This is a genomic window from Pseudomonas sp. BN505, from assembly GCF_029873175.1.
GTDB classification, from domain to species: Bacteria; Pseudomonadota; Gammaproteobacteria; order Pseudomonadales; family Pseudomonadaceae; genus Aquipseudomonas; species Aquipseudomonas putida.
On the sequence record NZ_SSOI01000015.1, the window covers coordinates 56,893 to 104,427 of the forward strand.

Sequence of the window (47,535 nt, forward strand, 5' to 3'; positions counted from 1 at the left end):
AGCAAGGCATGCCGTGGTACTGGATGGCCGTGGTGTTGTTCGTTGGCGGGCTTTCGCGCTCGATGCAGTTCACCACGTACAACGCTGTCGGTTTTGCCGATGTGCCCAAGCAGCAGATGGGCGAGGCTTCGACGCTGTTCAGCATGTGCTTCCAGCTGGCGATGGCGTTGGGTGTGGCGGTGGTGGCACTGCTGTTGCGCGTGGCGATGATGGTGCGGGGCGGCGAAGGCGAGATGACAGTCAGCGACTTCCACTGGGCGTTGATTGGCGTTGCGTTGATTGCCTGCGTGGCGTTGGCAGATGCCATGCGCTTGCCGAGCAATGCCGGGGAACAAGTGCTGCGTACCTGAGACCATGGGCCTGCTTCGCACCCCATTCAACCCTGCAACGTATCGCGTAGCTTGACAACGCCAGCAAGCGCCAGCGCCTGGGCCGAGTAGCACAGGCCGATGCGCCGGCGAAGGTCAAGCTGTGGCAGGGGCTCGATGCGCACGCCGGGGTGCTCGGTGGCCAGCGATTCTGGCACGATCGCGGCACCTAGCCCCGCCGTAACCAGCTCCAGGGCCAGGGTAAAGGTGTCTGCCTCTGCCACCAGAATACCGCTGTAGAAAGGTTGCAGGCGCTGATGGCTGGGCTGTGACGGGCAGGTGATCCAGCGCGCTTCGGTGGTTGCCTGCTGCGCAATCGCCAGCACGAACGGGTCGCTGTGCAGCGGCAAAAACAACTCATCCTCACAGCGCAGTTCTTCGCTGGCCAGGCGCACCGCGCCCATGCAGCCGGTCGCCAGTTGCAAGCGCACCGGGGGCTGCATGGCAGCGGCTGCCAGTACAACCTTGCCCAGTACCGCCGCACTCACATCCTGCTCCACGCCGATCTGCAACGGCGCACGCTCACGATCACCCTTGAAGCGGCCGAGCAGGCGATTGGCGTCGGCGACCATGCGCTGCGCTTCGGGGTAGAGCGCGCGGGCATCCTCGGTCACCTCGACGCCGCGGGCCTGGCGCACGAACAGCGTGGTGCCCAAGGCCTGCTCCAGTGCCCGGATGCTGCCGGAAAGCGCCGGTTGGCTAAGGTGTATCGAACGCGCGGCGGCAGTAATGTTGCGCTCTTCGAACACGGCGATGAAGGCGCGAAGCTGACGATAATCCATGGGTTACCCATAAGTAATGCCGATGGCTGCGAAAAGAATTTCCCATTTTTCGCAAGAAAAACCAGCTTCTATACTCGCTCTACTTCTTACCCATAGGCAAATCGGATAACAGTATGGTGACCATGACCAACACCCTTAAACCTTTGGTAGTCATTACCGGTGCCAGCTCCGGTATCGGCCTGGCCACCGCCAAGCTGCTGTCCAGCCGTGGCCACGCCCTGTTGCTGCTGTCCCGGCGCCTGGCGCCGATGGAGCAACTGCAGCTGCCCAATACGCTGGCACTGGCGGTCGATATCACCGACCGCGCTGCCGTGCTGGCAGCCGTCGCCGAGGGCGAAGCACGGTTTGGCCCGGTGGACGCGATCATCAACAATGCTGGGGTGATGCTGCTGGGCAGTATCGCCACCCAGGACCCGGAGCAGTGGGACCGCATGCTCGACGTGAACGTGCGCGGCCTGCTCAACGGCATTCATGCGGTCGCCAGCGGTATGGTCGAGCGCAGGCAGGGCACCATCATCAACGTCAGTTCCGTGGCCGGGCGCAAGGCCTTCCCCAACCATGTCGCCTACGTCGGCACCAAGTTTGCTGTTACCGGCCTGTCGGAAAACCTGCGAGAAGAGCTGGCACCGAGCAATGTGCGGGTGATCACCATCGAGCCGGGTGCAGTCGATACCGAATTGCTCAGCCACACGACCGATGCCGCCATCAAGGCGGGCTACAACGACTGGAAGCAGGAGATGGGTGGGGTGCTCACGGCCGAGACCATTGCCGAGACCATCGGCTTTGCCTATGGCCAGCCGCAGTCCGTGTGCATCCGCGAAATCGTGGTGTGCGCTACTCGCCAGCAGCAGTAAGCCAGGGCCCGCGGTCTGTCGCCGTTGTTGTGGGAGCGGCCTTGTGTCGCGATAGGGCTGCGCAGCAGCCCCACAAGTTCAGCGACGCGGCATAGATTGCCGGGGCCGCTTTGCGGCCCTATCGCGACACAAGGCCGCTCCCACAGGGTGCACGTCAGCCTTGGTGAGTAAGTGTCAGTGCATAGCAGGCACCTTGGCCGGTTTCAAATGCCCCTCATCAGGCTCCATGATCGGAACCTCGTTGCCATCGCGGTCATACAGCTTGCCATCACGGAACACATCACCTTCATTCAGCCCGGCGATATCCCGGTAGCGCAGGGTGCGTTCGCTGGCGGCGACGAACACCGACTGCTGGTCGGAGTTGCCGGCGCGCAGGTGGTTGAACAGCAGGTTGAGCAGAATCGCCATGATCGCCGCCGAGCTGATGCCGGAGTGGAAAATGGTCTCGAACCAGGTCGGGAAGTGGTGGTAGAAGCCCGGCGCCGCAATCGGGATCATGCCAAAGCCGATCGAGGTGGCGACAATGATCAGGTTCATGTTGTTGCGGTAGTCCACCTGGGCCAGGGTGCGGATGCCGCTGGCCGCGACCGTGCCGAACAGCACCAGCCCGGCACCGCCAAGCACGGCAGTAGGCACCGCGGCGACCAGCCTGCCCATCACCGGCAGCAGCCCCAGCGTGACCAGGATCAGGCCGGCGCTGGCCACCACGTAGCGGCTCTTCACCCCGGTCACGGCGACCAGGCCGACGTTCTGCGCAAAGGCACTTTGCGTGAACGAGCCGAACAACGGCGCCAGGGCGCTGGAGATCATGTCGGCACGCAGGCCATTGCCCAGGCGCTTGGAGTCGACCGGTGTGCCGATGATTTCACCCACGGCAAGGATGTCTGCCGAAGTCTCGACCATGGTCACCACGATGACGATAAGCATCGACAGGATCGCCGCCACCTGGAACTGCGGTGCGCCGAAGTGCAGCACCTCGGGCATGGCCACCCACGGCCCCTGCAGCGCCTGGGAGAAATCGGCCATGCCGGTGGCCATCGCTGCCAGCGTGCCGATCACGATAGCCAGCAGGATCGACAGGCGCGACAGGCTGGCACTGCCCAGCTTGCTCAGCAGCAATACTGAGGCCAGGGTGAACGCCGCCAGGCCAATGTTCGCCGGGCTGCCAAAATCAGCGGCCTGGCTGTTCCCGCCCATGGCCCAGCGCGCGGTAACCGGCATCAGGGTCAGGCCGATGGTGGTGATGACGATGCCTGTCACCAAGGGCGGGAAGTACTTGATGATGCGCGAGAACAGCGGGGTGATCAGCAGGCCGACCAGTGACGACACGATCACTGCGCCGAACACCACCTGCATGCCGCCAGTGCCGTCATTGCCGATGATCGCAACCATGGTGGCGACGCTGGCAAAGGAAACCCCCTGCACCAGCGGCAAGCGGCAACCGAAGAAGGGAATGCCCAAGGTCTGCAGCAATGTTGCCAGGCCCCCTGCGAACAGCGAGGCGGCAATCAGCAGGCCGACATCGCCAGCGCTGAGGCCTGCGGCCTGGCCGATGATCAGCGGTACGGCGATCATGCCGCCGTACATGGTCAGTACATGTTGCAGGCCATAGGCCAGGTTGGCGCCCACGCCGAGGTTCTCGTCTTCCGGACGAGGTGAAGCGGGAGAAGTCATGGTGAGTAGCTCGCTTTGTTATTTTATGCGTCTAACAGCACGGTCTCAGTCGCATTCGTTGAGTTTTGAATGGGAGGTGTGGGCTACTGCAACCGGCCTTGGCCGCAGCAGCCCGGGTCCATCAGTTGCCGCTGACCAGCTGGTGTGCCAACTGGTTGTGGCGCTCCAGCACGCGTGGCAGGTCGACGGTGGCCAGCTGGCCGTCCTTCACCACGACGCGGCCGTTGATCACGCTGGTGTGCACCTGGGTCGGGGTGCAGAACACCAGTGCCGCCAGCGGGTCGTGGTGGCCACCGGCATAGGCGACGTGGCCGAGGTCGAAGGCGACGAAGTCGGCGACCATGCCCGGGGCAAGGGCGCCGATGTCATTGCGGTTGAGCACCTTGGCGCCGCCTAGGGTGGCGATTTCCAGTGCTTCGCGGGCGGTCATGGCGTCGGGGCCGAAGCCTACCCGCTGCAGCAGCAGGGCCTGGCGCACTTCACCGATCATGCTGGCGCCGTCGTTGGAGGCAGAGCCGTCGACCCCAAGGCCGACCGGTACGCCGTGGTCGCGCATCTTGCGTATCGGGGCAATGCCCGAGGCCAGGCGCATGTTCGAGCATGGGCAGTGGGCGACGCCGGTGCCGGTGCGGGCGAACAGCTCGATGCCGTGCTGGTCGAGCTGCACACAGTGGGCATGCCATACGTCGTGGCCGACCCAGCCGAGGTCCTCGGCGTACTCGGCAGGGGTCATGCCAAACTTCTCGCGGCTGTAGGCGATGTCGTTGACGTTCTCGGCCAGGTGGGTGTGCAGCGACACCCCGTACTGGCGCGCCAGCACGGCGGCTTCACGCATCAGGTCGCGGCTGACCGAGAAGGGCGAGCACGGCGCTACCACGATGCGGCGCATCGAGCCGTGGCTGGCATCGTGGTAATCCTCGATCAGGCGCTGGGACTCCTTGAGGATGTCAGCTTCCTTTTCCACCACCGAATCAGGCGGCAGGCCGCCCTGGCTCTGGCCGACGCTCATGCTGCCGCGCGCGGCGTGGAAGCGCATGCCGATCTCGGCGGCGGCGTGGATGCTGTCGTCGAGCTTGCAGCCGTTGGGGTAGATGTACAGGTGGTCGCTGGAGGTGGTGCAGCCCGACAGGATCAGTTCGGCCATGGCGGTCTGGGTCGACACCGCGATCATTTCGGGGGTGAGGCGTGCCCAGATCGGGTACAGGTTGGTCAGCCAGTTGAACAGCTCGCCGTCCTGGGCTGCCGGCACCACGCGGGTGAGGCTCTGGTACATGTGGTGGTGGGTGTTGACCAGGCCTGGGATGACCACTTTGCCGGCCATGTCGAGGATGACGTCGGCCTGTTGTGGCAGGGTATCGGTGGGGCCGACTTGTTTGATCAGGTTGTCTTCGATGTACAGCCCGCCGTTCTTGATCTCGCGGCGTTGGCCGTCCATGGTGACCAGAAGTGCAGCGTTTTTGACGAGGAGGGTTTTCTTACCGGTTGCAGATAACATGGCTTAAGCCCGTTGCAATACGCCTTGGCGATTACCGAGGTCGTAGGCGAGGGATAATGTAATCAGGAACCCTGTAAGTTGTATACACTCAAGTGCTATTGATGATTTTGCTTCATTCAATTCGTGAAAAATAACCAGAAATAGGAATTTTATTTATCAATAGACTGGCAGGATCTTTTCTGGAGCCTGTTTTGATGTCTGCTTTTGAACCCCGCCTTGGGGCTACTCCCACTGGCCGTACTGCTGCAATCAGCGTCGCGGTGCTTGCCTTTTCGGCCTTTTTGATCGTGACCACTGAATTCCTGATTGTCGGCTTGTTGCCCGCGCTCAGCCAGGACCTTGGGGTATCCATTTCGATGGCGGGCCAGTTGGTCACGCTGTTTGCCTTTACTGTGATGCTTGCCGGCCCGTTCTTGACGGCGGCATTGGCGCACCTGGACCGCAAGCGTTTATTCATCACCATTCTGCTGGTATTTGCCGCAGCCAATGCATTGGCTGCGGCCTCGACCAGTTTCTGGGTGCTGGCCATTGCGCGGGTCGTCCCGGCACTGGCGTTGCCGGTGTTCTGGGGCACGGCCAGTGAAACGGCCGGCCAGTTGGCCGGGCCCGATAAAGCAGGGCAAGCCATTTCCAGGGTGTACCTGGGCATCTCGGCGGCGATGTTGCTGGGTATTCCGTTGGGCACCGTGGCGTCCAATGCCGTGAGTTGGCGTGGCGCATTCTGGATACTGGCCGCGCTAGCATTGCTGATGGCGCTGGCCATGTGGGTGTGGATGCCGCACGTTGCCCGCGCGGCAAAAGTCGACTTCATGCAGCAGGCACGCATTTTCAAGGAGCGCTATTTCCTTGCCAATGTCCTGCTTTCGGTGGTGGTGTTCACCGCGATGTTCACAGGCTACAGCTACCTGGCCGAGCTGCTGCAGCGGGTCGCGGGTGTACCACCCGCGCATACTGGTTGGTGGCTGATGGGCTTTGGCGCAGTGGGCCTGCTCGGCAACTGGATCGGTGGACGGGTCGTGGACCGTTCACCGCTCAGGGCGACGGCGCTGTTTCTGCTGTTGCTGGCCATCGGCATGGTGGCGATCGTGCCGCTGGCCCATGCAGGCCTGGTGTTCTGCCTGGCACTGGGGGTGTGGGGTGTGGCCAACACCGCGCTATACCCCATCAGCCAGGTACGGGTGATGGGGTCTGTGACACATGCCCAGGCTTTGGCCGGTAGCACCAATGTGTCGGCGGCCAATGCGGGCATTGGCCTGGGCGCCGTCCTCGGTGGCTTGACCATCCCTGGCCTGGGTATCGAATACCTGGGCTACGTAGCCGCAGGCGTGGCCGTGGTGGCGCTGGGGCTTGTGCCGCTGGTCGGCGGCCTCGCGCGTCAGCGCGCATCGCTGGCCCGGGTACCATGAGGCGCCAACCGGGGCAGCAGGTAGTCGAGCAGGGCGCGGACCTTGGGTAGCCCCTCGCGGCTTTTGAGCCACACCAGATTCATTGGCAGGCCGTCGGTGGCCAGCGCGGGCAACACTTCGACCAGCCGCCCTTGATCGAGGTGTTGCTGGGTCAGCCAGGTCGGTAGCTGGCCGATACCATGACCGGCCAGCACTGCTGCAACTTCACCTTCACCGTCCCCCACCGCGATGCGGGGTTGGACGCTGCGTCGTTCCATTTCGCCAGGTTGGCGGCCCTTGAACAGCCAGGGGCTGACCATGCCATCGGTATGGCCATAGCCGACGCAGTGGTGGTATTCCAGGTCGCGTTCGTCTTGTGGCACGCCGTACTTTTCCAGGTAGGCGGGTGCGGCACAGAACATCAGGCGCTGGGCACCGAAGTACTGGTGGCCAAGTGCGGCCGGCCAGGCATCCGGGCCACCGATTCGCACCACGATGTCGATACCTTCGTGCACCGGGTCGACAAAACGGTCGGAGAAAGACACGTGCGGTTGCAGCAATGGGTGCAGGCGGATGAAGTCCAGAATCAAGGGCAGCACATGCAGGCGGCCGTAGGAGGCTGGCAGTTCTATCCGGACCTTGCCATGGGGTTCGTTGTCGCTGGCGACCAGTGCGTGCTCGACCTCTTCCAGGTCGGCCAGGACCGAGGTGCAGGTACGGTAGAAGATGACGCCAGCCTCGCTGAGCGACAAGGTGCGTGTGGTGCGGTTGAATAGCCTTGCGCCCAGGCGGGCCTCCAGCCTGGCCACGCTCTTGCTGATGGCCGAGCTGGTGAGGTTGAGCCGCTCTGCGGCTGCCGTGAAGCTGCCCAGATCAGCGACGGCAACGAATACGTCGATGCCTTTAAGGCGTTCGGAGGAGTACATGGCTGGCCTTGTTGATGAATTGGGTTCCATTGTCAGTGCAGCATATTGAATGCTGACAAGGGCATTTCATCAATGGCGTATGTGTGTATCAGCCCTTCGCGCAGAAGCGGGTTTGCCCGCGAAACGGATAACGCGTTGTTCGCGGACAAACCAGGCCATGCCGTCAGGTTCAACAGCCTTGCGGCATTTCTCCACGCGCCAGGCGGGCATTGATATCGGCGATGACGCCAGGCAGTTCGGCGATGGTGTCGATCAGGTAATGCGGTCGCGCACCTTCGAACAGGCTGCCAATGCGCCGGCGTTGCTGTTCCAGTTCCGCTTCGGGCAGGGCCTTGTATTGCTCGTAGGTCAGCCCGAGAGCGTTGCCTGAGCACGTCAGGGCCACGGTCCACATTCCCGCGCTGCGGCCCTCGAGAATGCCCGGCCAAGTGTCGTCGACCTTGACGCAAGCCGCTACATCGCTGACCCCCAGGGCAATCACGTTGGCCAGTGCCTGCGCGGGGTAGGGGCGACCATTCGGTACCTCATCGGTCGCCACCACGTGGTCGGCGCTGTAGCCGTTGCTCAAGGCCAGGGCCACCACCTTTTCCATCACCACTGCAGGGTAGCCTGAGCAGGAGCCGATTTTCAGCCCTTGCCGGCGCAACTGGGCGATGACTTCCAGGGCCCCGGGAATCAGCGCCGAATGGTCGGCGATCTTCTCGATTTGCAAGGGCATGAAGCGCTCGTAGATGGCTGTTACATCATCGTCGCTTGGCATATGGCCGAATGCGGCCTGGTAGCGCGCAGCAATGGCGGGCACATCGCACAGGGTGCGTATATGGTCCCACTTGCCCATGCCCATGGGCCCGCGGGCTTCCTCCAGGCTGACCTGCACGCCGAACTCGGCAAAGGCCTCGACGAAGATCTGGGTGGGGGCGAACGAGCCGAAATCCACCACGGTGCCGGCCCAGTCAAGAATGGCGGCCTGCAGTTGCTTGGGGTGCTGATAGTGCATGGCAAAGCTCCAGTGGGTAAAAACTCAGGGTGAGCGCGGCCCGCCCGACGCATTGGCAGGCTCGCTGTAGTCAGTGGTGCATCAGTGCGCGCTGAGCGCGTCGAACAGTTCGGCAATGATCGCCCGGTTACGGCGGATGCCCAGGCAGCACAGGTAGTAACTGATGTGGAACGGGTCTTCGATAAACGCGACAGAACGCGTGCCGGGCCGGTCGGCATACTCCACCGCCGAGACAAAGCCCACGCCGATGCCGTGTACCACCGCATGCACAATCGCTTCGCGGCTGTTCAACTGCATCGCGCAGTCCAGTGAAACGCCATGCCGGCGGCAGCCTTCCTCCACAAGCTGGCGGGTGCGCGATGCCGCCTCGCGCAGCACCACGCGCTGACCGGCAATGTCCTTTACGCTGACACTCGTCTGCCCGGCCCAGGGATGGTCGTCGCGCACCACCGCCAGAATCGGGCAGGTACGGTACAGCCGGGTGTTCAGGCGCTGGTCGAACTCCGACAGGGCGAGGATGGCCAAGTCGATGTCGAAGTTGTACAGCCGCTCCAGTGTCCCGGCTTCGCTGCTGAACGAGGTTTCCAGTTCGATCTGCGGGTAGCGCTGCATCAGCTCGTACGTCAGGCTCATGGCGATCGGCGGCGACACCGCGCCGATGCGCAGCATGCCTTGCTTGCGTTGCTGGAAGCTGTGCAGCAGTTGCAACGCTTCGTCCTCCTGGCCGAACAGGCCCTGGGTAATTTCGTAGAGCTGGTGGCCTGCCGGGCTCAGCTCGATGAAGCGCCCGCGGCGGTGGAGCAGTTCCACGCAAAAGCGTTTTTCCAGGCCGCTGACCTGCTCGCTGACAGTCGGCTGGCCGATGCTCAGCAGCTCGGCGGCCTGGGTGAAACTGCCGGTCCGCGCCACGGCATGGAAGGAGCGCAACCACTTGTGGTACTGGTACATGACACCTCTCTGGCAATGGCACGGACGACATGGCAGGCAACCTCAGCGGCGCACGAACAGGGCCACCAGGGCACTGCAGGCGCAGGCTGTGGTGACCACGACGAAGATCAGCGACGTATTGCCGGTGGTATCGAGCATACGTCCGATCAGCGGCTCCGCCAGCCCGGCGAACAGGTATGAGGCGAAATTCATGATTCCTGTGGCGGTGCCGGCCCGGCGGGCGCCAACCAGGTCCGGGCACAACGCCCAGAAGCTCGATGCAGGGCCATAGACAAAGAAACCGCAGAGGAACAGCGCCAGCAGGCCGACCGCGCTGTGTGCCGGCAGGCTCCACATCCACAGGCTGGTGAGCGCGCCCAACACCATGTACAGCATGATTGCCTTGTAGCGCTTGCTGCCGAACAGCTTGTCCGACACCCAGCCGTTGCTCAGCGCGCCCACGGCCATGCCCACCGGCAAGGCGATGGTGATCCACTTCGGGTCGATGAAACTGTCGCCTTTCTGCCAGTTGGCACCCAGGAAATGCACCGGTACCCAGACGATCAGCCCGTAGCGCGCAGCGTTCTGGAAGCCCAGCGACACTGCGGCCACCAGCAGGCGCGGGTTTTTCAGAACGGCAAGGTAACGCTGGCGCGAGGTTTCTTCGCCACCCTGGGTGGCCGCGTTGGCGCTGTCTTCGGCGTTGGCTACGCCGGTGTCGTCCAGCGCGGGGTAGCCCATGTCCTGCGGGCGTTCCCGGGCAACCAGGTAAAAAACGATGCCACCGGCCAGCATCAGCAGCACCGGCAGGCGGAAGATCCACCGCCACTCCAGGTGCAGTACATCAATCACCACTACCGAGGTGACGTACGACAGCACCGAAGCGCAGCCGGCGGCGAACACATAGAAGCCATAAACCTTGCCGCGCTCGGCAGCGCCCCACCAGTTTGACAGCAAGCGGCTGCCGGGCGCCCAGCCCAGGGCCTGGAAGTAGCCGTTGACGCCCCACGGCAGGATCAGGCTGAGAAAACCGCCAGCAAAGCTGGTGACCCAGTTGGCGCCGCACGACAGCACGGCGCCGATGCTCATGATGCGCCGGCCGCCGAACTTGTCGGCGAGGTTGCCATTGATGGCCTGGCCAATGGCATACATCCACAGCATGGCGGTGGAGGCCCAGCCGAGGGTTTCCTTGCTCAGGCCGAACTCGGCCTGGATCCCGGGTATGGCGAAACCGAAAGTTTGGCGCCCGGTGTAGAAGAACAGGTAGCAGAACATCGCGGCCAGCAGCATGCGCCATTGCGCGAGGCGAAACGGCATGGTGCTGGGCAGCGCGCCAGTCAGGGTTTGTGCACGGTTCATGACGGTTTCCTTTTGTTCTCTGGCGCCGGCCCAAGGGGCACGGCGAGTCGGCACTCTTGAAAGGTGCTACAGGAAAAACGCGGGATGTCAGGCGGCTTGAGCGCCGATGAAGTTGCGCCCACGGGCGCCCTGCATGGCGGCGTCGATCATCGCCTGGGCCTCGGCGGCTGTCACGCCGTAGTCTGCGAATTCGGTGCGCACGCCCAGCTGATGGAGAAATGCTCGCAAGCGCTGTTGGGCCGCTGCCAGGTCGCGGCCGAAGGCCTTCTGCAGGATCTGGTCACGCCCGGCATCACGGCCCCAGGCCAGGCCCAGCACCAGCGGCAGGGTGAACGAGCAGGCGATACCGTGGGGCAGGCCGTGGCGCAAGGTCATTTCGTAGGAAATGGAGTGGGCCAGGGCAGTCTTGGTGTTGGAAAAGGCCAGCCCGGCCTTCAGTGCAGCCAACGCCATGCGTGCCCGCAGCTCGCGGTTGCCCAGGTCCTGCTGCAGGCGTGGCAGGCAGTCGAGGATGTCGTCGATGGCCGACAGCGCGAAGGTATCGGAGAGCGGATTGGCGTTGTGGTTCCAGATCGATTCCAGCGCGTGGGACAAGGCATCCAGCCCGGTGGATACCGTCACTCCGCCCGGCACGCTGAGCATCAGTTCCGGGTCGATAAGCGCCACGCTGGGCCAGGTACAGCTCAGGTGCAGCGAGTACTTCTTCTGCTGGCCCGCGTCCCACAAGGTGGCCCATGGCGTCACCTCGCTGCCGGTGCCTGCCGTAGTCGGCGCGGCCACCAGCGTCTTGTGTCGGGCCGGGGAAAACGGTTTGCCGCTGGCCAGCAGCTCAAGCAGTTCATCGAAGTGGCCAGAAGCGGTACCGACGATCAACGCCTTTGCGGTATCGATGGCGCTGCCACCGCCCAGCGCCAGCACCGTATCGCAGTCGCCGTGCTGTGCCCAGAACGCTTCATGCACACCGCGCAGCCAGGCGACATCGGGATTGGGTTGCACGTTGTCGATCACGCACACCAGTCGCTCGCCCAGCAGGCTGCGTACCCGCGCAACCAGGCCGAGCTGTTCGGCCTCGGGGAAGGTGACCAGGGCGACTTTGCCGGGGCAGTGTCGGGCGATCTGGTCCAGGCTGCCACCGCCGAAAACGGTGGTGACCGGGTTGTGGAAGCAGGCAGGCATGGGCAGTTCCTTATTGTTGTTGGAAGGTGCAGCCATGCTCGTCGGCTGGCGGGTTTCGATCCAATCGATTGATTGCAGGCTGCTATCGGCTGAGCCGATACCGGATACAAAGTGCATGGGCTTGAACTCCAGGCATGCTCTGCCCGTCGCGCGCCCAGCGGGCGCACGTGGCAAGGGGTTAAATGGGCGGCGAATCAGTGGCGGGCGTTGCCCTGAATGGCATGCCGCAGGCGGTTGGAGATGAGGTCGGCAAGCACCACCATCACAGTGATTACCAGGATGCAGGTGGCGGTTTCCTGGTACTTGAACAGCTTCAGGCTGCTGACCAGCTCGAAGCCCAGGCCACCTGCACCGACCATGCCCAGCACCGTGGCCGAACGCAGGTTCACCTCGAAGCGGTACAGCACCACGGCGATCCAGGCGGTGATCACTTGCGGCAGCACGCCGAAGGCGATCACCTGCAGTGGCCGCGCACCGGTGGCCCGCAGCGCTTCAATGGGCCCCTGGTCGATTTCCTCGATGCTTTCGGCAAAGAACTTGCCGAGCATGCCCACGCCATGCAGCGCCAGGGCCAGCACGCCTGGGAAGGGCCCCAGCCCTACCGCCGAGACGAACACCAAGGCCAGGATCAGCTCGTTGATGCTGCGGATCACGTTCAGCAGCTGCCGGGTGGCCTGGTACAGCCAGCGGTTGCCATGCAGGTTGCGCGCGGCCAGAAAGCCCAGCGGCACGGCGAGAACGATCCCCAGCAGGGTGCCCCATAGCGCGATTTGCACGGTTTCCAGGGCCGGGCGCCACAGACTGGGCATTATGCTCAGGTCTGGCGGTAGCGAGCGGCCAAGGAAGTCGCCGATCTGTGGCAGCCCGTTGGCCAGTTCGCCCCAGCTCAGCTGTGCCCCTTCGGCGCTCCACTGCAGCACCAGAACGATCGCCAGCAACAGCGCGCCAGTGCCCAGCCAGCTGCGGGCGCGAGTGGGTGTGTTGACCAGCCATTGGTGGCTCTGCGGGTTCATGCCGAGGCTCCTGTGCCAGTGGCCAGCATTGGCCGTGGTGCAGCCATTGCCTGCCCGGGCTCATTGGCAGAGGGGGTGTGATAGATGCGCTGCAGCGCGGCTTCGTCGAGCTGACCGGGTGGGCCGTCGAACACCAGGCGCCCGTTGGCCAGGCCGACGATGCGGTCGGCGAATGCCCGCGCCAGTTCCACCTGGTGCAGGTTGCACACGACGGTGATGCCGAGGGTGCGGCTGGCTTCGCGCAGGTACTGCATGACCACATGCGCGGTGTTCGGGTCGAGGCTGGCCACCGGTTCGTCGGCCAGGATCACCTGTGGTCGCTGGGCCAGCGCACGGGCGATACCCACCCGCTGCATCTGCCCGCCAGACAGCGCATCGGTGCGCGACCCGGCCTTGTGCTCCAGCTCGACCCGGCGCAGGCAATCACGCGCCAGGGCCACGTCGTCGCGGCGAAACAGCTGTAGCAGCGAAGCAAGGGTGCTGCAGTGGCCGAGACGGCCGGTCAGCACGTTCTTCAGCACCGACAGCCGCGCGACCACGTTGTGATGCTGGAAGATCATCGCTACCTGCCGGCGCAGTGCGCGTTGGTCGGCTGCACGCATGGCGTTTACCCCGGCCACCTGCAACTCGCCGGTGTCGGCCTGGGCCAGCCGGTTCATGCAGCGCAGCAGGGTCGACTTGCCGGCGCCGGACTGGCCGAGGATCACCACGAATTCACCGGCCTGAACATCCAGGTCGATGCCGCGCAGTACCGGGTTGTCGGCGTAGCCCTTGGTCAGCTGGCGGATACGGATCATTTCAGGCTCCGCAGGTCGAGGTCGAGCACTTTGGCGGTGTCACGAACCACGTTGTAGGCCGCGTCGGTGGTCGGCTGGAAGCCATTGAGCATGCCCTGATCGCCCCATGGCACGTCCTTGATCCCGGCAAACGCGGTGCGCAGCCTGGCCTGCAGTTCGGGGTCGAGGTTGTTGCGCCAGACCATCGGTGATTCGGGAATGTCCGGGGAGGTCCACACCACGTGGAAGTCCTGCTGCTGAACCTGTCCGTTGTTCACAGCCCCGGCCAGGATACGGTCGGCCACGGCCGCTGCATCAACCTTGCGGTTTTCCACGGCAAGAATGCTGGCATCGTGCGAGCCGGAGAAGATCACCCGTGAGAACAGGGTTTTCGGGTCATGGCCAGCGTGCTCGAGGCCGGCCTTGGGGAACAGATGGCCGGAGGCCGAGCTGGGGTCGACGAAGGCGAAGGTGTGGCCCTTGAGGTCGTCGAGCGTTCGAATGCCGCTGTCCTGACGGGCGATAATCAGGCTGTGGTAGGCGCTGCCGGCAGTCTTTTTGGTCACCGCCACGGCAAACGCTTCGGCACCGGCGATCTGGTTGGCCAGTACGTAGGAAAACGGGCCGAGATAGGCCACGTCCAGCTTGCCGGCGCGCAGGGCTTCGATTACACCGTTGTAGTCAGTAGCGACGAATGGCTTGACCGGCATGCCCAGGCGCGCTTGCAACTGGTCGAGCACCTGCTGGCTGCTCTTGATCATGGCCTGGGAGTCTTCCGACGGGATCAGGCCGACGGTCAGCACCTGCTGTGCCTGCACGGCGGGGGCAAGCAGCAGCGGCAGCAGGGCGAGGCGGGCACAGCGCAACAGTTTCGGGAAGGGTGTCATGGCAATACCGGAGTGGTTGTTGTCGGTAACGCCAAAGCTAGGGCTGTCATGTGACAGTCACAGCATCAATTCAATATCCGTTTGGCCAGCCAACCATTCAAAGGATCTATGGATGTCTACCGCTCGCCTGCGCACTTTCCTTGCCGTGGCCCGGCACGCCAGCTTCAGCGCCGGGGCCAGGGCCATCGGCCTCAGCCAGCCGACCGCGACCAACCAGATCCAGGGGTTGGAACGCGAATTTGATGTCGAGCTGTTTCACCGCCGCGGTCGGCGCATCGAGCTGACCGCAGTTGGCCGCGCCTTGCTGCCCATTGCCCAGCAGATGTCGATGCTCGAAGCCGAGGCGACCAGCCTGCTGCGCGACAGTGGCCAGCTAAACCGTGGTGAGCTGAAGATCGGTGCAGTGGGGCCGTTTCATGTGATCGAAATGGTCGACCGCTATCGGCAAGCGTACCCCCAGATCGACGTGTCCATCCGCGTGGGCAACTCGGCGTCAGTGCTGGCCGATCTGCAGGGCTATGTGACCGACATCGGTGTGTTGGCGGGGCTGCACCATGATCCGGCGTTTGTCGCACAACGTTATGCCAGGCACCCTGTGATCCTGTTCGCCCGCGCCGATCACCCTTTTGCCCGCCACGATCAGGTGCCGCTGCAAGCCCTGCAGGGGCAGCCGTTGCTGCGCCGTGAGCAGGGTTCGACTACGCGGCTGGCGCTGGACAATGCGCTGGAAGCGGCGCAGGTAACACCGCGCATCGCCATGGAAATCGGCAGCCGCGAGGCGCTGCGCGAGGCGGTGATCCGTGGCATCGGCATCGGCGCGGTGTCCGAGGCGGAATACATTGGCGACCCGTGCCTGAAGGTGATCCGCATTGCGCAGGACCCGGTGTACACGGAGACTTACCTGTATTGCCTGGCTGATCGGCAGAGCAGCCAGGTAATTGCGTCTTTCCAACGTTGCCTGCAAGCCTGGCACGGCTAAGCTGCACCGTGCCTGCTCAACATGCGCCGTATCACACGGCGTCGCGGCTGTTCACGCCATCGAGCAACCGCGCAATCCCCAGCGGGTTAGCGTTTTTCAATGCATCCGGCAGCAGTGCATCGGGGTAGTTCTGGAAGCACACCGGGCGCAGGAAGCGGTCGATGGCCAAGGTGCCGACCGAGGTGCCGCGTGCGTCGGAGGTGGCCGGGTAAGGCCCGCCATGCACCATTGCATCGGAAACCTCCACACCGGTCGGGTAGCCGTTGAGCAGCAGGCGCCCGGCCTTGCGCTCCAGCAACGGCACGAGCGAGGCGAAGGCGCGTAGGTCATCAGGCTCGGCAATCAGCGTGGCGGTCAGTTGCCCTTGCAGGTGGCGCAGCGCTTCGGCCAGTTGCTCGGCGTCGGCCACCTCCACCACTACGGTGGTCGGGCCGAATACTTCTTCCTGCAGCAGCGGGTCGCCGTTCAGCAGCAGGCCTACGTCTGCCTTGAACAGCTGTGGCTGGGCCTGGTTGCCGGTGTGTGGCTGCCCGGCCAGGTGCTGGATACCCGGGTGCGCCAGCAGGTGCTGCACACCGTTCTGGTAGCTGCGCAGGGTACCGGCGTTCAGCATGGTCTGCGGGCCCTGGTCGGCCATGTGTGCCACCAGCGTTTGCACGAAATGCTCGAATTGCGGCGACTGGATGCCCGCCACCAGGCCAGGGTTGGTGCAGAACTGGCCGCAACCCATCACCACCGAGGCAGCCAGTTCGCCGGCTACCTGCTCGCCACGGGCTTGCAGCGCCTGGGGCAGGACGATCACCGGATTGATGCTGCTCATTTCGGCAAATACGGGGATTGGCTGCGGGCGTGCCGCCGCCATGTCGCACAGGGCGCGGCCACCGCGCAGCGAGCCGGTGAAACCGACCGCCTGGATGGCCGGGTGCTTGACCAGCGCTTCGCCCACGCCGGCACCGTAGATCAGGTTGAAAACACCCGCCGGCATACCGCTGCTGGCCACCGCGCGGTCAATGGCGCCAGCCACATGGGCGGCAGTAAGCATGTGCCCGCTGTGGGCCTTGAACACCACCGGGCAGCCAGCGGCCAGCGCCGAGGCGGTGTCCCCGCCAGCAGTGGAGAAGGCCAGCGGGAAGTTGCTGGCACCGAACACGGCCACCGGGCCGACGCCGATGCGGTACTGGCGCAGGTCCGGACGCGGCAGCGGGGTACGCTGGGGCAGGGCACGGTCGATGCGCGCGGCGTAGAAGTCGCCTCGGCGCACCACCTCGGCAAACAGGCGCAGCTGGTTGCTGGTACGGCTGCGTTCGCCACGGATGCGGGCTTCGGGCAGCGCGGTTTCGCGCATCACATGCTGGATGAAGTCGTCACCCAGTGCGTCCAGCTCGTTGGCAATGGCGTCGAGGAAAGCGGCACGCTGGGCCGGGCTGGTGCTGCGGTAGGCGGGATAGGCGGCGTCGGCGGCCTGCACGGCAGCCTCTACTTCGTCGCCGGTCGCCTGGTGGAAGGCGTAAGGCAGCGGCTCCCCGGTGTGGGCGTCGACGCTGTTCAGCAGCACGTCACCGTTGCCGCTGAGTTGGCCGGCGATATGGTTCAGGCGATGTTCGATGGACATTTCGTTTCCCGTTGGCAATGACAGTCGTTGCACGGGGACTGTAGGGGGCGAACGGGGGGCTGAATAATGATTAATGCGGATCGGGTGATAACGACCAGTTATCACCCAGCGTGTAGCGTCACTCCGCCATCTGCAATTCCGGCAGCTTCACCCGAAACGCGCGGGTCAGCCCCATCAGCACCACCAGGCCCATGCCCATCCAGCACAGGCCGATGGTGAACGACAGGCTGGTCAGGCTGCTCCACAGCCATAGCGTGCTGAGAAAGCCCAGGCCTGGGATGGCGCCGTACAGCAGGTAGTTGCGGCCACCGCGCAGTTTCTGGTCGACAAGGTAGTGCTTGACCACCGCCAGGTTCACCGCCGAAAAGGCGAACAGCGCGCCAAAGCTGATCATGTTGGCCACGGTGTCGAGGGTGATCACCAGGGCGATCAGCGACAGCAGGCTGACCACCAGGATGGCAGTGGCTGGCACGCGTTTTTTCGTCACCAGTTGGCCGAACGGCCGCGGCAACGCGCCGTCGCGGCCCATGGCGAACAGCACGCGCGACACGCTGGCCTGGGACACCATGGCCGAGGCGAAGCAGCCGGCCACGTAGGTGGCAGTGAAGGCCGTTACCAGCAGTTCGCCGCCGACACGGCGCATCACATCCACCGAGGCCGAATCCGGGTCGGCGAAGCTGCCCCAGTCGGGGAACACCATCTGCGCGCAGTACGACACCACCAGAAACAGCAAGCCGCCGATCAGCGAAACCGCCAGGATCGCCACCGGAATACGGTAGGTCGGGTTGGTCGTTTCTTCGGCCATGGTCGAGACGGCATCAAACCCCAGGAAGGACAGGCACAGCACGGCAGCGCCGGTCATGATCAGCGGCACGCTGAAGCCTTCGTGATGGAAGGGGGCGAGTAGCGACACCGGCTCCGCGTGCCCGCTGAGCTTGAGCACGGACAGGGCGACGAAGACGATGATGAACACCAGTTGCACCACTACCAGGATCCAGTTGACCCGGGTGATGGACTCGATGCCGATCAGGTTGAGGAAGGTGACCAGGGCAATTGAGCCTGCCACCCACACCCAGGCGTGGATAGCCGGGAAGTATTCCGACATGTAGATGCCGATCAGCAGGTAGCTGAGCAGCGGCAGGAAGATGTAGTCGAGCAGCAGTGTCCAGCCGGTAATAAAACCGATGTGGCTGCCGAAGGCCTTGCGCGTATAGGTGTAGACCGAGCCGGAGTAGGGGTGGGCCTGAACCATGCGGCCGTAGCTGTAGCCAGTCAGCAGCATGGCGGCGAGGGTGAGCAGGTAGGCGGTGGGCAGGTGCCCTTTGGTCATTCGGGTGACCAGCCCGTAGGTGGTGAATACGGCCAGGGGCACCATGTAGGCCAGGCCGAACAGGACCAGGGCAGTCAGCCCCATGGACTTGCGGAAGCGGCCGGTGTTGGCGCAGGGATGCGCGGCGGTGTCATGTGAGGGGCTATGGGCTGTACTTGTTGTTGTATGCATTGCTAACTCCTGGAAGGGGATGCAAGACACCGCGGTACGCGAGCTGGCTCGTTACCGGTGGGTGAAGTGCAAGGAGGTCGAGCGGAAGGCTCGCAGCGCTGGGGCGGGTTGATGCTCCCACACCCTGCAGGTACCCGGAATCACCCTTTGGGGTGAGCGGGTACAGCCTTGCCCGGCTCACCCCAAAGGGTGATTTCGGCGTCAGCGGTGGCGTGGGAGTATCTGGTCAACAACGCACCGCACTGGCGGCGGTGCCACTGAATAGAAACGGCAGGCCCACAGTGACTAATCAATTGCTTTCAGAACAGTGGTTCGAGCACCTGGCCAAGGTCACCGAGGCAATCGGCCGACCGGGCTTTGCCGCTAACCTGTTTGCCGCACTTGGCGTTATCCGGCCGATCCAGGCGACCACGGTGTACCTGTACCCGCACGACGGCATGCCTTGTGCGCTGTTCGAGCAGGACGACAAGGCGCCCTGGCAGCCTGAGGGCAATGTCAGCCGCTACTTGTCCGGCTTCTACCTGCTCGACCCGTTCTACGGTGCCTGTGTGGAGCAGGTAGCGTCGGGGTGCTATGGGTTGTTCGAAGTGGCACCCGACCATTTCGAGGTCAGCGAGTATTACCAGTCGTTCTACCGGCACTCGCACCTGGAGGATGAGCTCAACTACATCCTGCAGGTTGCGCCGGGGCAGAGCCTGGCGGTGTCGCTGGCGTTCACCGACAAGCTGGATGCACACACCCGCGAGCTGTACGGGCGCATCACGCCTTGGGTGCTGGCGGTGCTGAGCAAGCACTTCGCCGGGCTGGACAGCCGCGCCGCGCGCTTCGAGAACATCCTCGAACAACGCATCCACGCCGCGCTGAACAACTTCGGCAGCTCGCTGCTGACCGAGCGTGAATGCCGTATCGCCCAGTTGATCCTGCGTGGCCACTCGACCAAGTCGCTGGCCGAGCGCCTGGGGGTGTCGGAAGACACCATCAAGTCGCACCGCAAGAACGTCTACGCCAAGCTCGACATCGGTACCCAGTCCGAGCTGTTTTCCCTGTTCATCGACGCGCTGGCCAATGCCCAGGGCGTGCTGGGCAAGGACCCGCTGGAAAGCTACATGGGCAAGCTGCGCTGAGCGCCGGCCACCCTGCAACCCCACCGCAAAGGAAAACCAACAATGAATGCGCCTTTCGCCCCGCAACGCCAGACCCGCGACTACCAGGCAGCCGATGCCGCGCACCATATCCATGCCTTCCTCGACCAGAAGGCGCTGAATGCCGAAGGGCCGAGGGTGATCGTCGGTGGCGAACGCCTGCACCTGTGGGACAGCGAGGGCAAGCGCTACCTGGATGGCATGTCTGGCCTGTGGTGCACCCAGCTCGGCTACGGGCGCCGCGACCTGACTGTCGCTGCCGCCACGCAGATGGACCAGCTGGCGTACTACAACATGTTTTTCCACACCACCCACCCGGCGGTGATCGAACTGTCCGAGCTGCTGTTCAGCCTGCTGCCCGGCCACTACAGCCACGCGATCTACACCAACTCCGGCTCTGAAGCCAACGAAGTGTTGATCCGTACCGTACGCCGCTACTGGCAAGTGGTCGGGCAGCCGAACAAGAAGGTCATGATTGGCCGCTGGAACGGTTACCACGGCTCGACCCTGGCGGCCACGGCGCTGGGCGGCATGAAGTTCATGCACGAAATGGGCGGGCTGATCCCGGATGTGGCGCACATCGACGAACCGTACTGGTACGCCGAGGGTGGCGAGCTGACCCCGGCCGAGTTCGGCCGCCGCTGCGCCTTGCAGCTGGAGGAAAAAATCCTCGAACTGGGCGCCGAGAACGTTGCCGGCTTTATCGCCGAGCCGTTCCAGGGCGCAGGCGGCATGATCTTCCCGCCGGAAAGCTACTGGCCGGAAATCCAGCGCATCTGCCGCCAGTACGACGTGCTGTTGTGCGCCGATGAGGTGATTGGTGGCTTTGGCCGCACCGGCGAGTGGTTTGCCCATGAATACTTCGGATTCGAGCCCGACACCCTGTCGATCGCCAAGGGCCTGACCAGCGGCTATGTGCCCATGGGTGGCCTGGTGCTGAGCAAGCGCATTGCCGAGGCGCTGGTGGAACGTGGCGGGGTGTTTGCCCACGGCCTGACCTATTCCGGCCACCCGGTGGCGGCGGCGGTGGCGATTGCCAACCTGAAGGCGCTGCGCGACGAAGGCATCGTCACCCAGGTGAAGGATGACACCGGGCCGTACCTGCAGCGCATCCTGCGCGAGGTGTTCGCCGACCACCCGTTGATCGGCCAGGTGCAGGGCGCCGGGTTGGTAGCAGCGTTGCAGTTCGCCGAGCACAAGCCGACGCGCAAACGCTTCGCCAACGAGAACGACCTGGCCTGGCAATGCCGCACTTTTGGTTTCGAGGAAGGCGTGATCATTCGCTCGACCCTGGGCCGGATGATCATGGCACCGGCCTTGATCGCCAACCACAGCGAGCTGGATGAGCTGGTAGAGAAAACCCGCATTGCCGTGGACCGCACCGCTCGGTTGGTTGGCAAGCTCTAAGCCGTTACCAAGGGCAACCGGTTTCCCCTGTGGGAGCGGGCATGCCCGCGAACACCGGCGAAGCCGGTGCCATCCTTCGTGTCGCCTGATTCGCGGGCGCGCCCGCTCCCACAGAGGAGGCGCGGCGCGCTTGCGGACTGTGTGGTACCTGTTACTTCCGCAAAAATGATCGCCACTGCGGTCGCCTGGAGTACAAATGTACACCCTCGAATTCTGGCAACAACGCGCCTCGGACCTGTACCTGCCATCCCAGGCGCTGATCAACGGCAAACCCGTCAACGCACAGGATGGCGCCACGTTCGCCGCCATCAACCCCGCAACCAACACCGTACTGGCCCAGGTCGCTGCCTGCGGCCAGGCCGAGGTCGACCTTGCCGTGGTCAGCGCACGTCGGGCCTTCGAACAAGGCCCCTGGCCGCGCATGGCCTCAGGCGAGCGCAAGAAGGTGCTGCTGCGCCTGGCCGAGCTGATCATGGCCCATCGCGAAGAACTGGCAGTGCTTGACTCGCTGAACATGGGCAAGCCGGTGATGGACGCCTACAACATCGACGTGCCGGGCTCGGCCCATGTGTTCGCCTGGTACGGCGAGGCGCTGGACAAGCTGTATGACCAGGTGGCGCCCACTGCTGCCAATGCGCTGGCTACCATCACCCGCGAAGCCCTCGGCGTGGTCGCTGCCGTGGTGCCATGGAACTTCCCGCTCGACATGGCCGCCTGGAAGCTCGCCCCGGCGCTGGCTGCCGGTAACAGCGTGGTGCTCAAACCTGCTGAACAATCACCGTTCTCGGCCCTGCGCCTGGCCCAGCTGGCGCTGGAAGCCGGTGTGCCGGAAGGCGTGCTGAACGTGGTGCCTGGCTTGGGCGAGCAGGCTGGGCAGGCGCTGGGCCTGCACCCGGATGTGGATTGCCTGGTGTTCACCGGCTCCACCCAGGTGGGCAAGTACTTCATGCAGTACTCGGCGCAGTCCAACCTCAAGCAGGTGTGGCTGGAGTGTGGCGGCAAGAGCCCCAACCTGGTGTTCGAAAACTGCCAGGACCTGGACCTGGCGGCGGAAAAGGCCGCATTCGGTATTTTCTTCAACCAGGGCGAGGTGTGTTCGGCCAACTCGCGGCTGTACGTGCAGCGCTCCATCCATGACGAGTTTGTCGAGCGCCTGCAAGCCAAAGCCCGCCAGTGGTTGCCGGGCAACCCGCTGGACCCGGCGAGTCGTGCTGGTGCTATTGTCGATGCCGAACAAACCGGCCGCATCGAAGCCGCCATTGTGCACGCCGGGCAAGAGGGCGCACGGTTGGTGTGTGGCGGTCGGCGCCTGACCATCGATGGGTCGGACAACTACATCGAGCCGACCATTTTTGCCGGTGTCCATGGCCGCATGAGCCTGGCGCGGGAGGAAGTGTTCGGGCCGGTGCTGGCAATCAGCGCCTTCGACACGGAAGAAGAGGCGGTGCGCCTGGCCAACGACAGTATCTATGGCCTGGCGGCTTCGGTGTGGAGCGATGACTTCAACCAGGTGCACCGGGTAGCGCGGGCGTTGAAAGCCGGTACCGTGTCTGTGAATACAGTCGACGCGCTGGATGTGACGGTGCCTTTCGGCGGTGGCAAGCAGTCGGGGTTCGGGCGCGACCTGTCGTTGCATTCGTTCGATAAGTATTCGCAGCTCAAGACCACTTGGTACCAGCTGCGCGGCTGATATCACCACCCATTACCGCGTCACATTCTTCGCGGGTAAACCCGCTCCCACAGGTATCGCACTGCACCTGAGGCCGGTGCAGTACCTGTGGGAGCGGGTTCACCCGCGAAGAGGCCCCCACATGCACCGCACAATTGTCGGTTAGAAGTCCACGCTAGCCGAAAGCTGATAGGTCCGCGGCGCCCCCAACCCCAGGGTCTGGGTCAGTGGCACACCCCAGTAGTCCTTGTCCCCCAGGTTGGCGATGTTCGCTCGCAAGGTGACCGGCTTGTTGGCGACCAGGGTCACAAAGCGGGCGCCAACGTCGAAGATCGTGTAACCCGGAATCGACAGGCTGTTCTCGGCATTGATGTATTGCTTGGACTGTGAGGTCACGTTGCCGGTCAGGGTCAGCCCATCCAGGCCGGGGATGTCCCACTCCATGCCCAGCTTGCCCTGCACCTTGGGGTAGGCCGTGGCGGTTTTGCCATCGTTGGAACCGCCTGCGGTCTTGGTCAGCTTGGGGTCGACATAAGCCACGCCCCCCATCAGGCGTACGTCGGGCCGAGGGGCACCGAAGAAGCTCCATTCCACGCCCCGGTTACGCTGCTCGCCACCGAACGAAAAGATGTTGGTGACCGGGTCGGTGTAGCTGCCCGGGCGCTTGATTTCATACAGCGCCAAGGTGTGGCTGAACGTGCCCAGGTCGAGCTTGAGGCCGATTTCCTTCTGTTTTGATTTGTACGGCGCGAACACGTCGCCATAGTTGGCAGCGGTGATCGGAGCGGCCGCGCCTTTGCTCAGGCCTTCGATGTAGTTGGCGTACAGCGACAGCTCATCGGTCAGCTTGAACAGGATGGCCCCGGCGGGGGTGGTGGCATGGGTGTCATAGCCTGGTTTGTTGCGGGCACCGGTATTGGTGTTGTAAGTGTCGGTGACCACTTCCTGGCGACGTACGCCGAGGGTCAGTTGCACGCGGTCGTCCAGCACCGACAGGGTGTCGGCGATGCCATAACTTTTCAGGTCGTTCTCCGTGTGGGCGATCAGCGGCCAGGCCTCCGATACCTTCGGGCCCCAGACCGGGTTGTAGATATTGGTCGTCCAGTTCGAGCCGGCGGCGCGGCGGCCGAAGTCCTTTTGCGTGTCGCTGTACTGGGTGGCGTTGACCGACCATTGGTGGTTGATGCCGAAGGTGTCGAAATGGCCACGCAGCCCGACCTCGGCAGAGGTCTTGTGGATCTCCATCTGCAACTGGCCCATCGCGGTGGTGAAATTACCCGCGCTGTTGTTCACCGTGGCTGTGAGTGCGCCGCTGTAGCGATAGTCCGTCTTGCTGGTGCCTACCGCGCCATAGGCCAGCAACTGGTCGTTCAGTTCGTACTCACCGCGCAGGATGACGCCCTTGTCCTTGGTTTCCACATAAGCCCAGTCGGGGTTGAGCAGTGTGTCGTTTTTTGGCGGTTTGGGCACTGGTACGCCAGCGGCCAGGCCCATGCCGCGGTTCTGGCCGCTGATGTGGTCGTCGGAATCGAACAGGTCGAGCGACAGCTTGCCACGTTCGCCACGCCAGTCCAGGGCCAGAGAAGACAGCACGTTGCGCTGGCGTTGATCGTCGATGGCAGTGTCGCCGTCGCGGTACATGCCGTTGAATCGCACGCCAAACTGGTTGCCCTCACCGAAGCGCCGGCCAACGTCGACATGGCCGCCAAGCTGGGCATCGGAAGCGTAGGTGGCGGTCAGCCGGGTCAGCGGCGTGTCGCCAGCGCGCTTTGGAATCAGGTTGACGACACCGCCCACCGAGCCGCCGGGCGGCATGCCGTTAAGCAGCGCTGACGGGCCTTTGAGTACTTCGATGCGTTCGTACATTTGGGGTGAGGCGCGGTAGTAGGGGGCCATGCCGAAGAGGCCATCGACAGTCATGTCACTGACGCTGGTCTGGAAGCCGCGGATCGAGTAGTTCTCGCTGTAGGTGCCGGTCAGGCCGTTGCTGAACACCGACGGGTCGGTGGCGGCGATGACGTCGGTGATGTCCCGGGCTTGCAGATCATGAATGTAGGTGTCGGTGTAGCTGACGGTGCTGAACGGCGTTTCCATGAAGTCTTTGTTGCCCAGCAGGCCTACGCGCCCGCCGGTTGCCACCTGGCCGCCGGCATACACCGGTGGCAATGGATCGACAGCGCTGGCCTGGGCGTCGATCAGGGTGGCAGGCAATTCCGGGGCGGCGGGTTTTTCTTCAGCGGCCTCGTGGGGGCGGGGGTTGGCTGCGTCGGCGTGTGCGGCGGTTGGCACCAGTGTGCAGCTACCAAGGGCCAGGCCAATGAATACGGCATGTGCCAGCGGGGTTCGCGGCAGCGCAGGCAATGCCAGGGTAGGGGACGAGAGTGTGTGCAAGGTACGGATGGACACGCGATGGCTCCAGAGGGACAGATGGCGGGTTGTGTTTTTGCATTTAAAAAGCTAAGACGTAAGGCAAATGAGAATCACGCGCTAACGCAGTGACAGGTATTTGCATAAAGGCAGTGCCTAGTCCTGATAGCCCCTGATCACGTCAGCCGCGATCAAGGCCAGTGAGGTCGGGCTGGCGGCCGTGACGTACCAGGCCTGCGGGTCGACGAACACCACGCGGCCGTGCTTCCACGCGTTGGTCTGGCGCAGCAGCGGATTGCCCAGCGTTTCAGCCGTCATCAGCGGGCGGTGCTCCATGACGGCGGTGCGATCAACCACATAGAGGATGTCGGGGTTGGCCTGCTGGATGAACTCACTGGAAATCGGCTGGCCATGCAGGCCGGTATCCAGGGTAGTGGTGGCCGGCTTGACGCCCAGGTCGTTGAAGATGAAACCGTAGCGCGACTGCACGCCGAAGGCGCTGAAGGCGCCGTTGTTGTGCAGCACCACCAAGGCCCGCTCCGGGCGGTCGCGGGTGACGTTGCGCACCTGGGCCAGCCTGGCCTCCAGTGCGTCAGCCTTGCGCTGGGCCAAGCCTTGCTTGCCGAACACCTGCCCAAGGCTGAGCAAGTGCTGTGTGACCATGGCGACATGCCCGGTTTCGCTGTCGCGATAGTTCACATCGAAGTGCAGAGTCGGCGCCATTTCGCTCAGTTCGTCATAGTGGTTGGCCTGCAGCGAGGTGATCAGGATCAGGTCAGGCCGCGCCGCATGCACACGCTCCAGGTTGGGCTGCACGATTGACCCGACATCTGCCGTTTGCCCGGCATCCTTGTAGCGTGCAAGAAAGTCCGGCACGAAGTCCTTCGGCATGCCCGCCACGGGCACGCCCAACTGGTCGAGGAAGTCCACTTCGTTCATGTCCAGTGCCACCGTGCGCTGTGGCAGTTGACTGATCAACGTGGCGCCCAGCTTGTGCTGCACGGTTACCGGCGTGTAGTCGCCATGACGCGTGGTGTTCGCCGGTGCCGCTGTGGCTGCCGTGGGCTCATTGCAGCCGTGCAGGGCGAGGGTGACGCCTAGCAGTAGCGCCAATGGCCAGCCGCTGGCGGGGTGGTTGCGGTTCATTGCTGTTCTCCGGGTGGGTTGAAGTAGTTGCACAGGCGACCGCGCGCGCTGTGGGTGATGTCGAAATCCACCCCGTATAGCGCGTGCAGCTGTTGCTCGGTCACAACCTGCTCGACGCTGCCGCTGCAATGCACACGGCCACCCTGCATGGCGACGATGCAGTCGGAGTAGGCGGCGGCGAAGTTGATGTCGTGCACCACCAAAATCACCGTGCGGCCGAACTCGTCGCACAGCCGGCGCAGGGCGCGCATGATCTGCACGGCGTGGCGCATGTCGAGGTTGTTCAACGGCTCGTCCAGCAGCAGATAGTCGGTCTGTTGGGCGATGGTCATGGCCAGAAAGGCCATTTGCCGCTGGCCGCCGCTGAGTTCATCGAGGTAAGCCTGGCGCAGCGGCTCCAAGGACAGAAAGGCAATGGCCTGGTCGATGGCCCGACGGTCTGCAGCGGTGAGCGCACCACGGCTGTAGGGGAAGCGGCCGAACGCGACCAGTTCGTCGACGGTCAGGCGCAGGTTGAAGTCGACCGACTGGCGCAGGGTGGCCACGCGCCGGGCGTAGTCGTCGATAGCGATGCTGTCGATGCTTTGCCCGTCCAGGCATATGTCACCGCTGGCAGGCGCCAGCAGCCGGGCCAGCATCATCAGCAAGGTGGACTTGCCGGCGCCATTGGGGCCGATCAGCGAGGTCAACTGCCCGCGCGGGAAGCTGGCGCTTACCCCGCTCAACACCGCCTTGCTGCCATAGGTTTTGTGCAGATCGTGGACAGTAATCATGCGGCTCCCCGGTTGCGCACCATCAGGACGAGGAAGTAGGTGCCACACACCAGGTTCACGAGGATGCCGACGGTGGTCCTGTAGTTGAAGACATGCTCGACCAGCAACTGGGCGGCAATGAACACGGTAATGGCCACGGCGCTGCCGAGGGCCAGAGTGACCCGGTGGCGGAAGGTACCGGCCATCGCATAGGTGATATTGGCGACGAACACGCCCATGAATGCCGTGGGCCCCAACAGGCTGGTCGACACCGCGACCAGCGCGGCGATCAGCGCCAGCACCAGGCGCACGTTGCGCCGGTAGTCCACGCCCAGCGAAATGGCCTGGTCTCGCCCGAGTGCCAGCACGTCCAGCACCGGTACGGCCCGGGCCAGCAGCACACACACGCTTGCCACCAGCAGGGCCGAATACAGCAGCAACTGCGGCGAAGCCCGGTTGAACGAAGCCTGGGTGTAGCCCAGTAGCATCGAGAACTCGCCGGGGCTGACTTTCAACTGGACGAACTGGGTGAACGTGGCCATGACCATGGTCAGCACCAGGCCGACCAGCAGCAGGAAGTACACGTTGTTTTTGCCGTCACGAAACAGCCAGCGGTGCAGGGCCCAGGAGTAGCCGAGCATCAGTAGCACCGAGAGCAGGAAATTGCCGTCACTGCCGAGCATGATCAGCCCCTGCACGCCCATGCCCAGCACCAGCAGCGCCTGTAGCAGCAGGTAAACGGCCTCATAACCCATGATCGCCGGGGTGAGGATGCGATTGCCGGAAAGGGTCTGGAAGGCGATGGCGGAGCAGGCCACGCACACGCCACCGATCACCATGGCCGCCAGGCGCACAAGGCGCTTGGGGATGAGGTAGGCGAAATCCGCCCCGGCGTTGACGAACACGAACAGCGTGGCCAGGGCGACCACGGCCAGCCACATGCAGTGTTGGCCTTTCATCTCTGCCTCCAGATGATCAGCCCGAGGAAGATCAGCCCACCCAGGCCGCCTGCAGTCAGGCCGATGGGCACTTCGAACGGGTAGATCAGCAACCGCCCGAGCAGGTCGCAGACCAGCAGCAAGGCCGCACCGCCCAGCGCCACCAGTGGCAGGGTGCGGCGCAGGTTGTCGCCATGGCGCAGGGCGATCAGGTTGGGCACCACCAGGCCGACGAAGGGGATGGCGCCGACGATGATCACGCTGGCCGACACCGTCACTGCTACCAGCAGCAGGCCCAACGTCACGTTGGCGGTGTAGTTCAGGCCCAGGCTGGTGGCCATGCCTTCGCCCATGCCCAGCACGGTGAAGCGCTGTGCGTACAGGTAGGTGAGCAACACGATCGGTACAATCAGGTAGAGGATTTCGTAGCGGCCCTGCACCACCTTGGAAAAATCACCCAGCAACCAGCCTTGCATGCTTTGCAGCAGGTTGAAGCGGTAGGCGTAGAACTCGGCCAGCGCACTCAGCACGCCGCCGTACATCAGGCCGATGACCGGCACCAGCACCGCGTTGCGGGCGCGTATGCGTCGAATGATGGCGACGAACAGCAGGCTGGCGGCAAAGCACACGGCCAGTGCGAACAGCATGCGCAGCACTGCCCCGGCCGCGGGCGCCAGGCCCAGCGACAGCAGTATGCCCAGGCGCGCGGCATCGAGCCCGCCGGTGGTGCCGGGCTCGACGAAACGGTTGCGCACGATCTGCTGCAGTATCACACCGCATACCGCCAGCCCGACACCCACCAGTATCAATGCGGCCAGCCGTGGCAGGCGGCTTGCGGTCAGGGTCAGCCAGGCGTCGCCTTGCAGGGTAAGCAGCTGAGACCAGGCCAGCTCACGAACGCCGACTGCCAGTGAGGCCGCGCACAACACCAGGAACAGGATGAGGCATGCAACACGCATCAGTCGTGTTCCACCCTCGGTGCCCCGATGCGCCAGCCGTTGGCGGCGTGGCGCTGTTCGAGCATGCGTGCATAGTGCCCACCATTGGCGCGCAGTGTGGCCGGTGTGCCTTGCTCGACAACCTGCCCGGCGTCCAGCACCACGATATGGTCGGCCATGGCCACGGTGCTGAGCTGGTGTGCGATGACCACCAAGGTGCAACGCCCATGCAGGCTGTGCAGCGTATGGGCAATCACGGCCTGGTTCTCGGCATCAAGGGCGGCGGTGGCTTCGTCCACCAGCAGTACTGGTGCTTGCCTGATCAGCGCACGGGCAATGCTCACACGCTGGCGTTCGCCACCGGAAAGCCGCGCACCCCCTTCGCCCACGAGCGTATCGAGGCCCTCGCGCAGCCGTTCGAGGGTGTGTGCCAAGCCGGCCATGTGCGCCGCTTGCCGTACCTCGGCGTCGCTGGCATCGGGTTTGCCGATACGGATGTTGTCGGCGATGCTGCCCTGGAACAGCCAGGTGTCCTGCAGTACTTGGCTGACCGTGTCGGTCAGGCTGGTGCGGGCCATTTGCCGCACGTCGACACCGCCAATGTGCACACTGCCTTCGGTGGCATCGAAGAACCGTGCAATCAGGCGCATCAGTGATGTCTTGCCTGAGCCCGAGGCGCCGATGACGGCGGTCATGCTGCCTGCCGGGATGTGCAGGTTCACGTTTTGCAGCACGTCGGGCCCGGTGGGGTTGTAGCGCAAGCTCACCCCTTGCAGGTTGATTGCGCCGCCCACCGGCCGCTGGGGCGAGGCGGGTTCTGGCAATGGCTTGGCTGCCAGGATCCGTTCGATTTCCTGCAGCTGGCCATGGGCCCCGCGCAGGATCTCGACATGGCTGGCCACGTCCTGCAGCGGATCGATGAAGCGGCACACCAGCACCAGTGCCACGATCACCGCCACTGCGTCCTGCGCCCGGCCACCCGCCTGATCGCCGAACCACAGGCCGGCGGTCACCAACAGCGCGGCAAATGTAGCCTGCACGGCCCAACTGTTGAACAGTGCTGACAGCGAAGCACGAATGATCAGGCCCATGCCGCTGCTGCGCTGACGCTCCAGGCTTTGCGCCAGCAACCGTGTGCCACCACCCTCCCCACTGAAGGCCCGCAGCACCGACTGTTCCTGGGCGAACTCCACCATACGCTGGCTGGCGGCGGCGAAGTACTGGTGAAAGGCCTGATCGGCGCGGTGCCCCAGGCGTGCGCTGAACAGCAGCACCGCGGCCAGCGCCGGCAGCGCTAGCAGGGCGACAAGCCCCAGCGGTGGGTGCAGGGTGAACAGCGCTACCAACAGCACCAGCGGCGTGACGCTGCCACTGATCAAGGGCGTGAGCACATGGGCCGGCAGTTGGGCCACGGCCATCATGCCCTGGGTAATCACATGCCCGAGCCGTGCGGTGTTGTCGGGGGTGAACCAACCCAGTGGCAGCTGTGCCACCTGGGCGCCAATGTGCTGGCGGCCGCCTTGCAGCACCGCTACCGCCAAACTTATGCCGGCCTGTTCCACCTGGCGTCGCCAGGCCCAGCACAGCGTCATGCCGGCGGCGAGAACGGCCAACCAGGCACTGGCAGCGCGTATTTCGCTGTTAAGCAGGTGCAGCATGAGCGGCGCCAGGGTACTGATGGTCAGGCCACTGAATACCCCGTACAGCACGGTCATCAGCAGGTAACGGCGCCATGCCGGTGCGCTTTCGCCCAGCAGTCGAACGAAGGTTTTCAGCATGCTGGCAGCGCCTTTTTCACGGTGTTCTGATAACCACCCTGCGCCCACAGCCGTGCATAAAGGCCTTGGCGGGTGAGCAATTCGCTGTGGCGCCCTTGTTCACACAGGGCGCCTTGGTCCAGCACCAGGATCTGGTCGGCATGCATCACCGTGTCCAGCCTGTGGGCGATGATCAGTAGGGTGCGACCCCGGGCGAAACGCGACAGGGCATCCTGGATCGCCGCCTCGCTCTCGGCGTCGGCGGCTGCGGTGGCCTCGTCCAGTACCAGCACGGGCGGGTCGAGCAGCACGGCGCGGGCAATGCTCAGGCGCTGCTGTTCGCCCCCGGACAATTGCGCGTCTTCGCCCACCACCGAGTCATAGCCACGCGGCAGTTGCAGGATGCGTGTGTGAATGTTGGCCAGGCGCGCAGCCGCTTCGACTTGCTCGCGGGTTGCAGTCGGTTTACCCAGGGCGATGTTGTCGGCCACGCTTGCGTGGATCAGCCGCACCTCCTGCAGCACGAAACCTATGCGCCGGTACAGTTCGCGGCTCTCGATCTGCCGCAGGTCGATGCCGCCCAGGGTGATGCGCCCGGCATCGGGGTCGAAGAACCGCAGCAGCAGGCGCGCCAGGGTCGACTTGCCGGCGCCAGAGGGGCCGACGATGGCGGTGGTGGTGCCGGGGGCCAAGGTGAAGCTGACGTCATCGAGCACGTTGTTGCCGGGGGCGTAGGCATGGCTCAGTTGCTCCACGCGTATGTCGCTGCCGTTGGGCAGGGCGCCAGCGGCAGGGGCCGGCAGCACCGGGGTGTCCAGCAGGGCCTGCACCCGTTGGGCCGCCGCCACGGCGTTATTGAGGTCGTGGGTTATGTAATGCAACAGCTGCAGCGGCGCGCACAACCCGGGTGTGACCAGGGCAAAAGGCAGTATCTTTAGCGGCTCGATCCAGCCCAACGCCACGAACAGCATGCCTGCCAGCAGCACCACCCCCAGTACCGTCACCGGGGCGATCAAGGCATTGGCCCGTGCCATCGCCGCAACCAGTGGGCGGGTGAAACCGGTGAAGGTGTTGGCAAAGGCATCGACCGCTGCACCGTAGCGGTCCTGCACGTTGCCGCGCCCTCCGAATGCTTTGACCAGCGGCATGCCATTGACGAACTCGACCACCGCGTTGTCGATGCGCCCCATGCCCGCAACCACATCACCCATATGCGCTGCGCTGGCCTTGATGGCACGGTGCAGAAACAGGAAGAACGCCGGGAAGGGCAGCAGGACGACCACGGCAAGGCGCCAGTCCATGGCGAACAGGTAGGCCACTGAAATCAGCACGGCGCCCACGGCGCGGCCCAGCGTGGTGAAAAAGTGCGCGGTAAGGCTGTGCAGTGTGCCGATGTCGTCCTGCATGGCCCGTTTCACTTCGCTTGATGCCCGCTCGCTGAACCAGCCGAGCGGCACTTGCATCAGGCGCTGGCCGATCGCCACACGCAGGTGATGGGTGATGTGGTTGTCGGCTTGGTGCGCCAGCATTTCGGCTGCGGTGATCAGGGCCATGCCAGTGAACAAGCTGGCGATGCTGGCTGCGATGGCCCGGCCAATGGCGCCCGATGTGGCGGTTTCGCTCAACGCCAGATGTGCGATGTGCGCAATGCCTGCCAGCGGTACCAAAGCCAGCATCGAACCCGCAGCAGCCAGCACCGCCGACAGCGCCAGCCGCCCGCGAATGGGGGAAAGCACACGGCCGAGCGGGCTGCGGGCGTTGTTTATTGAAGGGGCGGCATCGTCAAGGGGCGTTGATGAATCGGACATGAAGCGGGCCTGGAAAGCTGCAAATAAATTAGTTGCATGACTATAAACTAATTTGCGAAAACCCGACAAGACAGCTACAAGACTGTCTTCACAATGCCTGGAGGACCCGATGCAACCACCACAACGCACCCCCGGACGCGGTCGCCCTCGCACCATCACCCGTGAACGGATTGCCGATGTGAGCGTCGCCATCGGCTTGCCCAACCTCACGTTCGTTGGCGTGGCCGCTGCGTTGGGGGTAAGCCACATGGCGCTGTACAAGCATGTGCCGAACATCGAAGCACTTAAGTGCCTGGTGGCCGAGGAGATCTTTCAGCGCTGGCAAATCCCTGGGGCAGACGGGGATTGTGTAGAAGGGTTGCAGGCCTACCTGACGCGCTTTGCCATGTCGGTACAGGCATTCGTCAAGGCCCACCCGGGTCTGACGCCCTATGTGATCCGCAGGCTGGCAGCGACAGAAGCGATGATCGACAAGATCAACGACCACCAGGCGCACATCGCCCAGGCCTACGGCCTGAGCCTGGAACAGGCGCGCTGGTTGTTGTCGACGGTGGCGTTCCATTGCTTTGCCGTGGCCGATACGGTGTACACGGTGTCGGGGCGCGAGCCGCTGCTGGAAGCCGACCGGGCTGGCGAAGAATCGGAGATGGAAGTGGAGTTGCTTGAGGGCATGCAGGCGCTGATTGTCGGGGCGTTGGTCATGCTGGAACAGCGGGTTTGAAGCCTATGTAACGGCTGTGCGGCTTTTACTGGCCCAGGTTAATTTTTTTTTGCCATCCCGGCAGAAAGCCCACGTGCGCTCTACACTGCTGCCAAGATGGACCAGGGCTACTTGCCACCATTCGGCCCGTCACGCTGCCTGCGAATGGCCCTGGCCTGCATGATCGTTCTGGCTGCTCCTTCAAACTGCCACACATGGAGTACCTGGAATGGGCTGCGTGTCGAATGGCCGTGTTGCCGGTAAAGCCGGGCGTGGGATCTCGCTGCAATGGCTGGTAGCGCTGGCCGTCGTGCTGGGCATACTGTTGCTCGGCGCCGCCCTGGCCTGGCAGGGTTATTACGGCATTCGCCAGACCCTGGTAGCCGCCGCCGGCGATGCCGCCCAGCAAGTTGGCAAGACCATCGACGAACGCGCCCGGCGGCTGATCGACCCGGCACAAAGCAGTATCCGCCTGCTGGCCCACAACCCCGCTGCACATACCCAGGCACAGCGCTTCGAACGGCTGCCACAGCTGGTCGAGACGCTGGATGCCAACCGCATGCTCAGTGCTGCCTACATCGGTTACACCAATGGTGATTTCCTGCTGGTGCGCCGGCTGCGGGACCCACAGCTGCTGCAGCGCTTTGCCGCGCCGGCGGGCACGGCGTTTCTGGTGCAGAGTGTCAGCCGGGGTGAAGGCGGGGTGGTACAGGGCGAGTGGCGCTACTACGACAGGGCGTTGAACCTGTTGCAGGCTCAGGCCAAACCCGAATACCGCTACGACCCACGCACGCGCCCGTGGTTCGCCGAAGCCAGCGCACAGCGCGGTACCGCGCTAACGCCGCCCTATGTGTTCTTCACCACCCGCGAGATCGGCCTGACCATGGCGCAGCGCAGTGTTGACGGTGGTGCAGTGATCGGCATGGATGTTTCGGTCACCGACCTGGCCAGCGAAACCCAGGGGCTGCGCATCACCCCCGGCACAGAGATTGCGGTGGTCGACGACCAAGGCAGCGTCGTGGCCTACCCGAACCTGCAGCGGGTAATCGTGCATGAAGGGCAGGGCCTGCGCCTGTCGCGTGTCGGCGAACTGGGCGTTGCAAGCCTGCAACACCTTTACGCTGACCAGCAGCAAGGCACCCGGGCACAGCCCTATCAGGTGCAGGGCCAGACCTGGTATGGCATGCGCATCCCGCTGACCAACCTGGCCGGGCAGGACCTGCAGGTGCTGATTGCCGTGCCGGCCCATGAGTTGTTGGCCGGTGCGCGCAAGGTGCTGTTCGAACAGTTGCTCTGGACCGCTGCGCTGATGGCCGTGCTGCTGGTGCTCGGCGGGGTACTTGGGCGGCGCATCGGTCGCCCGTTGAAGGTGCTGGCCGAGCAGGTGCAAGGCTTGGCCGGCTTCGACTTCAGCCGCGAAGTGGGGGTGAAGTCGCGGGTGACCGAAGTACGCGAACTGAGCCATGTACTGAGCCGCATGTCTGGCACCATCCGCAGCTTTCAGGCCATTACCCTCGCGCTCAGTCGCGAGCGCGACCTCGAGCACATGCTCGATGGCGTACTCACCCACTTGGTGCAGGCCGCCGGGGCCGATGCTGGTGTGGTGTACCTGTTTGACGCCGAGCACGCGCTGCTGCGCCTGGCCGCCTCCTGCCGCGGTGAGCAATACCCGGCCGAGCTGGCCGTGGATGAAGCTGCCCGGCCCACGCTGCCCGCTGCCGTGAACCAAGCCCTCGGCCTGCACGAGCGCAGCCTGGCTGTGGTGCTGAAAGACCGTAGCCAGGCGCTGTTGGGCATCCTGGTGCTGCAACTGGACGACGACCAGCTGGGCCAGCCGTTCCGGCAGTTTGCCGAAGAGCTGTCGGGTGTGGTGGCTGTGGCCATCGAGACGCGCCAGCTGGTCGAAGCCCAGCAACGCCTGATGGATGCCATGATCAAGCTGCTGGCCGACGCCATCGACGCCAAAAGCCCTTATACCGGCGGCCATTGCGAGCGGGTGCCGCAGCTGGCGCAGATGCTGCTGGACCAGGTAGTAGCTGCCGACACCGGCCCCTATGCCAGCTTCAACATGACCGAAGCCGAGCGCTATGAATTTCGCGTGGCGGCCTGGCTGCACGATTGTGGCAAGGTCACCAGCCCCGAGTATGTGGTGGACAAGGCGACAAAGCTGGAAACCCTGCACAACCGCATTCACGAGGTGCGCATGCGCTTTGAAGTGCTGTGGCGCGATGCCGAGCTCGCGTACTGGCAGGGCCTGGCCAGCGGTGCCGATCAGCGGGCGCTGCAAGCCAGCCTGGTACAAAGCCAGGATCGGCTGCAGAATGACTTCGCCTTCGTCGCCCAGGCCAACATCGGCGGCGAGTTCATGCAGGACGCCGACATCGAGCGTTTGCAGCAGATTGGCCAGCGCCGCTGGCAGCGCCACTTCGACAACCGCCTGGGCATTTCCCGCGACGAGGCGGAGCGTTTTGCAGGTTTACCGCAACCTGCACTCCCGGTAGACGAATCCCTGCTGGCCGACCGGCCGGAGCACCGCGTGCCCTGGGGTGAACGCAAACCACCGGTGGCCAAGGGCGACCCGCGCAACCACTGGGGGTTCGACATGCGCCTGCCAGCCCATGCCAGCGACCATGGCGAGCTGTACAACCTGTCGATTCGACGCGGCACGCTGAATGACGAGGAACGCTTCAAGATCAATGAGCACATCGTGCAGACCATCATCATGCTCAGCGCGCTGCCGTTTCCACGCCAGCTGAAAAGGGTACCGGCCATTGCCGGCAACCACCACGAGAAGATGGATGGCAGCGGTTACCCGCGCCGGCTGGGCGAGCACGACCTAGGCATTGCCGAACGGGTGATGGCGATTGCCGACATCTTCGAAGCGCTGACCGCAGCCGACCGGCCGTACAAGCCACCGAAGACGCTGTCCGAATCAGTAAAAATCCTGGTGTTCATGGCCCGTGACAGGCACATCGACGGGCAACTGCTGCACCTGTTCTTGAGCAGCGGGGTGTACCGCCAGTATGCCGAGCGTTTCCTGCGCGCCGAGCAGATCGACGAGGTCGATGTGCCTTACTGGCTGGCGCAGATATCCGCTTCGAGCGCAGCAATGCCTGCCACCTGATGCAAGCTTCGGGCGACAAAACATCAGATAAGGCTGACAGGTTTCCGCCGCAGCAGTTTCAGCGTACCTCACTCGTACCCTTGCACCCCGGCAATGTGCCGCCCGGCCACATAACCAAAGGTCAGCGCCGGGCCCAGGTTGATGCCACCCGACGGGTACCAGCCTCCAAACACGCTGGCCATGTCGGTACCTGCAGCATACAACCCCGGGATCGGCTGCCCGGCCTCGTCCAACACGCGGGCACTGCCATCGGTGCGCAGCCCGGCAAAGGTGCCAAAGCAGCCAGGCTTCACCTTCACCGCATAGAACGGCCCATGCTCAATGGGCGCTACACAAGGGTTGGGCCCTTTGTGCTGCGGGTCGCCCTGTTTGCGGTTAAACGGTGTGGAACCACGGCCGAATGCCGGGTCCTGGCCGTTGCGGGCGTGGCTGTTGAAGTCATCGACCGTGGCGCGTAACCCGGACGGGTCGATGCCACACGCCTGGGCGAGTTGTTCGAGCGTGGCGCCGCGCTTGAGGTAGCCGCTGCGCACATGCGGCCCTACCGGCAGCGGTGCCGGGCGGGCGTAACCCAGGCCATAGCGGCGCAAGAAGCGATGGTCGCAAACCAGCCACGAGCACACTTCCTCGTCCGACGGCACCGCCGCGACCATGGCTGACACATAGTCGTAATAGCCATGCGCTTCGTTGACAAAGCGCTTGCCGTTGGCCAGCACGCCAATGATGCCGGGCTTGCCGCGCTCGATGATGTGCGGGAAGTGGCCGACGCTGCCGTCGCGGTGCGGCACCTGCGAAACCGGTGCCCACGCCACTGGCGATTTGAGGTCGGTGGCAACCACGCCCCCGGCCGACTCGCCCAGGCGCAGGCCGTCACCGGAACAACCCTGCGGCGGCAGGGCCAGGTTGTCGTGGCCGCTGGCATCACGCGGGAAAAGCTGCCGGCGCCGGGCGCTGTCGTTGGGGAAGCCACCTGCCGCGAGTACCACGGCCTTGGCCCGGATCTGCCGGTCGCCCTGCGGTGTGCCCACCAGCACCCCACGTACCTGGCCTTCTTCGACCAGCAGGCGTTTGGCCGGCGCCGACTCCTGCAGGTGCACGCCCAGGTCTTGTGCCGACTTGGCCAGGCGCGCCACCAATGCCACGCCGTTGACCAGGTGCATCGCCCGGCCATGCCGGGCCAGGTGATACAGGTGGCGGCCAAAGCGCTTGCACACGTGCAGCAAGGCCTTGGGCGAGCGGGTCATGTTGAGGAAGGCGGCCAGGTCTGCGCCGGCCATGATCGGCATGCCCATGAATGAGGTTTCGCGCAGGGTCTTGCGCAGGCGCGGCAGCAAGGCGCCCACCTGGCGGGCGTCGTACGGCGCGGCAATTACCTGGTGGCCGCCCTGGGCCGCACCGGGTGTGTCGCCATGCATGTCCGGGATGCCGTTGCCGTCGGCAAACTGCAGCGCTGTGTGTTTTTCGAAGAACGCCACCATGTGCGGGCAGGCTTCGAGGAAGGCATCCACCCGCTCGGCGTTGTAATTCGCCCCCAGTTCATTGCGCAGGTAGGTGCGTGGCTGCTCGATGTCTTCCACAATGCCAGCCCGCTGGGCCAGCGGGTTGCGTGGCACCCATGCCCAGCCGCCCGACCACGCGGTGGCGCCGCCAAACACGGGTTCCTTCTCAAACACGATCACCTTCTGCCCGTGCCAGGCAGCTGTCACGGCCGCAGCCAGCCCGGCGGCGCCAGAGCCTATGACCAGTACATCGTATTCGGTATCGAGAGCAGCAGAAGGCATTGCGGCGTTCCTGTTTTGTTATTAGAACAAGGTTCCATATTTTTATCCGCAGTGGGTCGGCCCGCAATGGCCTGGCAGCCTGGAAGGGCAACTACTGGGCGATAACCGGACATTTCACGGCAGGCTGGCTGCGCGCTCTACCGCTCATATGGAATCATCTTCTAGAATCCGCAAAAAAATCAGGGAACTGTGTCATGGCTGGTAGTCAGATCGAACGCGCCTTCAGTCTTGTAGAGAGCCTTACCGGCGAACCCCAGGGGCTGCCCTTGCAAACCCTGGCCGAGCGCCTGGACATCCCCAAAAGCGCGGCCCACCGCATGCTCACCGAGCTGGTGCGGCTAGGCTACGTGCGGCAGAACCGCGACAACAGCCGCTACCAGCTGTCGGCCAAGCTGGTGGCCCTGGGCTTTCGTTACCTGTCCAGCAACGGTGCCGACATCATCCAGCCGATTCTCGACCGCCTGGCCCAGGACAGCGGCGAACTGGTGCGCCTTGGCGTGATCGACGGTACCCGCCAGACCTGGATCGCCAAGTCCCAGGGCGCCCGCTCCGGGCTGCGCTACGACCCGGACATGGGCCGCGATGCGCCACTGTTCTACACCGCTTCAGGGCATGCCTGGCTGGCCAGCCTGGACGATGAACAGGCGCTGCAGATGGTGTTGCGCCAGGGCATTGCCGACCCTGCGCAGTTCGGCCCCAACGCACCACGTTCCACTGAGGAACTGCTTGCCTACCTGCACCGTGCCCGCGAGCAGGGATATGCCTGGGTGGAGGAAACCTCGGCCATCGGTACCTCGGCCCTGGCGGCGGTGGTGCGTCGCCCGCAAACGGACGAGGTGATTGGCGTATTGAGCATCGCCGGGCCTAGCGCACGGATGGCGCAAAGCCGCCTGGCAGAGCTGGCGCCGCTGTTGCTGGCGGCGGCGCAAGAGCTGTCTGCAGCCAGCCGGGCAAGCGAATTGTTTGCCTGAAGGCGCATTACTGGTCGATTACCGCACAGTCTGTTCTGCCGGTTCTTCTGAAAAGCTGAACTTGGTTCTAAATTGTCGAGTGTTGATTCTGGAATTCAGTTTCAGAATCTGCCAAAAAACAACGACAAGAGGACAGGCTGTTGAATGCACCCCTTCGTATTGCCTTGATTGGCGCCGGCATCATGGGCCGCCAGCACTATCAGCACCTGCGTAACGTGCCGCAAGCCCAATTGTGCGCGGTGGCCGACCCGGGCCCGCAGGCCGAGGCCTTTGCCGCCGAGTGCGGCGTGCCCTGTTTTGCCGACCACCGGCAGATGCTGGAGCGTGTGCGCCCCGAGGCGGTGATCGTTGCCAACCCGAACAACCTGCATGTGGCTACCGCGCTGGATTGCATCGAGGCCGGCGTGCCAGTGCTGGTCGAGAAGCCGGTGGGCGTGCACCTGGATGAAGTTCGTGCATTGGTAGAGGGCTCGCGCAGCCGGGGTGTGCCAGTGCTGGTCGGCCATCACCGGCGGCACAATCCACTGATCGCCAAGGCGCACCAGGTGATTGCCGACGGCAAGCTGGGCCGGCTTATCAATGTCACCGCGCTGTGGCAACTGCAAAAGCCAGACAGCTACTTCGACACCCCATGGCGTCGCGAGCCGGGGGCCGGCTTCTTGCTGACCAACCTGATCCACGACCTCGACCTGCTGCGGCATCTTTGCGGCGAGGTGGTGCAGGTGCAGGCGTTCACCCGCAACGATGTACGCGGTTTTGCCAATGAAGACAGCGCCGCGGTGCTGTTGCAGTTCGCCAACGGCGCATTGGGCAGCCTGACCGGCTCCGACGCGGTGGCCGCGCCGTGGAGCTGGGAGCTGGACTCCGGCGAAAGCCCGATCTACCCGCGCCAGGATGGCCAGCCTTGCTACCTGCTGGCTGGCACCCAAGGGGCGCTGAGTATTCCCCAGCTCAAGCGCTGGCACTACGCCGAGGCGGGGTCTGGCTGGCACACGCCGCTGCTGCAGAGCGAAGAAACCATTCCTGATGGCGAGGCATTGACCCTGCAGTTGCAGCATTTCGTGCGGGTTGCCCGCGGTGAGCAGGCGCCGCTGATCGACGCTGCCGACGGTGGCCGCACGCTGGCGCTGATCGAAGCCATCCGCCAGGCGGCGCAAAGCGGCCGGGCCTGTGCCCCCGAGCAGATTGCCTAAGCCGACCTTGAGTTATTTTTGGTGACGAACGATGACTGATCGAATTTTCTCCCTCGCCGCCCTGACGGTGCTCGAACTGTCCCCGCCGGACATGGTTGAGGCAGCTGCCCGCGCCGGTTACAGCCACGTTGGCCTGCGCCTGGTGCCGGCCACCGAACAGGAGCAGCACTTCCCGCTTGTGGCCGACGCCGACCTGCGCCGGCAAACCCAGGCGCGCCTGCGCGACACCGGTATCAAGGTGCTCGACCTGGAAATACTGCGCCTGAAGCCCGAAACCAGCGTGGCCGATTTCGAACCGATTCTGGCGGTAGGCGCCGAGCTAGGTGGCACAGAGCTGCTGGTGGCCGGCAACGACCCGGATGAAGCCCGTCTGACCGAGCGCTTTGCCGCGTTGTGTGACCTGGCAGCGGGGTATGGCATTTACCCGCATCTGGAGTTCATGCCCTGGACCGATGTGCGCGACCTGAGCCAGGCCATGCGGGTGGTGGCCAACGCCGACCGCAGCAATGGCTGCGTGCTGGTGGATGCCTTCCACTTCAATCGCTCCCGGTCTTCGCTGGACGACCTGGCACAACTGGCGCCGCAGCGCATGCGCTACGCCCAGCTGTGCGACGTCGCCGGCCCGGTACCCGCCGACATGGACGAGATCCTGCGGCAGGCGCGAAACGAGCGGCGCTTCCCTGGTGACGGCGATGCCGACCTGGTCAGCCTGCTGCGCGGCCTGCCGCCCACCGTGCCGCTGAGCCTGGAAATCCCCACACGGCAGCTGCTGGAGCAAGGCATCAGCGGCGAACAGCGCGCGTGCATAGCGCTGGAGAAGGCCATGGCGGTGCTGGCCACCGTCTGATTTCGGAACCACCACGCAGTCTCCCGCTTAACCCCTGTAGGAGCAGCCTTGTGATGCGAAGAGGCCGGTAAGGCTTAAGATTATCTTCGGCTGCAATGGCCTCTTCGCAGCGCAAGGCTGCTCCTACAGGACTTGTGTTTCCCCTTGCAATCAACGCTGCCCCGCCAGAAAACGCGCTTTCACGGTCTGATCATCAGACCAAAAAAAGGGCCCGCAAGGGCCCCGTAGAGGTAAGTGGCTAGCGCCCTCAGGCGCTCTCGACCTTGCGTGGTGCCATGAAGTACATCCACACCAGCGCCAGGAAATACATGGCCGGAATCATCGTGAACAACACGGCATAGTTGTTGTTGGTGGCGGTCAGCACGCTGCCGACGATCTGCGTCATGAACATCCCGCCAATCGCCGCGCACATGCTGCCGAAGCCGAACACCGTGCTCACCAGGTGCTTGGGCGTGTAGTCCATGACCAGGCTCCAGATATTCGCTGTCCACGCCTGATGCGCGCCGACCGCCAGCGAGATGGCGGCCACTGCGACCCACAGGCCACTGGCGTTGGCGGCAAAGACGACGCTGACCATGGTGCAGGCAAAGATCAGCATCGACACCAGCCGTGCGGTGGTGGCCCGCACGCCACGGCCGATCAGCCAGGACGACAGGATGCCGCCGCCGATGCTGCCAAAGTCCGCCGTCAGCCAGATGATGATCAGCGGGATGCCCATCTGGGTCACGTTGATGCCCAGGCTGTATTGCTGGTTCAGAAACGGCGGCAGCCAGTACAGGTAGAACCAGAACACCGGCGCGGTGATCGCATAGGCCACCGCAAACGCCCAGGTGCCACGCAGGCGCAGGATACGGCTGAACGGCACGCGGGTAGGCTCGGGTTCATCGTCCTGCTGGATGTACTGCACCTCGCTCTGGCGCACGCTGGGGTGGTCTTCAGGGTTGTAGTACTTCAACACCCACAACACCACCCACACCAGGCCCAGGCTGCCCATGGCGATGAACGCGGCCTGCCAGCCCCACACGGCGAGGATCAGCGGCAGCAGGGCCGGGGTGACCATGGCGCCGACGTTGGTGCCGGCGTTGAACAGGCCGGTAGCGATGGCCCGTTCACCCGCCGGGAACCACAGCCGCACGGTCTTCACGCAGGCCGGGTAGTTGGCGGCCTCGGTCAGGCCCAGGATGAAACGGCAGACCATGAAGCCGGCCGCCGAAGTGGCCAGGCCATGGGCGCCAGTGGCCAGGCTCCACAGCAGTACGGCGAAGAAGAAGGCGCGTTTTACCCCAACCTTGTCGATCAGCCTGCCCTGCAGCAGAAAGCCGATGGCATAGCCGACCTGAAACCAGAAGTTGATGTTGGCGTAGTCCATCGCCGTCCAGCTCATCTCCTTGGCCAGCACGGGCTGCATGATGCCAAGGGCGGCTCGGTCGATGTAGTTCAGGGTGGTGGCGAAGAACACCAGGGCAAGCATGCCCCAACGGGTCTTGCCGACGCCGAAGGCGCCACGAAGCTTGTCGCCAATCGAACCCTTGTGCATCCGGGGCGCGGCGGGGGTGGTCTTGGTGTGGTTCATAAACTGCTCGTTTCTTGAAATTGTATTCAGCTGCGGTACTACAGGTGCGTGACCAAGTCCCAGGCAGGGGGCACGCAAGGCCGGTGCATGGTGCGCAGTGAAGGCGGCAGCGTCAATTCGAGAGACGGGCTACTGTTCGGTTACCGAACGGTTGCGTTGCCCTGTGGGCGCGGCAGGGATTCACGTCATTAAAGGGTAGAAGGCTTTCACCCTTGTTGCTTGATGGGCGCAGGCCAGGCAGGGAAGGGCAGGCTGTGCTGCACAGCAATGGCTACAGGCCAGGTTTGTGCGTGCATACCGACCATGCCGTTGCCCAGCTTTCGACCTCGGCACGGCCGTACTGCTTTATCCACAACCTTACGGTTTTGTGCAGGGTGCTTTTTGCTTCTACTTCCTCCCCGGTATGAGGGTTTATGTAGTATTTGCTTTGCCGAGCCCTGTAACGTGCGGGCGATACGACCGGGGGCGGTTGTTGATAGACACCGTAACCCTGGGTTGCGATTTCACTCTCGATGATGGCCAGTATGTTCGAGAGATTGAACTGATATTCGGCAAGCAGGTTGTGGAGTTTGCTTTCGAACTCGAATTCGCGGATGAGGCGCGGGTCGATTTTTATGAATGAGAGTTCGGACTTTTTGGTCGCGAGTAGTCGTTCGAGGGCGCGGAACTCGGCGAGGCGGGACATGGTTAATCTCCATCGGCTGATGGGGTTAGTGTTAAGGGTTGCCGAACGGAAATGCAAGCGGCGAAATAATTTGAAGGATTTTTCTTGGTTAACCACCATGGCTTTGTGAATCGTGGAGTTGTTTAGTTTTATGAGCTTTGTGTAAGGATATTCTGACGCCGGAGGAACTATTGGTCTCAGGGAATTACCGTTGGTTAAACTGCCTGTGAGCGCTTGTTGGGTGATTGGGCCGAAAGACGGCCTAATCACGTGACTGACAGGTTTTAGAGTTAGGGGAATGATCTCGTTTGGGTTCTGGCGTTTAACCGGCCTCGGCTCAGTGCCGGTATTTACTTTCAATCAATGAGCCAACCCTGGTCCCCCTCGATCAAAGTCCCTCCGTGGCTGGTGGTGTCTCCCTCTCGTGCTGCTGGTTGGCCCTCGATCATCGTGCAGGCAGCGCCGGTTTCGATGACGGCGCCGCAACTGATGCGGTCGCCCATCCGTGCGACGGCCCTGCCATCCACAAATGTTGCGCTTGCGCCTGTTTGCACGGTGCCTTCGCCATGGAGCGGGCAACTATGACGATGGCCTACAAGTACGATGGGTCTCATTTGCACTTCTTTCTCTTTGGGTGAACAGGGGCTTCTTCGAAGGCTGCAGGGGGCGGTGGCGCTGCTCGGACGTTGAATAGTTTGCAGACGAAGTACCAACAGAGGGCAACGGTCAGGTTGTAGGGGAACAGCAGGGCCCAGAACGGCAGTTGCCAGTTCTTTTTGCCCTGCATTTCACCAGGTTCGCCGGTTCGCCAGGGCGCGTAGTGTTGCCAGGCTTCTGCCGGCGTCAGGCAGATGGCGTGCAGCGGTTTGTGCCACCAGTTGGGTTCGCTGGGCGGGGGGAGTTTGTCCGGGCCGTGGGCCATGAAATGACGGAGGTATTCCCAGACTTCAGCGACGTGTTTGACGCCGGGTTCGGTGGGTTCGTTGCTGTCGACCCAGAGGCAGTCTTTTTGGTGGAGGCTGCCATCCGCTCGGCGAGGGGCGAAGGCGAGGGCGTAGCTGGTGCTGAAGGATGAGCCGCCGTATTCGGTGCGTTTGAATACGCCCCCTCCGGTATTGCTCCACTCGAAGACTAATACTTTGCTCAAGCGTCGGTAGTAGATTTTTTGGGTTGAGCGGTTGAGGCAAAAGTTTGATAAGTTTTTTATAAAATAAATACGATAAATTAGAAATGGAACGAAAGGAAATGGAGAAATTAAGAACAAAAGCATTAATGCAGCGTTTTTATTGTAGAGGTCTAAGGTGATTGGGAGGATTTGAGGGTAAAATCCGATGAGTGATATGACTGTTATTGCGCAGTATAGTTTTCCCATGAATACGGAGTCTGTTACCCATGGGTTTCGCAGGCATAAGATATTTCCGGATGCGTTTGCCAGCTGCCCTCCAATTGCAGGTTTGTGCCCAGAGTCTGACTTTGAATCGAATATCCAGATGGTTGCCATAATTAACGCTTCAGATGAAAGATTGATTGGGTCTCATTGTCTTCGTCCAAACCTTGATTGGCGCTGTAAGATAAATGCAGTGAGACATGACTTTGGTTGGCCAGTGTGTTCTCGAAATGAAGAACCAAACCACCACCTACCATGTGGCCGGTCGGGGCAGCTGGGAATACGTGCATTCCTTGGTCGTCATGTAGGGTGCTCAAACTTCCTGACCATTCGCTTACCCCAAGCACAAAGCCAGGCAGCAGCACGGTGAACTCAACGGTTGGTTGAGGTGTGGGTACTTCGTTATGGGTGATGGCAGTCCAGTTGGGCGGAGACCAGTGATCATTTCGATGCCATTTAGTGTCAACTTTAGGTAGGCCGAGTGACAGGGCCTGTTCGGCCGATAGTAGTTTTGGTCCGTAATGCTCGTTGTGCCAAGCTTTGACTTCAGTTTGTAGCGACCCGAAAGCAGGAAGTTTTTGCTCATAGTCCAAGGTAATGTCTGGGTGCACTTCCCCATCATTGATTCGATTACCGAAGACGCTGCGTGCTGCCCACAACTCAATTGGGCTGTGAAGGTGCTCATGGGCCTTGGCGTGTAGGTAAAGGCCTCCAGCAATGATGGCTACGCCTACTAGAACAAGAGCAGCTGCGGCCCATCCGGCAAAGGGCACAACTGATGTCACGCCGGCAACGGCCAGTCCTGCTTCAAGGGCGACAGCGGAGCCAATAGCCATGGTGAAACCACCAGCCATCGTGTAACTGGCTGCAGTTAGGTTACCGTTGTTATGCTGTCGCAGCGCCTTAGCACTGTCCGCGAAAAAACTAAATGCTATTGCCGGATAACCAGCCAAACGCGCAAACAGATTGCTGCTTAGAAATTTGATAATTCCATTGCCAAAGGCCATGCCTGGTGCGGTCTGACTCAATTTCAGCATTACAGCCTTCTGCGTTGCTCGCACGCTGACCATCGTCGCCGCCGCTGCACCGATCACTCCGAAAATCGATGAAGCAAAGCCCAAGGTGTATTCCGGTGCATCGTTCTTTTGCAGGCTGTTATAGGCCGTCTTCAGCGATAAGATGTTGAACCACAGCATCCCCGCGTTCAAACCACCGCCACCGCCCGAGGTGAGCAACCCGAGAAAGTTGGGCTTCACTCGCGCAGTGGTGGTCAGTTCTATCGATATTGTCCGGCTACCCGAGATGCGCAGTTGTTTCATTTCCTCAACCTGCGCCATACCGCTCTTCAAATACTTCTGTGCCTCCTGGCTAAATGGATTTTCCGTGATGGCCTGTTCGGTGATTCGATAGCGCGCTGCCAACAACCCCAACGCCTTCTCGGCATTCGCCTCCCGTGCCGCCAACAGCACCTGCTGACGCAGGCCATGACTGGCATCCCACCGTGTCTGGCCATGCAGGCGCTTGAGCACTACGGTATTGACCGCCTGGGCGGTAAGGTCGGTGATGTCGGCCATGGCCGGGAAGCGACCCGCCAATCCTTCGATTACGTTGTCGCTGGCGCCGAACAAAGAGCCGGTCGAATCCGCCTTGTCCTTGAACGGGTTGAACGGCGCCAAGGCGGTGTACAGCGGGCTGTCGTGCTGGTCCAGCCATTGCTCCAGGCGTTTGAAGCGTCGGTCATGCTCTTCGGTGCCGGGTGTCGGCTGGCCCATCGGGTGAATCAGCAAAGCCAGCGAGATTTCCAGACCGCGGGCGGAGGTGCGTTCGTCGCGGTCGTAACACGCCAGCGCGGCTGCCAGGCTGTAGGGGTTGTCGATATGTTGCGATTCGGCAGTGGCCAGCCAGGCGTCATGATCATTGCTGGCTTGCAAGGCCAGGTTGCGCAGGGCTGCAATACGCCGTTCCAGTTCATCGCGCTCGGCGAGGAAATGCCGGTATTTGGCGCTATCGATGCGCCGCGCCAGGCGCGCGCCGTGGGGGGAGTAATCCTGATGGGTGAGGGCCTGGAAATGTGACTCGGCCGCAGACAGCGCAGGGCCACGCCGCTCCGTGCCAAGCCTGAAGGCGGCCAGTTCAGGTGAAGGCGCATCGGCCGGGTACATGCTTTCCAGCGTCTTGTTCAGCAGCATGCCCACCAGGTTGCGATGGTGGAAATCGCGGCTTTGCACGCTCAGTTGCTCGGCATCCAGGCGGTAGCACGCCGGCACGCGTTCCTGCTCGGGAGGTTGCGCGGGTTTTGTGTGTGCCAGTTGCTCGGCGGGCATCAGGTCGCGCATTTGATGTTGGTAGGCCGAGACCGACAGGCTCAGGTCCAGGGCCATGCCTTCGGCGTCGGCGAGTGCTACCACCACCGGTACCTTCGGTTGGGTCCAGGGGTAGTGACGCGCCACGGCGACCAGGTTGCCGATAGGCAAGGTTTCGGTGACCGGGTCGCTGCTCCAGGTCAGCGGCATGCGCCGTTCGGTTGGCTTGAAGTCTTCGACCCAGGTTTGCAGGGCACTGACCGGCAACACATGGGGCTGGGTGGACGGCGCCTGATTGCCGGCGATCAGTTCGGCCATGTCCAGCTGGCGCATGTGCCGTTTGCGCAGGGCTGATGA

Annotated in this window: 39 protein-coding genes (1 of these 39 only partly in view); 12 read left to right on the top strand and 27 right to left on the bottom strand. The window is 63.3% G+C overall.

From position 1 onward, the window contains the following. On the top strand, positions 1-350 hold the 3' portion of the coding sequence (locus E8E78_RS02700; RefSeq protein ID WP_049275420.1) for an MFS transporter. It extends 1,063 nt beyond the left edge of the window; only the last 350 of its 1,413 coding nucleotides appear in the window; its start codon lies off the left edge, out of view; its stop codon occupies positions 348-350. Positions 351-376: 26 nt separating this feature from the next. Here E8E78_RS02700 and E8E78_RS02705 read toward each other — a convergent pair whose 3' ends face one another. Next, on the bottom strand, positions 377-1,150 hold the full coding sequence (locus E8E78_RS02705) for a LysR family transcriptional regulator (protein ID WP_016500328.1): 774 nt from the start codon (positions 1,148-1,150) through the stop codon (positions 377-379). Positions 1,151-1,272: 122 nt separating this feature from the next. Between E8E78_RS02705 and E8E78_RS02710 the strand changes: the two genes are divergently transcribed. Beyond that, positions 1,273-2,004, top strand: a complete 732-nt coding sequence (locus E8E78_RS02710; RefSeq protein WP_041168078.1) for an SDR family oxidoreductase — start codon at positions 1,273-1,275, stop codon at positions 2,002-2,004. 174 nt (positions 2,005-2,178) lie between these two features. Here the strand turns inward: E8E78_RS02710 and E8E78_RS02715 are convergent, their stop codons facing one another. From E8E78_RS02715 to E8E78_RS02725, 3 genes are all read right to left on the bottom strand, one after another. Beyond that, entirely contained in the window at positions 2,179-3,678 is a 1,500-nt protein-coding gene (locus E8E78_RS02715) for a nucleobase:cation symporter-2 family protein (RefSeq protein ID WP_059395045.1), read from the bottom strand. A 121-nt stretch (positions 3,679-3,799) separates the two neighbouring features. Next, entirely contained in the window at positions 3,800-5,173 is a 1,374-nt protein-coding gene (locus E8E78_RS02720) for an 8-oxoguanine deaminase (protein WP_041167777.1), read from the bottom strand. 112 nt (positions 5,174-5,285) lie between these two features. Further along, positions 5,286-5,468, bottom strand: a complete 183-nt coding sequence (locus E8E78_RS02725) for a hypothetical protein (protein ID WP_229609224.1) — start codon at positions 5,466-5,468, stop codon at positions 5,286-5,288. Between E8E78_RS02725 and E8E78_RS02730 the strand changes: the two genes are divergently transcribed. Beyond that, positions 5,434-6,579, top strand: coding sequence for an MFS transporter (locus E8E78_RS02730; protein ID WP_239669858.1), 1,146 nt, complete (start codon positions 5,434-5,436; stop codon positions 6,577-6,579). The two genes, E8E78_RS02725 and E8E78_RS02730, sit on opposite strands and share 35 nt — an antisense overlap. Here E8E78_RS02730 and E8E78_RS02735 read toward each other — a convergent pair. The 8 genes from E8E78_RS02735 to phnD form a co-directional block, all read right to left on the bottom strand. Beyond that, entirely contained in the window at positions 6,549-7,484 is a 936-nt protein-coding gene (locus E8E78_RS02735; protein WP_049274786.1) for a LysR family transcriptional regulator, read from the bottom strand. The two genes, E8E78_RS02730 and E8E78_RS02735, sit on opposite strands and share 31 nt — an antisense overlap. 169 nt (positions 7,485-7,653) lie before the next feature. Further along, on the bottom strand, positions 7,654-8,481 hold the full coding sequence (gene phnX, locus E8E78_RS02740) for a phosphonoacetaldehyde hydrolase (RefSeq protein WP_049274787.1): 828 nt from the start codon (positions 8,479-8,481) through the stop codon (positions 7,654-7,656). A gap of 81 nt (positions 8,482-8,562) precedes the next feature. Continuing rightward, a complete protein-coding gene (locus tag E8E78_RS02745; protein ID WP_016500321.1) occupies positions 8,563-9,429 on the bottom strand; it encodes a LysR substrate-binding domain-containing protein in 867 nt (288 codons plus the stop codon). Positions 9,430-9,471: 42 nt separating this feature from the next. Beyond that, positions 9,472-10,767, bottom strand: a complete 1,296-nt coding sequence (locus E8E78_RS02750) for an MFS transporter (protein WP_016500320.1) — start codon at positions 10,765-10,767, stop codon at positions 9,472-9,474. Between the two features lie 87 nt (positions 10,768-10,854). Next, complete coding sequence (gene psrA, locus E8E78_RS02755) at positions 10,855-11,943, bottom strand: iron-containing alcohol dehydrogenase PsrA (RefSeq protein WP_049274813.1); 1,089 nt, start codon at positions 11,941-11,943, stop codon at positions 10,855-10,857. Positions 11,944-12,137: 194 nt separating this feature from the next. Continuing rightward, positions 12,138-12,956 carry a phosphonate ABC transporter, permease protein PhnE gene (phnE, locus tag E8E78_RS02760; protein ID WP_049274790.1) on the bottom strand — a complete coding sequence of 273 codons (819 nt, stop codon included), beginning with the start codon at positions 12,954-12,956 and terminating at the stop codon, positions 12,138-12,140. Further along, positions 12,953-13,753: a phosphonate ABC transporter ATP-binding protein gene (gene phnC / locus E8E78_RS02765; RefSeq protein WP_016500317.1), complete on the bottom strand. Its 801-nt coding sequence runs from the start codon at positions 13,751-13,753 to the stop codon at positions 12,953-12,955. Before phnC ends, phnE begins: the two co-directional genes overlap by 4 nt. Next, positions 13,750-14,619, bottom strand: a complete 870-nt coding sequence (gene phnD / locus E8E78_RS02770) for a phosphonate ABC transporter substrate-binding protein (RefSeq protein WP_080983684.1) — start codon at positions 14,617-14,619, stop codon at positions 13,750-13,752. The genes phnC and phnD overlap by 4 nt, the downstream gene beginning before the upstream one ends. A 112-nt stretch (positions 14,620-14,731) precedes the next feature. Between phnD and E8E78_RS02775 the strand changes: the two genes are divergently transcribed. Then, the gene (locus tag E8E78_RS02775) at positions 14,732-15,598 is read left to right on the top strand and encodes a LysR substrate-binding domain-containing protein (protein ID WP_049274791.1); all 867 of its coding nucleotides are present in this window, start codon (positions 14,732-14,734) and stop codon (positions 15,596-15,598) included. A gap of 31 nt (positions 15,599-15,629) precedes the next feature. Here E8E78_RS02775 and E8E78_RS02780 read toward each other — a convergent pair whose 3' ends face one another. Both E8E78_RS02780 and E8E78_RS02785 read right to left on the bottom strand, forming a co-directional pair. Next, positions 15,630-17,210 (bottom strand): aldehyde dehydrogenase (NADP(+)), encoded by a 1,581-nt coding sequence (locus tag E8E78_RS02780; protein ID WP_280313953.1) that lies wholly within the window; start codon positions 17,208-17,210, stop codon positions 15,630-15,632. Between the two features lie 118 nt (positions 17,211-17,328). Beyond that, positions 17,329-18,711, bottom strand: a complete 1,383-nt coding sequence (locus E8E78_RS02785) for an APC family permease (protein ID WP_049274796.1) — start codon at positions 18,709-18,711, stop codon at positions 17,329-17,331. A 281-nt stretch (positions 18,712-18,992) separates the two neighbouring features. On the opposite strand from E8E78_RS02785, the gene E8E78_RS02790 reads away from it, so the two are divergent. From E8E78_RS02790 to E8E78_RS02800, 3 genes are all read left to right on the top strand, one after another. Next, positions 18,993-19,835, top strand: coding sequence for a LuxR C-terminal-related transcriptional regulator (locus tag E8E78_RS02790; RefSeq protein WP_049274798.1), 843 nt, complete (start codon positions 18,993-18,995; stop codon positions 19,833-19,835). Positions 19,836-19,877: 42 nt separating this feature from the next. Continuing rightward, a complete protein-coding gene (locus tag E8E78_RS02795; protein ID WP_028613596.1) occupies positions 19,878-21,260 on the top strand; it encodes an aspartate aminotransferase family protein in 1,383 nt (460 codons plus the stop codon). Positions 21,261-21,456: 196 nt separating this feature from the next. Then, positions 21,457-22,950: an aldehyde dehydrogenase gene (locus E8E78_RS02800; protein ID WP_049274801.1), complete on the top strand. Its 1,494-nt coding sequence runs from the start codon at positions 21,457-21,459 to the stop codon at positions 22,948-22,950. Between the two features lie 141 nt (positions 22,951-23,091). On the opposite strand, the gene E8E78_RS02805 is transcribed toward E8E78_RS02800, so the two are convergent. The 7 genes from E8E78_RS02805 to E8E78_RS02835 form a co-directional block, all read right to left on the bottom strand. Then, positions 23,092-25,335 (bottom strand): TonB-dependent siderophore receptor, encoded by a 2,244-nt coding sequence (locus tag E8E78_RS02805; RefSeq protein ID WP_280313948.1) that lies wholly within the window; start codon positions 25,333-25,335, stop codon positions 23,092-23,094. Positions 25,336-25,452: 117 nt separating this feature from the next. Next, positions 25,453-26,442: a siderophore ABC transporter substrate-binding protein gene (locus E8E78_RS02810; protein ID WP_049274803.1), complete on the bottom strand. Its 990-nt coding sequence runs from the start codon at positions 26,440-26,442 to the stop codon at positions 25,453-25,455. Beyond that, complete coding sequence (locus tag E8E78_RS02815; protein WP_280313946.1) at positions 26,439-27,215, bottom strand: ATP-binding cassette domain-containing protein; 777 nt, start codon at positions 27,213-27,215, stop codon at positions 26,439-26,441. The genes E8E78_RS02810 and E8E78_RS02815 overlap by 4 nt, the downstream gene beginning before the upstream one ends. Then, entirely contained in the window at positions 27,212-28,153 is a 942-nt protein-coding gene (locus E8E78_RS02820; protein ID WP_061202420.1) for an iron chelate uptake ABC transporter family permease subunit, read from the bottom strand. Before E8E78_RS02820 ends, E8E78_RS02815 begins: the two co-directional genes overlap by 4 nt. Further along, complete coding sequence (locus E8E78_RS02825) at positions 28,150-29,091, bottom strand: iron chelate uptake ABC transporter family permease subunit (RefSeq protein WP_059395031.1); 942 nt, start codon at positions 29,089-29,091, stop codon at positions 28,150-28,152. The genes E8E78_RS02820 and E8E78_RS02825 overlap by 4 nt, the downstream gene beginning before the upstream one ends. After that, positions 29,091-30,848, bottom strand: a complete 1,758-nt coding sequence (locus E8E78_RS02830) for an ABC transporter ATP-binding protein (RefSeq protein ID WP_280313944.1) — start codon at positions 30,846-30,848, stop codon at positions 29,091-29,093. The genes E8E78_RS02825 and E8E78_RS02830 overlap by 1 nt, the downstream gene beginning before the upstream one ends. Further along, positions 30,842-32,635, bottom strand: coding sequence for an ABC transporter ATP-binding protein (locus tag E8E78_RS02835; protein WP_049274810.1), 1,794 nt, complete (start codon positions 32,633-32,635; stop codon positions 30,842-30,844). The genes E8E78_RS02830 and E8E78_RS02835 overlap by 7 nt, the downstream gene beginning before the upstream one ends. A 109-nt stretch (positions 32,636-32,744) precedes the next feature. Between E8E78_RS02835 and E8E78_RS02840 the strand changes: the two genes are divergently transcribed. Then, a complete protein-coding gene (locus E8E78_RS02840; protein ID WP_280313942.1) occupies positions 32,745-33,356 on the top strand; it encodes a TetR/AcrR family transcriptional regulator in 612 nt (203 codons plus the stop codon). 208 nt (positions 33,357-33,564) lie between these two features. Next, the gene (locus E8E78_RS02845) at positions 33,565-36,459 is read left to right on the top strand and encodes an HD domain-containing phosphohydrolase (protein WP_049274812.1); all 2,895 of its coding nucleotides are present in this window, start codon (positions 33,565-33,567) and stop codon (positions 36,457-36,459) included. A 68-nt stretch (positions 36,460-36,527) separates the two neighbouring features. On the opposite strand, the gene E8E78_RS02850 is transcribed toward E8E78_RS02845, so the two are convergent. Continuing rightward, positions 36,528-38,240, bottom strand: a complete 1,713-nt coding sequence (locus E8E78_RS02850) for an FAD-dependent oxidoreductase (protein ID WP_280313940.1) — start codon at positions 38,238-38,240, stop codon at positions 36,528-36,530. A 194-nt stretch (positions 38,241-38,434) separates the two neighbouring features. Here E8E78_RS02850 and E8E78_RS02855 point away from each other — a divergent pair, with 194 nt between their 5' ends. The 3 genes from E8E78_RS02855 to E8E78_RS02865 all read left to right on the top strand — a co-directional run bounded on the left by E8E78_RS02855 (position 38,435) and on the right by E8E78_RS02865 (position 41,251). Next, on the top strand, positions 38,435-39,211 hold the full coding sequence (locus E8E78_RS02855) for an IclR family transcriptional regulator (protein ID WP_016500307.1): 777 nt from the start codon (positions 38,435-38,437) through the stop codon (positions 39,209-39,211). A gap of 140 nt (positions 39,212-39,351) precedes the next feature. Further along, complete coding sequence (locus E8E78_RS02860; RefSeq protein WP_016500306.1) at positions 39,352-40,404, top strand: Gfo/Idh/MocA family oxidoreductase; 1,053 nt, start codon at positions 39,352-39,354, stop codon at positions 40,402-40,404. 31 nt (positions 40,405-40,435) lie between these two features. Continuing rightward, a complete protein-coding gene (locus E8E78_RS02865) occupies positions 40,436-41,251 on the top strand; it encodes a sugar phosphate isomerase/epimerase (RefSeq protein ID WP_049276880.1) in 816 nt (271 codons plus the stop codon). 247 nt (positions 41,252-41,498) lie between these two features. On the opposite strand, the gene E8E78_RS02870 is transcribed toward E8E78_RS02865, so the two are convergent. From E8E78_RS02870 to E8E78_RS02890, 5 genes are all read right to left on the bottom strand, one after another. Further along, complete coding sequence (locus tag E8E78_RS02870; protein WP_049276878.1) at positions 41,499-42,824, bottom strand: MFS transporter; 1,326 nt, start codon at positions 42,822-42,824, stop codon at positions 41,499-41,501. 271 nt (positions 42,825-43,095) lie between these two features. Further along, positions 43,096-43,509: a histone-like nucleoid-structuring protein, MvaT/MvaU family gene (locus E8E78_RS02875; protein ID WP_049276876.1), complete on the bottom strand. Its 414-nt coding sequence runs from the start codon at positions 43,507-43,509 to the stop codon at positions 43,096-43,098. Positions 43,510-43,844: 335 nt separating this feature from the next. Continuing rightward, a complete protein-coding gene (locus E8E78_RS02880) occupies positions 43,845-44,102 on the bottom strand; it encodes a PAAR domain-containing protein (protein ID WP_049276874.1) in 258 nt (85 codons plus the stop codon). Continuing rightward, the gene (locus E8E78_RS02885) at positions 44,099-44,989 is read right to left on the bottom strand and encodes a hypothetical protein (RefSeq protein WP_114942461.1); all 891 of its coding nucleotides are present in this window, start codon (positions 44,987-44,989) and stop codon (positions 44,099-44,101) included. The genes E8E78_RS02880 and E8E78_RS02885 overlap by 4 nt, the downstream gene beginning before the upstream one ends. A gap of 2 nt (positions 44,990-44,991) precedes the next feature. Continuing rightward, positions 44,992-47,535 (bottom strand): T6SS effector BTH_I2691 family protein (locus E8E78_RS02890; protein WP_280337089.1); only part of this gene is annotated, 2,544 nt, incomplete at its 5' end.

Coding starts and splice junctions, on each gene's coding strand:
- E8E78_RS02750 (WP_016500320.1), bottom strand. CDS start 10,767: ATGAACCGTGCACAAACCCTGACTGGCGCGCTGCCCAGCACCATGCCG.
- E8E78_RS02810 (WP_049274803.1), bottom strand. CDS start 26,442: ATGAACCGCAACCACCCCGCCAGCGGCTGGCCATTGGCGCTACTGCTA.
- E8E78_RS02815 (WP_280313946.1), bottom strand. CDS start 27,215: ATGATTACTGTCCACGATCTGCACAAAACCTATGGCAGCAAGGCGGTG.
- E8E78_RS02840 (WP_280313942.1), top strand. CDS start 32,745: ATGCAACCACCACAACGCACCCCCGGACGCGGTCGCCCTCGCACCATC.
- E8E78_RS02710 (WP_041168078.1), top strand. CDS start 1,273: ATGACCAACACCCTTAAACCTTTGGTAGTCATTACCGGTGCCAGCTCC.
- phnE (WP_049274790.1), bottom strand. CDS start 12,956: ATGAACCCGCAGAGCCACCAATGGCTGGTCAACACACCCACTCGCGCC.
- E8E78_RS02785 (WP_049274796.1), bottom strand. CDS start 18,711: ATGCATACAACAACAAGTACAGCCCATAGCCCCTCACATGACACCGCC.
- E8E78_RS02735 (WP_049274786.1), bottom strand. CDS start 7,484: ATGTACTCCTCCGAACGCCTTAAAGGCATCGACGTATTCGTTGCCGTC.
- E8E78_RS02715 (WP_059395045.1), bottom strand. CDS start 3,678: ATGACTTCTCCCGCTTCACCTCGTCCGGAAGACGAGAACCTCGGCGTG.
- E8E78_RS02865 (WP_049276880.1), top strand. CDS start 40,436: ATGACTGATCGAATTTTCTCCCTCGCCGCCCTGACGGTGCTCGAACTG.
- E8E78_RS02870 (WP_049276878.1), bottom strand. CDS start 42,824: ATGAACCACACCAAGACCACCCCCGCCGCGCCCCGGATGCACAAGGGT.
- E8E78_RS02830 (WP_280313944.1), bottom strand. CDS start 30,848: ATGCTGAAAACCTTCGTTCGACTGCTGGGCGAAAGCGCACCGGCATGG.
- E8E78_RS02800 (WP_049274801.1), top strand. CDS start 21,457: ATGTACACCCTCGAATTCTGGCAACAACGCGCCTCGGACCTGTACCTG.
- E8E78_RS02875 (WP_049276876.1), bottom strand. CDS start 43,509: ATGTCCCGCCTCGCCGAGTTCCGCGCCCTCGAACGACTACTCGCGACC.
- E8E78_RS02825 (WP_059395031.1), bottom strand. CDS start 29,091: ATGCGTGTTGCATGCCTCATCCTGTTCCTGGTGTTGTGCGCGGCCTCA.
- E8E78_RS02775 (WP_049274791.1), top strand. CDS start 14,732: ATGTCTACCGCTCGCCTGCGCACTTTCCTTGCCGTGGCCCGGCACGCC.
- E8E78_RS02705 (WP_016500328.1), bottom strand. CDS start 1,150: ATGGATTATCGTCAGCTTCGCGCCTTCATCGCCGTGTTCGAAGAGCGC.
- E8E78_RS02835 (WP_049274810.1), bottom strand. CDS start 32,635: ATGTCCGATTCATCAACGCCCCTTGACGATGCCGCCCCTTCAATAAAC.
- E8E78_RS02780 (WP_280313953.1), bottom strand. CDS start 17,210: ATGTCCATCGAACATCGCCTGAACCATATCGCCGGCCAACTCAGCGGC.
- phnX (WP_049274787.1), bottom strand. CDS start 8,481: ATGCACTATCAGCACCCCAAGCAACTGCAGGCCGCCATTCTTGACTGG.
- E8E78_RS02880 (WP_049276874.1), bottom strand. CDS start 44,102: ATGAGACCCATCGTACTTGTAGGCCATCGTCATAGTTGCCCGCTCCAT.
- psrA (WP_049274813.1), bottom strand. CDS start 11,943: ATGCCTGCCTGCTTCCACAACCCGGTCACCACCGTTTTCGGCGGTGGC.
- E8E78_RS02885 (WP_114942461.1), bottom strand. CDS start 44,989: ATGGCAACCATCTGGATATTCGATTCAAAGTCAGACTCTGGGCACAAA.
- E8E78_RS02720 (WP_041167777.1), bottom strand. CDS start 5,173: ATGTTATCTGCAACCGGTAAGAAAACCCTCCTCGTCAAAAACGCTGCA.
- E8E78_RS02795 (WP_028613596.1), top strand. CDS start 19,878: ATGAATGCGCCTTTCGCCCCGCAACGCCAGACCCGCGACTACCAGGCA.
- E8E78_RS02845 (WP_049274812.1), top strand. CDS start 33,565: ATGGGCTGCGTGTCGAATGGCCGTGTTGCCGGTAAAGCCGGGCGTGGG.
- E8E78_RS02745 (WP_016500321.1), bottom strand. CDS start 9,429: ATGTACCAGTACCACAAGTGGTTGCGCTCCTTCCATGCCGTGGCGCGG.
- phnC (WP_016500317.1), bottom strand. CDS start 13,753: ATGATCCGTATCCGCCAGCTGACCAAGGGCTACGCCGACAACCCGGTA.
- E8E78_RS02855 (WP_016500307.1), top strand. CDS start 38,435: ATGGCTGGTAGTCAGATCGAACGCGCCTTCAGTCTTGTAGAGAGCCTT.
- E8E78_RS02820 (WP_061202420.1), bottom strand. CDS start 28,153: ATGAAAGGCCAACACTGCATGTGGCTGGCCGTGGTCGCCCTGGCCACG.
- phnD (WP_080983684.1), bottom strand. CDS start 14,619: ATGACACCCTTCCCGAAACTGTTGCGCTGTGCCCGCCTCGCCCTGCTG.
- E8E78_RS02850 (WP_280313940.1), bottom strand. CDS start 38,240: ATGCCTTCTGCTGCTCTCGATACCGAATACGATGTACTGGTCATAGGC.